Here is a 57314-nt window from a genome sequence, read left to right on the forward strand (position 1 = left end):
GCCGCGGTGCTGCTCGGCTGCTGGTCGGCGAAACTGACCGTGACCGACACGCTGGCACCCGTGGAGGTGCTGTTCGTCTCCGCCGACCGGGTCGCCGAGACCGCCGGGTGGGCGGCCTGCGAACGGTACGCCCTGGCGTTGGACCCGTTCGCGCTGCCGATGCGGCAGGTGCCGGACGGCTGTGTGGACTTCGTCGCGGCGGTACGCGGACACGGCGACCACTTCACCCCGTACCCGGAGAGTGGGGACGGGGACGCGGCGCTGCTGGCCCGCGCGCAGGCCCGCGCCGCGGAGCTGGGGATCGCCCCCGGCGACCGCCTCCTGGTCGACGTGAGCCGCTTCCCCGATCCGGTCGACTGGCTGCTGGCCCCGCTCACGGCCGGCGCCACCCTGGTCGCCTGCGCCAACCCCGACCCGGCCCGCCTGGCCACCCGCGCCGCAACCGAAAAGGTCACCCACACCCTGACCTGACCCGCACCACCTTCCCGCCCCGCGCCCCGCGATCTTGCAGTTGCCGCCCCCAGCCTGGGGCATTCGCCCGATCTAACCGGGCGGAAAGTGCAAGATCGCGCGGGCGAGTGGGGTGGGGGTGGGTTAGGCGGAGGTGGGCTCGTCGGTGCGGGTGCGGCGCTGAGCCAGGGCGGCGAAGGCCGTGAGGGACTCCGGGTTGACCAGGGCGCCCTTCGCCGCGGCGGCGTCGACCGGGGTACCGGTGAGGATCTTCTTGACCGGCACCTCCAGCTTCTTCGCACTCAGCGTGCGGGGCACCGCCCGCACCTGGTGGATCTCGTCGGGGACGTGCCGCGGCGACAGCGCGGTACGCAGCTCACGGCAGATCGTGCGGCGCAGCGCGTCGTCGAGTTCGAGGCCCTCGGCGAGCACCACGAACAGCAGCAACTCCCCCGCACCGCCCTCGTCGTCCTCCAGGTGCACCACCACCGAGTCGACCACCTCGTCGAGCCCCTCCACCACCGAGTAGAACTCGGCGGTGCCCAGGCGCACCCCGCCCCGGTTGAGCGTGGCGTCGGAACGGCCGGTGATGACACAGCCGCCGCGCTCGTTCACGGTGATCCAGTCGCCGTGCCGCCACACCCCCGGATAGACCTCGAAGTACGCCTCCCGGTAACGGGCGCCGTCCGGGTCGTTCCAGAACCCCACAGGCATGCTCGGCATCGGCTCGGTGATCACCAGCTCGCCCAGCTCGCCGACGACGGGCGTACCGTCCGCCGAGCGTGCCTCCACCTTCGCGCCCAACGCCCGGCAGGCGATCTCCCCGGCGTACACCGGCAGCAGCGGCACCCCGCCCACGAAGCCGGTGCACACGTCCGTACCGCCGGACAGCGACTGGAGCTGGAGGCGCTTCCCCACGTTCTCGTACACCCAGGTGAAACCCTCGGCCGGCAGCGGCGCGCCGGTCGAGCCGAGGCCGCGCAGCGCGGACAGGTCCGCGACGTCGCGGGGCACCAGGCCGGCCTTGCGGCAGGCCAGCAGGAACGGCGCCGACGTGCCGAGGTACGTGGTACCGGTCTGCGCCGCCAACCGCCACAGCGCCCCCAGGTCGGGGTGGCCCGGGTTGCCGTCGAAGAGCACGATCGCCGCGCCCACCGCCGGCCCGGACACCAGGAAGTTCCACATCATCCAGCCGGTGGTGGTGAACCAGAAGAACCGGTCCGCCGGACCCAGGTCGTGGTGCAGCGCCAGCATCTTCAGGTGCTCCAGCAGGATGCCCCCGTGGCCGTGCACGATCGGCTTCGGCAACCCCGTGGTGCCGGAGGAGTAGAGCACGTAGAGCGGGTGGTCGAAGGCCACCGGGGTGAACGTCGACGGCTCGTCGGTCTCGGCCGCCAGCTCCGCCCAGGAGATCGCGCCGTCCGGGACCGGGGCGGCCGGATCGAGGCAGCCGATGGCGACCGTGTGCCGCAGCGACGGCAGCGCGGCCCGGATCGCGGCCACCTCGGCACGCCTGTCGACCGGCTTCTCGCCGTACCGGTAGCCGTCGACCGCCACCAGGACGGTCGGCTCGATCTGCTGCCAGCGGTCGGTGACGCTGCGGGTGCCGAACTCGGGCGCGCAGGAGGAGAAGATAGCGCCCAGGCTCGCGGTGGCGAGCAGCAGCACGTAGGTCTCCGGGATGTTCGGCGCGTACGCGGCCACCCGGTCGCCCGGCCGCACGCCGAGCCGACGCAGCCCGGCGGCCGCCCGGCGGACCCGCTCCCGCAACTGCGCGGCGGTCACCGTCTCCGGGTCGCGGGTCTGTCCGTAAGCGATCACCGCCGGGTCGTCGTCGGCGAGGCCCGGCATGCGCAGCACGTTCTCGGCGTAGTTGAGCGTGGCACCGGGGAACCAGCGGGCGCCCGGCATGCCCCGGTCGGCGAGCGTGGCGGTCGGCGGGGTGTGCGCGACCACCTCGAACCAGTCCCAGATCGAACGCCAGAACCCGTCCAGGTCGGTCACCGACCACTGCCACAGCGCGTCGTAGTCGGCGAACTCCCGCCCGCGGTGCTCGGCCAGCCAGCGCAGGTAGTCACCGATCCGGGACCGTTCCCGCACGTCCGCCGGCGGCGTCCACAGCACGTCACCCACTGTTCCACCCTCCCTGAGGCCCCGGCACGACACTGTGCGCGGGCCGTGGCGCCATCTTGCCCTACCTGGCGTCCCCATTCTCCGCCCGAGGCAGCGCCCACAGTGCGTGGCCCACCCACACCCCGCACCCCCACCTCATGTGGCCCGGACGCAAGGAAGGGCCCCTTGTTAACGCATTCTGCATAGGAAGGGCCCCTGCTTAACACCGCACGCCGCGGGGCGGCCGCCGTCCGCGCGAGGCGCGCCCACCTGCCCGGGTGCGTTAAGCGGGGCCCCTTCCTCTACCGCAGGCATTAACAAGGGGCCCTTCCTTACACCTCAACCGGCGCGGTGGGCCTGGATGGCGCGGCGGCGGGCCAGGCGGTGCTCGCGGCGGATCTCGGCCTCCCGGAACCGGCGCTCGTCCTCCGGCGTCTCGGGCAGCACCGGACGGACCGGCCGCGGCGCGCCGCCCACGTCCACACCCACGAAGACCAGGTACGCGGTGGCGACCGGCACCGGCTCCTCCTCGGCCGAGTCCCAGCGCTCGGCGACCACCTTCACCCCGACCTCCATCGAGGTGTGCCCGGTCCAGTTGATCTGGGCGTGCGCGTGCACCAGGTCGCCCACCCGGACCGCCTCGGAGAAGACGATCTCGTCGATGGAGGCGGTCACCGCGGTGCCGCCGCTGTGCCGGGCCGCCGCCGCGCCGGCGACGTCGTCGACGAATTTCATCAGTACCCCACCGTGCACGGTCCCGTACAGATTGACATCGACCGCGGTCATGATGCGACTGAGCGTGACGCGGGAGTACGAGGTCGGCTTGCCCGGTGGGACCGCGGGATGATCTGTCATGCCGAAAACGGTACGGTGCGCGGATGCGACATCTCTGGAGCTTCCTCGCCGGGTTGGTGGTGGCGCCCGTCACCTGGGTGCTCGTCACGCTCGGTCAGGACGGATCTGGGCGGACCGTCAGCCGCTGGGTGGAGATCGGTACGTACAGCACCCCGAACCTGATCGAGCCCGCCGTCTATCTGGGCGTTGCCGGCATCCTGCTCGGCCTGCTCGGCACGCTGCGTTTCTCGCCGCTCGGCCCGCTGGTGGCGGGGCTGCTGCTCGCGGCCCCGTACGTCTGGTTGTTCGTCTCGCCGTTCAGCGTGCGGGACCGGGTGCCGGACGACCTGAAGCTGCTCGGTGACCCGCTGCCGCTGCGCGACCCACTGGACAACGGCACGCTGTTCCTCATCGGCGTGCTGCTGCTGATGGCCGTGTTCAGCGGGCAGCGGTGGCGGCGCGTCCCGGCACCCGCGACGACCGGGGCGGAGCTGACCCCGGCCGGCACCGGGGCCGAGCAGCGGCCCACGCCCACCGACTGGCCACCACCGGGCCCGCCGAAGGACCCTGACACGGCCCCGCTCACACTGGCCTATCCGGAGCCCGCCACGGAACCCCTGCCCCGCCGCACGGGCGGCGAGTCGCCTTGGTCCGCGCCCCCGCGCGGCGCCAACCGGGCGGACGACCCCACCGAGCGCCGCTGACCGTGCGGGCGGGCCGGGTCGTCCCGGCCCGCCCGCCCCACACGTTCCGCCCGTTCGGCACTTCTGCGGAACCGGCCGCGTCTGCTGTGGAATGCCCCGGCGATGGCACCTCGGAGACCGCCGCGGCGATGGGAGTGCGTCACCGGCGTCCGTGGTGCATGCCTAGCGCGTCAGCCGGTAGACGCTCACCTGCTCGATCCGAACCGTCAGGTCGTAGCCGAGCGCCGGAAGTTGTCGCATCACGGCCAGTTGCTGCTCGGCCGGTGCGAGTCCCTTCTTCGGGGGATCGACGACTGCCACCCAGTCCGGGCGGAACTGCTGGTGGGGGAAGCTGGGAAAGAGGTAGACCCTCGTCCGGTTGGTGAGTTGCGGCGCCAGCGAGTTCTCGGCGGCGACCGTCGCCTGGTCCGGGATGGTCGCCAGCGCTTTCCGTTCCGCCGAGGACAGCACGGGTCGCCAGGGCGCACTCCGGAACAGTTCGCCGATGGGGGAGTTCACGGACAGCAGGACCGCGAACACGACGCACCACGTGCCGATCGTTCGGCGGAACTGTCCGGAACATCGCGGCAGCGCCGCCCTGATGGAGGCGTGGACACCCGGCGCGGCTGCCGCGCCAGCGGCGAAGACGACGGGCATGAGCACGGCACTGTAGTGGTATTCAGTCCCCCAGTAAGCCGTATTGGTCGCCCAGAATCGCCAGGCGATCGTGGGCAGCGCGATGAGCAGGAGCGGGGAGCGCAGGGCCAGGAACGCCGCCGGCGCGAGCAGCATCAGGACGGTTTCAAGCTTCTGCAGGGGCATGACGAACCGCGCCAGAGGATTTCCCACCGCACCGGCGGCCTGACCCAGGTAGGTGTTCTCGCCGTACCCGTTGAAGTTCGGGATCAGCACCAGCATCGTCAGACCGCAGGCGGCCACACCGACGAGCGTCAGCAGCGCGCCCATTTTCCTCGGCCCGCGCAACAGGATGTAGAGGCCGATCGCGGCCACCGTGAGCCCCAGGTCTTCCTTGACGAGGAGCAGGGGAAGGGCATAGGCGCATGCCGCCCCCCACTCCTGCCGGTACAGCCGTTCCAGGCAGAAGGCCACGAGGACGACCGCCAGGCAGGTCTCGTGGAAATCGAAGGCCACCGCGTTCTGTATTCCCCAGGACAACGCGTACGCCGCGCCGAGGATGCCGCCGAGACCGGGTCCGCAGGCGCTGATGGCCAGCCGGGTGATGGGCACGACCGAGAGGGCGAACGCCGCGGCCTGAATCGTGAGCAGCGTGACCGGGCCGGGCACGAGGAGGTAGATCGGGCCGAGGGCCGCCAGTATCGGGCTGAAATGGTCGCCCAGGATGTTGACCCCCGGCCCCTTCAGCTCGCTGACAGGGGCGTCGAGGTGCGCGTATTTCCGAACGACTTGTTCGAAGATTCCGAGATCGAATCCGGTCGTGCGACCGGTGAGGTGCCGCAGTACCGACAACAGTTCGTAGAGGAGAAATGCGATTCCCGACAACACGTAAGGCAATGCGCGCGGGCGCGCCAGCCGCCACCTGCCGGACTCGGGCGGTTCTGGTGGTGCGGTAGGGCGGGGCTGTCCCGGCCTATCGGGTCTGCGCCGGATCGGTCTGGTTGTGCGGGCGTCCAGCTCGTCGCGTCGCATCGGTACATATTGACCGGCACCGGCGGGGCGGACAAGGCGGCCTGCCCGGAGCCGCCGACACCCGGTGGCGCGCGCACCGGCGGACTGGTCCGGTACGAGAAAGGACGTGCGATTGAGGTTCCCGGTGCCCGGCGACGGTCAGCGCGATGATCTCCGGGAATGTGTCGGGCCGGGCGGCACCCCGACCGGCGGTATGCCGATCGGGGCTACGACGACGACAACCACTGGGCCTTCCTGCGCCCCGCCCGCGCCGTCATCTGCTGGCGCCGACTCCCACGTCAGGAGTTCTTGAGAAGCTGACGGGCCATGACGATGCGCTGCACCTGGTTGGTGCCCTCGTAGATCTGGGTGATCTTGGCGTCCCGCATCATCCGCTCGACCGGGTAGTCACGGGTGTAGCCGTAACCGCCGAGTAGCTGCACCGCGTCGGTGGTGATCTCCATGGCGGCGTCCGAGGCGAAGCACTTGGCGGCCGCGCCGAAGTAGGTCAGGTCCGCGTCGCCCCGCTCGGACTTGCCGGCGGCGGCGTACGTGAGCTGCCGCGCCGCCTCCAGCTTCATGCCCATGTCGGCGAGCATGAACTGGATGCCCTGGAACTCGGCGATCGCCTTGCCGAACTGCTTGCGCTCCTGGATGTAGCCCTTGGCGTAGTCGAGCGCGCCCTGCGCGATGCCGACCGCCTGGGCGGCGATGGTGACGCGGGTGTGGTCGAGCGTCCGCATGGCGCTGGCGAAGCCGGTGCCCTCGGCGCCGATCATGCGGTCGGCCGGGATGCGGACGTTGTCGAGGTAGACCTCGCGGGTGGGCGAGCCCTTGATGCCCAGTTTCTTCTCCGGCGCGCCGAAGCTCACCCCCGGGTCGGACTTCTCCACCACGAAGGCGGAGATCCCCCTGGATCGGGCTGTGGGGTCGGTCACAGCGAAGACGGTGTAGTACTCGGACACGCCCGCGTTGGTGATCCACCGCTTCACGCCGTTGAGCACCCAGTGGTCGCCGTCGCGTACCGCCCTGGTCGTCATCGAGGCGGCGTCGCTGCCGGCCTCCGGCTCGGACAGGCAGTAGGAGAACATGCCCTCGCCGGTGGCGACCCGGGTGAGGTACTTCCGCTTCAGCTCCTCGGAGCCGGCCAGCAGCAGCGGCATGGTGCCCAGCTTGTTCACCGCCGGGATCAGCGAGGACGACGCGCAGGCCCGCGCCACCTCCTCGATGACGATGGCCGTGGCCAGGGCGTCCGCGCCGGCGCCGCCGTACTCGACCGGGATGTGCGGGGCGTGGAAGTCGGCTTGCCGCAGGGCCTCGAAGGACGCCTTGGGGAACTCACCTGTCTCATCCGCCTCGGCGGCGTGCGGGGCCACTCTGGCCGCACAGACCTCACGGACCGCCTCCCGGATCGCCTCGTGCTCCTCCGGCAACCGGTAGACCTCGAACGACTGCTCTGCGGCCATGTCGGCCCCTCCCCTTCCACCGCTATCATGCGCAGTCTGTGCCGCCCGAGGGCCGACGACTGCCGCAAACTGAAGGATAGCCACCGGCTCGGACGGAACCCTACCGGCGGGTAGGCTCGCGCTCGAGCGTCACCCGTCGGAGGCCACTACCCTCACAGCAGAAACTCAGTTCCCTCGGCGACCGGCCTAGGCGCCCCAGCAGAATGCGACGCGAGGAAGCGCCGCCAGTGCGAGCGGAGAAGACAGGCGTGACGATCCCGTACCCGAACTCCCAGCCGATGCCCGCCATCGCCGCAGTGACCCCGCCATCCGGCGCCGCCCGACCCCGGGTGACGTTCCTCGGCACCGGCTACCTCGGTGCGACCTACGCCATCTGCTACGCCGAGCTGGGCTACGAGGTGCTCGGTTTCGACGTCGACGCGGACAAGATCGCCAAGTTGAACGCGGGCCAGGTGCCGATCCACGAGCCCGGCCTCGACGAGTTGCTGCGCCGCAACCTGGCCGCCGGCCGGCTGCGGTTCAGCACCGACATCCAGGAGACCGCCGACTTCGGCGACGTGCACTTCATCTGCGTCGGCACCCCCCAGCGGGCCGACGGCATGGGCGCCGACCTGTCCTACGTCGAGGCCTCGGTGACCAACCTGGCCCAGCACCTGACCCGCAAGGCACTCATCGTCGGCAAGTCCACCGTGCCGGTGGGGACCGCGGAGTGGGTGGAGCAGCTGGTCGGCAAGCACACCAGGGACGACCTCGGCGTCGAGGTGGCGTGGAGCCCGGAGTTCCTCCAGGAGGGCTTCGCCGTCGACGACGTGCTGCGTCCGAACCGGATCGTGGTCGGGGTCAAGAGCGAGTGGGCCAACGGCATGCTCTTCGCCGCCCACAAGGGGGTCTTCGACCTGGCCGCCACCGAGGACCGCGAGGTGCCGCTGGTGGTCACCGACTTCGCCACCGCGGAGCTGGTCAAGGTCGCCGCGAACGCGTTCCTCGCCACCAAGATCTCGTTCATCAACGCGATGGCCGAGGTGTGCGAGGCCGCCGGCGGCGACGTCACCCAGCTCGCCCGTTCCATCGGCTACGACCCGCGCATCGGCAACCGGTTCCTGCAGGCCGGGCTCGGCTTCGGCGGCGCCTGCCTGCCGAAGGACATCCGGGCGTTCCAGGCCCGCGCCCAGGAGTTGGGCGCCGGTGAGGCGCTGCGCTTCCTGCACGAGGTCGACCTGATCAACCTGCGCCGCCGCAGCCGGGTGGTGCAGCTCGCCGCCGAACTGCTCGGCCGCCGCTCCGGGCCGGCCGGCCCGGACCTCTCCGGCACCCGGGTCGCGGTCCTCGGCGCCACGTTCAAGCCCAACACCGACGACGTACGCGACGCGCCCGCCCTCGCGGTCGCCGCGCTGCTCCGCAAGGCCGGCGCCGACGTGCACGTGTTCGACCCGCAGGGGATCGAGAACGCGCGCCGGGCGGTGCCCGAGCTGACGTACGAGGAGAACATGAACGACGCGGTACGCGGCGCCGACCTGGTGTGTGTGCTCACCGAGTGGGCCGAGTTCCGCAACGCCGACCCGGTCGCGCTCGGCGAACTGGCCAACGGGCGCAAGGTGGTCGACGGGCGCAACTGCCTGGACTCGACACTGTGGACGCAGGCGGGTTGGGAGTACCGGGGTCTGGGTCGCCCCTGACCCGTTGAGCGTCGGACCGGCCGGCCGGGAACCTTTCCCGCCCGGCCGGTCCTTATTGTTTCCCGGAACGCGCCGGCAACGGTCGAAATCCGGGCGCGCTCAGGGCATGCTGCCTCTGGGAGTTCCACAGTGCGGGGGCGCGGGCGGACGGGAGACTGTCGTGGAGAGCTTCAGGTGCGCTTCGTGCCGGCGGGACATCAAGCCTGCCGTGCGCTGCCCGCACTGCGGCGCCGAGCAGCCGCAGTGGGCTCAGCACCTGGTCGACATCGAACGCTCGATCGCCGAGATGAAGGCCCGCGACGCCGAGATCGCCCGGGAGCAGCGGCAGATCGCCGCCAAGATGCAGGCCGCACTCTTCCAGCGGGACATCCTGGCGCACGCCGGTGAGGAACGGACGCGGCAGGCCACCCGGACCCGCCGGGTGCTGCGTCGCCGTCCGGGCCGCCGCCCGCCCACCGCCGCCACCGGCGCCCCACCCCGGGTGCCCCGCCAGGGCGCCGCACCGCCGGGCACGGACGAACCACCCCCGTCGCCGCCGCGGGGCCGGCCGCGGTGGTTGGACGCCGACGACCCGGAACACCCGCCGGAGGCGTCCTCGCGGGAGGTGCAGAACATCCCGCTCGGGCTCGGCGCGCTGCTGCTCGCCGTGGCCGCGGTGGTGTTCGCCGCCGTCGCCACCAGTTCGATGGACGCGCTGGGCCGGCTCGCCGTGCTGCTGGTGGCGACCGCGTTGCTGCTACTCGCCCCGCCGGTGCTGGCCCGGCGAGGGCTCACCTCGACCGCCGAGACCATCGCCGCGGTCGGGTTGCTGCTGCTGCCGTTGGCCGGGTACGCGCTCTGGGCCGTCGACCGGATCGGCGGCGGGTCCTCGGGTGCCGCGTTCGCCGCGTCGATCTTCCTGGTCACCACCCTGGCCGCCCTCGGGTACGCGTACGGCACCGGCCTGCGCGCGCCCCGCTTCGCCGCCGTGCTGGCCGCCCAGCCGGTGCTGCCACTGCTGGCCTACGAACGGATCACCGGACCGGCCGGCTGGGCGTTGGTGCTCACCATGGTGGCGGTGCTGGACCTGGTGCTGGTCCGCTCGACGGTGACACGTGAACGGCCGGTGCGCCAAGATCTGCCGACCACCGCGCCGCAGCGGCCCGACCCGCCCCGGCAACGCGCCCACGACGACCGGCCCGAGTCGGCCCCGGAGGAGTCCGCCGAGGTGCTCGGTGGCCAACCGCCGCCGGGCCCGACCGCCGCCACCGCCCGACCGGTGCCCTGGCTGCCCGAGCTGACCTGGCTGCTGCACGGCGCGGCGGTCGCGGTGGCGCTGGCGTACGCGGTCACCGCCCTGCTGCGCGCCACCACCGTGCCGCCGGCCGCGGGCGCGGGCTCGGCGCTGCTGCTCGCCGCGCTGGTCGCCCTGGCCGGGACGTTGCTGGTGCGCCGGCCGCCGCTGCCGGACGTGGGCGCCGGCATCCTCACCCTGGCGGTGATCGGCGCGCTCGGCCGGGTCGCCTCGGTGGCCCTGCCGGGCCGGTCGTTGCTGCCCATCGCCGCGGTCATCGCGCTCACCGGGCTCGCCGTCCGCGCCGTGCCGGAATCGGCCCGGCGGGGCCCGCAGATCGCCTCCGCGGTGGCGTTGACGGTCAGCGGCCTGGTGGTCGCCGGCGGGGCGTTGCGGGCGGGACTGGCCCCGGTGCGGGCGTCCCTGCCGGCCTGGTCGGCCGACCTGAGCGGGTGGCACGCGGAACTGGCGCGGGCGGTCGGTCCGACCGGATGGCAGCTCGCCGCGAGCGCGCTGCTGCTCACCGTCGCCGCGATCATCGCGCTGCCGCCGGAGATCCGGCGCGAGTTCGCGGTGGTCGGCGCCGCCCTCACCGCGCTCGCCGTGCCGGCCTCCCTCGGTCTGGGATGGGCGGCGGCCTGCTGGCCGATGCTGCTGACCGCGGTCGCCGTCGGCGTGCTCGGTCTCACCGCCGGCACCGAACGCGCCGCCGTGGTGCACGCGGTCACCGCGGGCGCGTTGGGCCTGATCGGCGCCGGCGCCGCGCTCGCCCGGCCAGGGCTGACCGCCGCCGCGCTGACCGTGCTCTTCCTGGCCGGGGCGCTGGTCTCCCTCGCGCCGCGGGTCCGGCTCGCCGCCGCTGCCACCGAGACCGTCTCCGCCTGGGCGGCCGGTGGTGCCGCGTTCGCGCTGCCCGGCGCCGTCGCCGCGTTCGTCGCCGCCACCGTGCCGACCCCGCCGGTCGCCACCCCGGCGAACCTGCGCGAGATCACCGTGCCGATCCTCGCGGCGAGCTTCCTCGGCGTCTGCGTCACGCTCGGCTACGCCGCCCTGGTGCAGGTGGCGCAGCGGCACCTGAGCATGCCGCACGCGCTCGGCACGGTGGCCGGGGCGGTGGCCGTCGCCGCCGCCGGGTTCGGCGCGCCCGGCGCCACCTCGGCGGACGCCTGGCTGGGCGGCCTGCTGCTGATCGCCGCCGCGCTGCTGGCGTTGGCCCCCCGGATCGACGCCGGGCGCCGCGCCGACATGTCCCTGGACGGCTCCGACCTGGCCCTCGCCGCGACCACGGTGGCGCTCGTCGCCACGATGGCCCGGATCGCCGCGGTGCTCGCCCCGGGCGGCCAGCTCGTGGTGGCCTCCGCGCTGGTGCTGCTGGTGGCGGTGGCCGCGCGGGCACTGCCCGAGGAGTGGCGACGCGGCCCGATCCTCGGCATCGCGGCCGGCGGCACGCTCATCGGCCTGATCGCCGGCTGGAGCGCGGGGCGTGGCGGGCTCGGCGTGCTGGCCACTCCCGGCCCGATCTGGGCCGGCGACCTGAGTGGCTGGCCGGCCGCGCCCACCGGCGGGTCGACCTGGCAGGCACCGGTCGCGTTGGTGCTGCTGGCGGTGACCGCCGCCATCCTGTTGCCGGCGCCCTGGAAGTACGACATCTCCGGCGCGGCCGTCGTGCTGGCCACCGTCGCCACGCCCGCCGCGTTCGACCTGCCTTGGTGGTCCCCGGTGCTGGTGGGCGCCATGGTCGCCACGGTCTACGGGGTGGCGGCGGTGTCCGCCGTGGACCCCCGGGCGGCGTTGTCCCGGGCCACCGTGGCGGGCGTGGTCGCGTTGCACGCGGCCGGCGCCGGTCTGGTGCGGCCGTGGACCACCGCGCTGGCGCTGGGCAGCATCGCGTTGATCGGGGTGACCGTGGCCGCGCTGGCTCGGGTGTTCGCGCCGGCGCAGGTCGACGACGTCCGTACCGAGGGCATGCCGCCGCACCTGGTGCAGGTGGGTGGCGCGGCGGCCGGGGCGGCGCTGCTGGCGCTGCCCGGCGCGGTGGCCGCCATGTCCGCCGAGTTCGGCCGCCCGTCGCAGGTGGTGCTGACCGCCTCGCTGGCCGCCGCAAGTCTCGGACTGGCCGCGGTCGCGGCGGTTCGCCGTCAGGTGCCGCAGTACCTGCCGTACGCGAGCGTTGCCGTGGTCGGCGCGGCCACCATCACGGCCGCCGCCGCGCTCTGGGTAGACCTGCCCGCCGGGGTGTTCGCCGCCGCCGCGGCGCTGCTCGGCGTGCTCGCCGAACTGGTACGGGCCGCCACCGTCCCACCTGCCGGCTCGGGTCGGCCGGTCCGCCGCTGGACCGTGCTGCTCAACGGCGCGCTACGCCGCGAACCGGACGAACCCGAGCTGCGCTGGCGGGTCAGCCCGGCGGCCGGCGCGCTGGCCGCCGCGGCGTTGCCCGTCGCGCTGGCACTGGCCACGCTGGCGCCGTCGCTCGTGGTGGCGCTGTTCTCGCCGTACGGGGCGCTGAGCCGGGTGTGGCAGGGGGCGCCGCCGGAGCTGCTGACCCCGCCGCCGGAGGCGGTGAACCCCACCCACGTGCTCACCGCGCTTCTGCTGACCTTGACGGCTGCGCTGGCCGCCACCGGGTTCAGCGGTGGTCGCCGGTCCCGTGCGGTGCCGGTGATCCTGCCCGGTGCGGCGCTGACCATGCTGATCGCGCCGGTCGCCCTGGGCCAGGGCTGGCCGGTGACCGCCCTGGCCGCGCTCGTGGTGTTCACCTTCTCGATGCTCGGGCTGGCGCTGACCCCACCACCGGCGCTCGCCGAGCCGGCCCGGTCGATCCGGGTCACCCGGGTGCTGGTCTTCGCGATCGGGCTGGCCGCCGGCGGCGCCGGGCTGTGCGGCGGCCTGGCCGCCCGCGACCTGACGCTGTTGACGCTCGGCGGCGCGGTCGGGGTGGGCACCGTCGCCGCGCTGTTCGGCACCACCCAGCGGGCCCGCATCCTGGGCTGGCTGTTCGGCTCGCTGATGGCCCAACTGTTCGTGCTCACGCTCGGCCTGGTGTCCGGGCTGGCCGCGGTCTGGTCCGCCTTCGGCGTGCTCGCGGTCGGCGCCGCCCTGCAGGTGTTCGCCGCCACGCTGCCCCGGCTGCGCCGGCCTGAGGCGTACCGGGAGGCGGCCACCGTCGAGTGGAGCGGCTTCGGGGCGGCGCTCATCGCGCTGGCCCTGGCGTACGACTCTCCGCGGCACATCGCCGCGTTGCTGGCCGCCTGGGGGGCGGTCCTCGGGGTCGCGGCCACCCGTCCGGGGCGCCGCCCGATGGAACGCAACCTGCTGTTCTGGGCGGTGGTGGCCTGCGAGATCAGCGCCTGGTGGATCCTGATGCGGGTGGCCGACGTGGCGTTGCCGGAGGCGTACACGCTGCCGTTCGCCGCGCTCGCCCTGCTGGTCGGGGTGTTGCAGCTGCGCCACCGGCCCGACCTGTCGAGCTGGGTGGCGTACGGGCCGGCGCTGGTCACCGCGTTCCTGCCGACGCTGGCGATCGTGGTGGCCACCGAGTCCAGCATGCTGCGTCAGGTGCTGCTGCTGCTCGGGGCCGTCGCGGTGCTGATCTTCGGTTCGAGCAGCCGCCAGCAGGCGCCGGTGATCGTGGGCGCCACGGTGACCGCGATCGCCGCGGTGCACGCGCTGTTCAGCCTCGGCCCGTGGCTGGTGCTGATCCCGGTCGGCATCGTCCTGCTGGTGCTGGGCGCGAGCAACGAACGCCGCCGCCGGGCCCAGGAGCGCCTGCAGACCGCGCTGCGCGGAATGCGATGAGTACCGGCTCGCAGCACATCCGGCCGGCGCGACGTCCCTCGGCGGCTCGGCCTCGCACGGTCCGAGACACCCGGCCCGACCGGCGCAGTTCGGTGACAGTCCGTGTCGACGGTCCGCGCCGGGTCGGTGCCCCTCGTCCGCCTTTGCTCTGCACCCACGGACGCAGCAGTCACCCGTCGTGATGAGGATTCTCGTCGCGTCATCTGCGAGGCAGCGCCGCGCCACAGGTCAACTGCGTGCTGCGTCGATGGCTGCAGAGCAAAGGCGGCGGAGGGCATCCTCACGCACCGCCCCGATCGGTCGCTCTGAGTGACTGCCCGGTAGAAACACGTGGAGTGACGAGGTCAGGCCAGCGACGCCCGCAACGCGGCTTCCTTCTCGGCGACCAGATCCTCCAGGCCCGCCTGGTAGGCGACCATCTTCTCGCGCAACGCCGCGTCGGAGGCGCCCAGGATGCGCACGGCGAGCAGGCCGGCGTTACGGGCGTTGCCGATGGACACGGTGGCGACCGGCACCCCGGCCGGCATCTGCACGATGGACAGCAGCGAGTCCATGCCGTCCAGGTACTTCAACGGCACCGGGACGCCGATCACCGGCAACGGGGTGACCGAGGCGACCATGCCGGGCAGGTGGGCCGCCCCACCCGCGCCCGCGATGATCACCCGGACACCACGCTCGGCGGCGGTCCGACCGTACTCGATCATCTTGACCGGGGTGCGGTGCGCCGAGACCACACCGACCTCGTAGGGCACGCCGAACTCGTCGAGCGCCTCGGCCGCGGCCCGCATGGTCGGCCAGTCCGAGTCACTGCCCATGATCAGCCCGACGCTGCTCATTGTTGCCCCTCCCGGAGCCAGCGGGCGGCAAGCGCCGCCCGGGCCCGCACGTCGGCCAGGTCGTTCCCGAGCGCCGTGACGTGCCCGATCTTGCGGCCTGGGCGGATCTGCTTGCCGTACAGGTGGACCTTGGCGCCGGGGTCGGCGGCGAACAGGTGGTGCAGCCGTTCGTCGATCGACATCCCGCCCGGCTCCCCGCCGAGCACGTTCGCCATCACCACGACCGGCGCGGTGAGCGAGGTGTCGCCCATCGGGTAGTCGAGCACCGCCCGCAGGTGCTGCTCGAACTGCGACGTCCGCGCCCCCTCGATGGTCCAGTGCCCCGAGTTGTGCGGCCGCATGGCCAGCTCGTTGACGACCAGCCCGGCCGGCGTGTCGAACAGCTCCACCGCGAGCAGGCCGACCACACCGAGCGCGGTGGCCAGGTCGATGGCGAGCTGCTGGGCGGCGACCGCCTGCTCCTCGGCCAGGTCGGGCGCCGGCGCCAGCACCTCGACGCAGATGCCGTCGCGCTGCACCGTCTCCACCACCGGGTACGCCGCGACCTGCCCGAACGGCGACCGTGCGACCTGCACGGCCAGCTCCCGGCGCAGCGCCACCCGCTCCTCGACCAGCAGCGGCGTGCCGCCGTCGAGCAGCGTCGCGGCCAGTTCGGCGGCCTGGTCGGCGTCGTCCACCATCCGGACGCCCCGGCCGTCGTAGCCGCCCCGGGCGGCCTTGAGCACCACCGGCCAGCCGGTCTCCCCCCCGAAGGCGATCAGGTCGGCCGGGGACTCCACCGGACGCCAGGCCGGGTTCGGGGCGCCCAACTCGCCGAGCCGCTCCCGCATCACCCGCTTGTCCTGCGCGTGCACGAGCGCGTCGGCCGGCGGGAACAGCTTCACACCCTCGTCGGTGAGCGTGCGGATGTGCGCGTCGGGCACGTGCTCGTGGTCGAACGTGACCACGTCGCAGCCCTTCGCGAACGTGCGAAGGGCGGCCAGGTCGGTGTGGTCGCCGTACTGGACGTCGGCGGCGACGAGCGCCGCGCCGTCCTCCGGGGCGAGAGCCAGCACGCGCAGCGACTGGCCGAGTGCGATGGCGGCCTGATGGGTCATCCGGGCCAGTTGGCCGCCACCCACCATGCCCACGACGGGAAGACCGGTACGGGAGTCCATAGCGCCGCCAGCCTATAAGGGCCGCCCCCGGGCCGGGCCGCGAGGGCGGCGGTCCCGGGGGCACGGCCGAGGCTCAGCCGAGCTGCGCCACGAGGTCCTCGACGGTGGTCACCGGCCGCTGGCAGACGAAGCCCCGACACACGTACGCGGTGGGCCGCCCGTCGACGAGCGACCGCCCGGCCAGCAGCGGCACACCGGGCTGGTCGGGTGCGCCGGCCACCACCACCGCACCGGGCGGGGCGTGCCGGCGTGCGGCGGCCACCAGCGGGTCACCCGCCGGGTCGTCGGTGGCCACCGCGATCTCGTACGGCCCGGACAGCAGCGCCTCGCCGGCCGTGGCCGCGTACCCGGTGAACCGGGCATGGCGGTCGACGATCGGCGCGACCGTCGACAGCGTCTTCTCCGCCGCCTCCCGGTAACGGGTCTCCCCGGTCAGCGCCGCGTACGCCACAAGCGCCGCGACGATCGCCGAGCGGCCGGACGGGGTGGCATTGTCGGTGGGGTCGGCCGGCCGGGTGACCAGGCGCTCGGCGTCGTCGGCGGTGTCGTAGAAGCCGCCGTCCGACGCGGCGAAGCGGGCCAGCGCCACGTCGAGCAGCTCACCGGCCAGGGTCAGCCACCGTCCCTCGCCGGTGAGCTGGTGCAGCGCGCAGAACGCCTCGGCCACGCAGCCGTAGTCCTCCAGCACCCCCGCCGGCTCGCCGACGGCCTTGTCCCGGGACACCCGGCGCAGCCGGCCGTCCACCAGGTGCACCGCGGCCAGGTGTTCGGCCGCGTCGCGCATCGCGCCCTCGGAGACGATGAGCACGCCGTCCATCAGGTTCGCGTCCTCGTCGCCGGCGGACACCAGAAGCGCTGCGACCTGCTGGAACTCGGCGATGGCGGTGATCGCGAGACCGTTCCAGGCGGCCACGACCTTGTCGTCGCGGGCCGGTTGCGGGCGGGTGTCGCGGGCCGCCAGCAGCCGCCCCACCACGTCCTGCCAGCGGGCCCGCACCGCCGGGTCGGCGTCGTCGACGTCCCGGGCCAGCCGCAGCACGCTCGTGCCGTGCTCGAACGTGCCGCCCTCGGTGACCTCGAACAGGTCGGCGGCGAAGCGGCCGTCGTCCTCCCCCAGTACCTCGACCAGTTGGGCCGGCGTCCAGACGTAGGTGAGCCCCTCCACGCCGCCGGTGTCCGCGTCCAACGCGGAGGTGAAACCCTCCCCGGCACGGTGCATCTCGTCGGCGAGGAAGCGCGCGGTGTCCCGGGCCACCCGGCGGGCCAACCGGTCGCCGGTGAGCCGCCACAGCTGGGTGTAGACCCGCAGCAGCAACGCGTTGTCGTAGAGCATCTTCTCGAAGTGCGGCACGGTCCAGTGGCCGTCCACCGAGTAGCGGGCGAAACCGCCGGCGAGCTGGTCGTTCAGGCCACCGCGGGCCATCGCCTCGCAGGTGTGCCGGACGATCTCCAGGCTCCGCGTCGAGCCGGTGCGCTGGTGGTGCCGGAGCAGGAACAGCAGATTCATGTGCGGCGGGAACTTCGGCGCGCCGCCGAACCCGCCGTTCGTCTCGTCGTACTCCCGGGCGAGCTGACCGGCGGCACCGTCGAGCAGTTCGGCGGTGAGCGGGGCGGTCACGCCGCCGACGGCCTGCGCGCCGCCGATCGCCTCGACCACGGCCGCGCCCTGACGCAGCACCGCCTCCCGCTGGTCACGCCAGGCGGTGGCGACCGACCCGAGCAGCCGGACGAAGTTGGCGCGGGGGAAGTACGTGCCGCAGAAGAACGGCGTGCCGTCCGGGGTGGCGAAGACCGTCATCGGCCAGCCGCCCTGCCCGGTCATCGCCTGCGTGGCGGTCATGTAGACCGCGTCCACGTCGGGGCGTTCCTCCCGGTCGACCTTGACGCAGACGAAGTCGTCGTTCATGAGCCGGGCCACCGCCTCGTTCTCGAACGACTCGTGGGCCATCACGTGGCACCAGTGGCAGGCCGCGTAGCCGACGGAGATGAGCACCGGCACGTCACGCCGCTTCGCCTCGGCGAACGCCTCCTCGCACCAGGGCCACCAGTCGACCGGGTTGTCCGCGTGCTGGAGCAGATAGGGCGAGGTGGCCTCGGCGAGTCGGTTCACCACCCGACCCTAGCCGCCACCCGGGCCCGCCGCCGCCGGTGCGGCCCGGTCAGGAGGCGCCGTCGGCGCGCAGCGGAAACACGTTGCCCCGGGCCGCGTCCCGCAGTGACCCGAGCACCGCGGCGATCTTGTCGGCCGGCATCGGCTTGAAGAAGTGGTAACCCTGGGCGGCGGTGCAGCCCAACTCGGCCAGCGCGCTGCGCTGCTCGGCGGTCTCCACGCCCTCCGCCACCACCCGCAGCCCCAGCTCGTGCGCGAGCCCCACGGTGGTCCGGACGATCGCCGCCGCCTCCGGCGAGTCGGCCATCCGGAGCACGAAGGACCGGTCCACCTTCAGCTCGTCCACCGCGATCCGGGTGAGGAACGTCAGCGAGGAGAAGCCGGTGCCGAAGTCGTCGACGGCGAGCTGCACACCCATGGCACGCAGCGTGGCCAACACCTCGTCGATGACCTCCAGCTCGCTCATCACCACGGTCTCGGTGATCTCCAGGACCAGGCGGTGCGGCGGGACCTGGTGGCGGCGCAGCGCGTCGGCGATCTCGGCGGGCAACCGCGGGTCGAGCAGGCTGCGCGCCGACAGGTTCACCGAGATCGGGACGTCCAACCCGTCCCCGGCCCAGCTCGCCGCCACGGCCAGCGCCTTGTCCAGCACGTACCGGGTGAAGGTGCCGAGCTGTTCGCTGTTCTCCACCGGGCGGATGAAATCGGCCGGGCCGAGCCAGCCCCGGCGCGGGTGCCGCCAGCGGATCAGCGCCTCCACCCCGGTCGGCGCTCCGGTGGCCAGATCCACCGCCGGCTGCAACGCCAGCACCAGCTGGTCGTCGGCGGCCAGGGCCTCCCGCAGCTCCGCGAGCAACGCCAGGTGGTCGGTGCTCGCCGCGTCCCGGGAACTGTCGTACGTGGCGACGCTGCCGCCGCCCTCCTTCGCCTGGTACATGGCGATGTCGGCGCGCCGCAGCAGCTCGGTCAGGTCGGCGGCCCCCGCGTCGGCGACGACCACGCCGACGGCCACCTCGACGGACATCCGCACCCCGGCCACCTCGGTCGGGACGGCGAGGCGCTCGGCGACCTCCCGGGCCTGACGCAGCGCGTACGCCAGCGGGGCGGCCCGGTCCCCGACCATCGGCGCCGAGGTCAGCAGCAGCGCGAACTCGTCACCCCCGAGGCGCCCGAGCAGGTCGCCGGCGCGGGTGAGGGCGGCCAGCCGATCGGCGGTGAGCCGCAGCAACTGGTCGCCGGCGGAGTGCCCCAGGGTGTCGTTGACCTCCTTGAACTGGTTCACGTCGAGCAGCAGCAGGGCCACCGGGTGGTCGTGCGGGCGCTGCCGCAACGCCTGGTCGCCCTTGGCCAACAGCGCCGCCCGGTTGAGCAGGCCGGTGAGCTGGTCGTGCACCGCCTCGTACGACGAGCGGGCGGTGACCAGCCGCAGTTCCCGGTGGGTGGCCGCGTCGTGCAGGGCGGCGGCCAGGGCGTCGCCGAACGCCGCCACGCCGTCGCGTTCCCGGGCACTGGGCGGGGCGGACCGGGCGAACCGTACGCGCAGCCGCCCGACCTCGGTGGTGCCCACGGCCAGCCGCCGCACCAGTTCGTGCCCACCGGTGTCGGCGGGCGTCGCGGGTTCCGTCTCCAGGTCGTGCACCGGTCCCCCGCGGTCGGCCCGGTAGCGCCGCCAGTGCCCCTCGCCGCGGGCCACGTCGACCTCGACCCGTTCGGCGCCGAACAGCGTGAGCGCACCGGTCACGGCGGCGGTCGCCACGCCGCGTTCGTCGAGCCGGTTGAGCGCGGCGGTGGCTTCGGCGAACGCCCGCCAGGTCCGCCGCTCCTGGTCGGCCCGCAGCCGGTGCCGGTAGGTCTGCTGGAGCAGCCAGAGCGGCGGCGGCAGGAGCAGCAGCCAGCGCGGGTCGAGTTCGAGCAACGCGACCACCGCCAGGCCGACCGCCACGTTGCCGACGAACATGGGCAGCTTGCCGCGCAGCGCGGCGAGCAGCGGCGGCCCGATCGGCATGCCGTGCCGCAGGGCCAACGTGGCGGCGCCCAGCACGGCGGTGGTGAGGAGGTAGGTGACCGCGCCGACGCTGAGCGCCAGGGCCAGCTCGAAGGTGGGTGCGGCGAGCAACGGCCGGCCCAGGGCACCGGCGACGGCTGCGGCGAGCGCGGCGGCGATGGTGAGCGAACCGATGATCCGCACCAGCTCCGGCACCGGACGGCGGTCGGCGGCCAGTGACATCACGATCCAGGCGGCGCCCGCCCCGAGCAGTGCCGCCGCCGGCAGCCAACCGGTCGGCACCAGCCACAGGCAGATGACGAGCGCGGCCTCGCCCCAGGTGATGCTGACCATGCCGGAGGCGGCGCGGAACCGCAGCCGGGCGAGCTGGGCAACGGCGAACACGACTGCGGCGAGGCCGAACCGCGCCGGACCGGACGGCGGGTGGCCCGCCGGCAGGTGCTCGGCGACGGTGAGACCCCACACGGCGGCCAGCAACCCGGTGAGCGCGATCGCGACGGTCAGCACGACGACGGGCACCGGTGTGTCGCGCGGCCCGGCCCGGCCCGGCGGGCGGTCGGTCGACTCGGAGGTCACGTGGCCGCCCCGTCGACGGGTCGACCCGGGGCACGGTCGGGGGTCGTGGCTGACTCCGACATCGGCGCCCCCTTCCGCCCAGGGTCCGGGGCCTGACGGTCCCCCCGGCGGAAGGCTAAGCCAAAGCCGGTGGCCGCAACAGGGGGCGACGACCGGCTTCGACGTGATTCACGTGGTGTTCAGCTGTTCCGATGCTGCTGAGGGCCCGTGGGGGAGTTCGTGGGTGAATCCTGCGCGTCGGCCCCGTCTGTCGGATCGGAGACGGTGGACTGGACCCGCTCCGGGCCGCCCTGCTGCGGGAAGCGGTCGGGCAGCCGGCGCAGCCGGGCGTTCATGTTGCGGATCAGCAGGACGGTGACGGTGGCCAACGCGACGATGAGGAAGAGGCCCATCGGCCCGGCCAGACCACCCGTACGGGTGTCACCGAAGTTGTTCTCCGCGAGCACCTGGGCGGTGGTCAGCATGGTGTTCCTCCGATGTGCGGCTGGCCACCAGGGTAGCCCTCGGCCCGGTCAGTGGGCACGGCACGCCTCCCGCACGCCCGCGAAGAGGTCGGACTCGGGCACCGGGCTGTCCACCAGCGAGCGGGCGAGCTGGAAGTCCTCCGTCGGCCAGGCGCGCTGCTGCACCTCCATCGGCACCTGGAACCAGAAGCCGTCCGGGTCGATCTGGGTGGCGTGGGCGCGCAGCGCGTCGTCGCGGACCGGGAAGTAGTCGGCGCACTCGACCCGGGTGGTGACCCGGGCGCCCTTGTCGGGGCGATCTTCCCAGCGCTTCATCCAGTCGCCGTAGGGCGATTCGAGTCCGGCGGCGAGCACCGCCTCGTGCAGGCTCATGATCTTGGCGCGGGAGAAGCCCACGTCGTAGTAGAGCTTCAGCGGCTGCCACGGCTCGCCCAACTCCGGGTAGCGCTCCGGGTCGCCGGCCGCGTCGAACGCCGCCACCGTGACCTTGTGGGTCATGATGTGGTCGGGGTGCGGGTAGCCGCCCTCCTCGTCGTACGTGGTGACGACGTGCGGACGGAACTGCCGCATCAGCCGCACCAACGGCGCGGCGGCGACGTCCACGTCCTGAAGGGCGAAGCAGCCCTCCGGCAGCGGCGGCAACGGGTCGCCCTCGGGCAGCCCCGAGTCGACGAAACCGAGCCACGCCTGCTCGACGCCGAGGATGGCCCGGGCGGCGTCCATCTCGGCACGCCGGATGTCCCCGATGGCGGCCCAGACGTCGGGCCGGTCCATCTTGGGGTTGAGCACACTGCCCCGCTCACCGCCGGTGGCTGTGACGACCAGGACGTCCACCCCCTCGGCGACGTATTTCGCCATGGTGGCGGCGCCCTTGCTCGACTCGTCGTCGGGATGGGCGTGCACCGCCATGAGACGTAGCTGCTCTGCCACCTTCGGCACTCCTCGTCTGGTGCCCGCCGGACGACCGCCACGATCGACCGGCTGACCTGCCGGAATCTTCCCCCGCCCGGGCGAGAGCCCCCGTGGTGACAGGTCGGGACCGCCCCCGGCGGTGACCAGGGCCACGCCGGTCGGTCGAAGCCGACCTGCCATCCTTGACTCAGCACCGGGCTGGGAAGATGGACCTAGCCATTCTTGCCGATACCGCCGACAACAACGCCAGGAGATAGCCGCCGGTGAGCGAGACGCACGCCACAGTCGCCGCGCAGTCGCCGGCCTTCCCGCCCGGCCGGTACGGCCGACGCCGGGAGCCGGGACGCCGCCGGCCGGTCCTGCTCGCTCTGCTGGTGGCGGTCCTGCTGGCCGGCCTCGGACTGGCCGCGACGAAGCTCTACCAGCAGTACGGCGACCCGGAGTACCGGGGCGAGATGATCAGCTACACCGACATCACCGACTCCGGGGTGGTGGTCGACTTCCGGGTCACCGTGCCGCCGGGCGGCACCGCCACCTGCCTGCTGCGGGCCCGCACCCACGACGGCGCCGAGGTGGGCCACGCCGAGGCCACCGTGACCGCCGAGCCCGGCCAGCGTCACGTCCGGACCCGGCACGAGGTACCCACCACCGCCCGGCCGTTCATCGGCGAGGTGGTGCGCTGCCGCCCGGCCGGCTGACCCGCACCACCGGCCCTCCACCCCGCACCCCTCGCCGGCGCCCGGGGCGTTCGCTCACACCCCGACGCGAACGGCACTGGTAACCTCGGATGTTCACCTGTCAGCCAGTCCGCACAACCGAGGAGATCGCCTGTGTCCACCCAAGGAAACGAGGCGCCCGCCACCTGGCTGTCCCAGGAAGCCCACGACCGCCTGCAGGCAGAGCTCGACGAGCTGATCGCCAACCGGACGGTCATCGCCGCCGAGATCAACGCCCGGCGCGAGGAGGGTGACCTGCGGGAGAACGGCGGCTACCACGCCGCCCGCGAGGAGCAGGGCAAGGCCGAGGGCCGCATCCTCTACCTCAAGGAGCTGCTGCGCACCGCGAAGGTGGGCGAGGCCCCGACCACCGACGCGGTGGCGCCGGGCATGGTCGTCACGATCTACTTCGACGACGACGCCGACGACAGCGAGCAGTTCCTGCTCGGCTCCCGGGAGATCTCCGCCACCACCGACCTCACCGTCTACAGCCCCGAGTCCGCTCTCGGCCGGGCGATCCTCGGCGGCAAGGCCGGACAGACCTGCACCTACACGGCACCCAGCGGGGCCGACATCAAGGTGACGATCGTTTCCTTCGAGCCGTACAGCGGCTGACACCCCTCCGGACCCGCGCCGGACGGCTCGGGTCCGACCCGACCGAGGCTGACAGACTCCTCGGACCCGTGCCACCCACGTCGACGCCCCGACCGGGACCACCCGGCCGGGGCGTTCGCGTACCGGTGCGGGCTCAGCCCTCGCCCGTGAACACCACCTGGTAGCCGCTGGCCCGCAACGCGCCGATGAGCGTGTCCGAGTGCGCCACCCCGCGGGTCTCCACCGACAACGCCACCTCCACCTCGCCGAGCCGCAGGTGCGGATGCGCCCGCTGGTGCACCACGTCCACCACGTTGGCCCGATGCTCGGCGATCTCGCCGAGCAGCGACGCGAGCTGCCCGGGGCGATCCGAGCAACGCACGGTGATCCGCAGGAACCGACCGGCCGCCGCCAGCCCGTGTTCGATCACCCGGAGCATCAGCAACGGGTCGATGTTGCCGCCGGAGAGCACCGCGACCACCGGCGCGGTCACCTCCACCACACCGGCCAGCAGCGCCGCCACGCCGACCGCGCCGGCCGGTTCGACCACCTGCTTGCCCCGTTCCAGCAGCATCAGCAACGCCCGGGAGATGTCCTCCTCGGAGACCGTGACCACGTCGTCGACGAGCTTGCGGACATGGGTGAAGGTCAACTCGCCGGGACGGCCGACGGCGATCCCGTCGGCGATCGTCGCGAACGACGGCAGACGCAGCGGCTCGCCGGCCCGCAGCGAGGGCGGGAAGGCCGCGGCGCTCGCCGCCTGGACCCCGATCACCCGTACGTCCGGACGCAGCGCCTTGGCGGCCACCGCGATGCCCGAGATCAGCCCGCCACCGCCGACCCCGGTCACGATGGTGCGCACCTCCGGGCACTGCTCCAGGATCTCCAGCGCCACGGTGCCCTGGCCGGCGATGACGTCGGCGTGGTCGAACGGGTGGATGAGCACCGCCTCGGTCCGCTCCGCGAACGCCTGCGCCGCGACCAGCGCCTCGTCCACCGTGTTGCCGACCAGTTCGATCTGTGCGCCGTACCCCTTGGTCGCGGCGACCTTCGGCAGCGGCGCGTTCACCGGCATGAAGACGGTGGCGTGCGCGCCGAGCAGCCCGGCGGCGAGCGCCACCCCCTGGGCGTGGTTGCCGGCGCTCGCCGCGACGACGCCGCGGGCCCGTTCCTCGGCGGAGAGCCGGGAGATCCGCACGTACGCGCCGCGCACCTTGTACGACCCGGCGCGTTGCAGGTTCTCGCACTTGAGCCAGACCGGCCCGCCCAGCGCGGCGCTGAGCGGCCGGGAGGGCTCCAGCGGGGTGGTCCGGGTGACACCGGCGAGCAGTTCCCGCGCGGCCTGTACGTCGGCGAGGCCGACCAGTTCCGTCATGCCCCGATCGTGCCACCCGCCCCGGGTGCGGGCCGCGCCGACGCCGTCGACGACCGTTCCCTCCGGCTGGCGGGCGCCGGTGTCACGCGGCGGCCGGCGACCCCGTTCCGACGCGCGGGTAGCCGGGGGCGTGCCGGGCCCACGGCGCCTGCATCTCGAACTCGCCGGCCACGCCGAGCAGCAGCAGCTCGGAGCCGGGCGGGCCGACGAACTGCACGCCCACCGGCAGCCCGTCCGGGCGGCGGCCGACCGGCACCACGATCGCCGGCAGGCCAGCGATGTTCCACGGCGCCGCGTACGGGGCGTACCGGATGTTCGTCGACATGTTCGCCAGCCAGGACCGCCCAGACCAGCCGGCGGCCTCCGGCGGCGGCCCGGCCAGCGCCGGGGTGAGCAGCAGGTCGACGGAGTTGTCGGCGAAGAAGTTCACCGACCGCTCGCGCCAGGCCGCCCGGTCGGATTCGCGGACGTACCCGCGGCGGTGCGCCCACTCGCCGAGGGCGACGTGCCGGCGGCTGCGCCGCTGGAGCTGGCGCGGCGCCACCCCGGCCGCGCGCACGTCGGCTGCCGCCGCCGCGAACCAGGTGGCGATGCCCTGCAGGCCGAGCCGGGTCGGGTAGACCGGGTCGGTGGGCACGGTGTCGTGGCCGGCTGCGGCCAGCAGCCGGCCGGCGGCGGCGACCGCGTCCCGGTTGGGCGCGTCCGCGGACACACCGCGCACCGGGGAACGCAGTGACACACCCACCCGCAGCCGGGGCGGCGGGGCCAGCTTGTCCGGCCGGCGCCCGGCCAGCACCTCGAAGCCGACCACCGCGTCGGCCACCGTGCTGGTCAGCATGCCGTGCTCGGTGAGGCCGAACCAGTCGTCCGCGCCGAGCTGGCAGGGCACCACGCCGCGGCCGGGCTTGAGGCCGACCAGGCCGCAGCAGGCCGCCGGGATGCGGATCGAGCCGAGACCGTCGTTGCCGTGCGCCATCGGCACCAGCCCGGCGGCCACCGCGGCGGCCGCGCCGCCGGAGGAGCCGCCGGGGGTACGCGTCAGGTCCCACGGGTTGCGGGTCACCCCGCTGTCGTCGTCGGTGAGCGCCCACAGGCCCAGCTCCGGCATCCGGGTGGCCCCGAGGATCACCGCGCCCGCACCGCGCAGCCGGCGGACCACCTCGTGGTCGGCCTCCGCCACCGCGGTACGCATCGCGGCCGACCCGTTCCAGGTGGGCAGCCCGGCCACCGGCGTGTTCTCCTTCACCGCGACCGGCACCCCGGCCAGCGGCAGGTTCGCCAGTTCCTCCTGCTCGTCGACCTTCTCCGCCTCGGTGATCGCCTCGCCGCCGCGCACCGTGCGGAACGCGGCCAGCTCACCGTCCACCCGGCTCAGGTGGTCCAGGTGGTCGGCCACCACCTGGGTGGCGGATACGTCGCCGCGGCGTACTCCGCGGGCGATCTGTTTGGCGGTCGCCCCCACCCAGGTCGTCGGCAAGATGTCCGGCACTGCCACCCTCCCCGTCCAGCGGTCAGCCCAGGGCCTGCTCCAGATCGGTGAGCAGGTCGTCGGCCGTCTCGATGCCGACAGACAGTCGCACGAGATCGCCGGGAACTTCAAGCGGCGAGCCGGCAGCGCTGGCGTGTGTCATCCGACCCGGGTGCTCGATCAGGGACTCGACGCCGCCGAGCGACTCGGCGAGCACGAACAACCGGGTCCGGTTGCAGATCTCGACGGCGTGTTCCTCCCCGCCCGCCGCGCGGAACGAGATCATGCCGCCGAAGCGGCGCATCTGCTTCGCGGCCACGTCGTGTCCCGGGTGCGACGGCAGGCCCGGGTAGATGACCTGGGCGACCTTGGCGTGCCCGTCCAGGAACGCCGCGATCCGCTCGGCGTTGTCGCAGTGCCGGTCCATCCGTACCCCGAGGGTCTTGATGCCGCGCAGGGTGAGCCAGGCGTCGAACGGCCCGTTGACCGCGCCGAGGGCGTTCTGGTGGTAGCGCAACTCCTCGCCGAGCGTCCGGTCCGCGGCGACGAGCGCGCCGCCGACCACGTCGGAGTGCCCGCCGACGTACTTGGTGGTGGAGTGCACCACCACGTCCGCGCCGAACGCGATCGGCTGCTGCAGGTACGGCGAGGCGAACGTGTTGTCGACCACCAGCAGCGCGCCCGCGTCGTGTGCCACCGCCGCGAGCGCGGCGATGTCGGCGATGCCGAGCAGCGGGTTGGTGGGCGTCTCCACCCAGACGATCCGGGTGACGCCGGGGCGGATCGCCGCGCGCACGGCGTCCGGGTCGGACACCTTCGCCGGGGTGTACGCCAACCCCCAGCGCTCGGCCACCTTGGCGAACAGGCGGTAGGTGCCGCCGTACGCGTCGTCCGGGATCACCACGTGGTCGCCCGGCTTGCAGAGGGCACGCAGCAGGGTGTCCTCGGCGGCCAGGCCGCTGGCGAAGGCGAGCGCCACCGGGCCGCCCTCCAACGCGGCCAGGCACTCCTGCAACGCGTCCCGGGTCGGGTTGCCGGAGCGGCTGTACTCGTAGCCCTCACGGGGCGCGCCGACGGCGTCCTGGGCGTACGTGCTGGTCTGGTAGATCGGCGGGATCACCGCGCCGGTGCGGGCCTCCGGGTCCTGACCGGCGTGGATGGCGAGTGTCTCGAAGCCCTGGCTCATTCCCGAGACGTTAGTCCGCCCGCCCGCCCGGTCGCCGGCAGCCCGACCAGATGGACGGTCTTCCCGCCGACGAGGTGCGGACGACCGGCTTGTCGGGTGACCGCCGTCGGTCGTCCGGACCTAACCTGGGTCGATGAGCGGGTGCGTGTTCTGCGGGATCCTGGCCGGCGAGGTGCCGGCCTTCGTGGTGGCCGACGAGCCGGACGGGTTCGCGTTCCTGGACACCCGGCCGGTGTTCAAGGGGCACGTGCTGGTGGTGCCCCGCACCCATCTGGTGACGCTGGCCGACCTGCCGGGCGACGCGCTGCCCGGCTACTTCCGGCTGGTGCAGCGGATCACGGTGGCCGTGGAGGCCGGTCTGGGCTCCGGCGGCACCTTCGTGGCGATGAACAACCGGGTGTCCCAGTCGGTTCCGCACCTGCACACCCACGTGGTGCCCCGCACGAAGGGCGACGGGCTGCGCGGCTTCTTCTGGCCGCGTACCCGCTACGCCGACGACGCCGAGGCGGCGGACTTCGCCGCCCGTATCTCGGCGACGCTGGCCTGAGGTCGACGCCTGCGGGTAAGGATCCGGGGACCGGCGCTGTTGCACACGCTGGGAAAGCCAAGAGAGGAGTCCCACCGTGTTCCTCCGCCGCATGAAGGCCGAAATGATCACTCCGGACCAGGCCCTGCCGGGCCGTCCGATCGCCATGCCGATCGCCGACCGGCACGAGGTGCTGCCGTCCTCGCTGAAGGGTCCGTTCCCCGGGGGCGCGCAGGTCGCCGTCTTCGGGATGGGCTGCTTCTGGGGTGCCGAGCGGCTGTTCTGGACCCTCCCCGGCGTGCTCACCACGTCCGCCGGCTACGCGGGCGGGTACACCACCAACCCCACGTACGAGGAGGTCTGCTCGGGCATGACCGGGCACGCCGAAGTGGTCCAGGTGGTCTACGACCCGTCGAAGATCGCCTACGCCGACCTGCTCAAGGTCTTCTGGGAGAACCACGACCCGACCCAGGGCATGCGCCAGGGCAACGACGTGGGCACGCAGTACCGCTCGGTGATCTACACCACCACCGACGAGCAGCTCGCCGAGGCCAAGGCGTCCCGGGACGCGTTCGCGCCGATCGTGGCGCGCGCCGGCAAGGGCGAGATCACCACGGAGATCGCCCCGCTTGGTGACTACTACTTCGCCGAGGACCTCCACCAGCAGTACCTGGCCCCGACGAAAAATCCGGGCGGTTATTGCAACCACGGCCCGAACGGCATGACCTGCCCGGTGGGCGTGGCGAAGACGGCCTGACCTGCCGTAGCGCTGGCGCGGGTCCCCGGATCCGCGCCAGGCTCCGTCACACCGCGAGCCCAGTGGGGCGTGACGCCCCTCCGACCGAGCCGAGGACCGACTCGACAACAATTTGGTCATGGGTATCAGTGCGAGACTGACGGACTATCACGGCGCTACCGTCGATGCGGTGGCAGGGCACGACATCAACGAGCTGGTCGAGGCAGCACGCGAGCGATCTTGTCCCATGCTCGGCTATGTCGACGAGTACGGCGACACGCGGTTCAACGTCGTCCAGATGCAGTTGCTGATCCCGGAGCTTGAGTCGCTTGAGAGCGCCGGGTCCGAGGCGGTACGGGCCACGGCGGCCGCTCTGCTCAAGTTGGCCCGCCAGGTTCCGCTCCGACCCCACCGATACCTGCTGTTCCTCGGCGACTAGATGCCCCACAATCCGCTCGGCGGTGGACGCGGCCCGCACCGAAGCACTACACCGCTCGCCAGGATCGAAAAACCCGAACGGTTACTGCAACCACGGGCCGAACGGCATGACCTGCCCGGTGGGTGTGGCCAAGACGGCCTGATTCCGGCACAGCGCTGGTGCGGGTCTGCGGATCCGCGTCAGCGCTGACTTGGGTGTGACCGGCGCACTCCGGCGGTGGCAGACTCGCCTCGTGCGGATCAGTCAGGCGGGTGCGGACGACGTCCCGGAGTTGGCCCGGCTGCTGTGGCTGGACAGTCTTCATGAGGAGCCAGCACAGCCGTCCATTGACGCATTCACAGCGGAGCTTGCTCGGTGGTGGGAAGCCCACCGGGACTCGCACCTGGCGTTCGTCGCTCGACTCCGCCGACCCGAGATCGTCGGCATGGCCTGGGTCGCGCTCGTCCCTCGCGTGCCACGACCTGAAGCGACACGTCGGCTGTCCGCCGACATACAGAGCGTCTTCGTCGTGCCGGACCAGCGAGGCCAGGGGATCGGCTCGGCGCTCGTGGAGGCTGCGTCCGAGCATGCGGCACACCTCGGGGCCCTCCGCGTAACGGTTCAATCCGGTCGCAGGGCGGTCCCGGTGTACGAACGGCTGGGCTTCGAGTCGTCCCGACAACTCCTACAGAGATCGGCGGGCTAGGCGGCCAGTAGCACACCGTCCGCCAGGGTCGAAGAACCCGAACGGCTACTGCAACCACGGACCCAACGGGCTGAGCTGCCCGGTCGGCGTGGCCCGCACCGCCGGCTGACCCCACGTCCACGGTCCGGGCCCTGCGGTGTTCGTCACACCGCGGGCCCGGTCCGTTTCCGGCACCGGCCCCCCGGAGGCACGAACCGAGCTCTCCACCACCGGCCACCGTGGGTGGCGGCGCATGGTAGCAACCTGTCACACGTTCGTCATCGTCCCAACAGGCGCTGCGTAACAACCTCTGGCAGCATTGGTTGCTATGTGCGGACTTGCGGGAGAGTTCCGCCGTGACGGTTCACGCGCCGATGTCTCGGCCGTGGAGCGGATGGCGGCCACGATGAGTGACCGAGGACCCGACGACAGCGGCATCTGGTCGCAGGGCCCGACCGCGTTGGGACACCGACGCCTGAAAATCATCGACCTGTCCGCCGCCAGCGGCCAGCCGATCGTGGACGCCGCCGCGGGCCTGACCGGCGTCTTCAACGGCTGCGTCTACAACTACCGCGAGTTGCGCGCCGAGCTGCAGGCCAAGGGCCACCACTTCTTCTCCACAGGGGACAGCGAGGTCGTCATCAAGGCGTACGCCGAGTGGGGGCTCGACTTCGTCGACCACCTGATCGGCATGTTCGCGGTGGCGATCAGCGAACGCGACACCGGCCGTCTGGTGCTGGCCCGGGACCGCCTCGGCATCAAGCCGCTCTACCTGGCCGAGAGCCCCGGCGTGGTGCGCTTCGCCTCGACCCTGCCGGCGCTGCTGGCCGGCGGCGGCATCGACACCACCATCGACCCGGTGGCGCTGGCCCACTACCTCAGCTTCCACAGCATCGTGCCGCCGCCGCGGACGATCCTGCGCGGCGTCACGAAGCTGCCGCCGGCCACCGTTCGGGTGTACGAGGCGGACGGCTCCACCCGCGAGCGGGTCTACTGGGACCCGACGTTCGGCCGGGCCGCCGAGCGGGCCGACTGGTCCGAGCGGGACTGGCAGGACGCCCTGCTCGACTCCCTCACCACCGCCGTACGCCGCCGGATGGTGGCCGACGTGCCGGTCGGCGTGCTGCTCTCCGGCGGCCTCGACTCCAGCCTGGTGGTCGCGCTGCTGGCCGGTGAGGGGCAGAGCCGCTCCGGCCTGGCCACGTTCTCCATCGGCTTCGACGCGGTGGGCGGCCGGGAAGGTGACGAGTTCGTCTACTCCGACCTGGTGGCGAAGACGTTCGGCACCGACCACCACCAGATCCGGGTGCCCACAGGCGACCTGCTGCCGCCGCTGGAGTCCGCCGTCGCGGCCATGAGCGAGCCCATGGTCAGCCATGACTGCGTCGCGTTCTGGCTGCTCAGCCAGGAGGTCGCCCGGCACGTCAAGGTGGTCCAGTCGGGGCAGGGCGCGGACGAGATCCTGGGCGGCTACCACTGGTACCCGCCGCTGGCCGGGGTGGACCGGGAGCAGGCGCTCGACACGTACGCGAAGGCGTTCTTCGACCGGGACGCGGCCGGGCTGGCCCGGGTGCTCAACCCGGCGTGGCTGGCCGACGGCGACCCGGCGCGGGAGTTCGTGGCGGCGCACCTGTCCCGGGCCGGCGCGCAGACCGCGGTCGACGCCGGCCTGCGGATCGACACCCAGGTCATGCTCACCGACGACCCGGTGAAGCGGGTCGACAACATGACCATGGCGCACGGGTTGGAGGCCCGGGTGCCGTTCCTCGACCACGAGTTCGTGGAACTGGCCGCGAGTTGCCCGCCGGAGCTGAAGCTGGCCCAGGGCGGCAAGGGCGTGCTCAAGGAGATCGGCCGGCGGGTCCTGCCGCACGAGGTCATCGACCGGCCGAAGGGCTACTTCCCGGTGCCGGGCCTGACCCATCTGGAGGGCAAGCTCCTCGACCGGGTACGCGACGCGCTGACCGCCCCGCAGGCGCGCCGCCGTGATCTGTTCCGCGCCGACTACGTCGACTCGCTGCTCGCCGACCCCAATGCCGAACTGACCCCGTTGAACGGAAACAAGCTGTGGCAACTGGGACTTCTGGAAATGTGGCTCCAGAGCCACGGAATCGACTGACCATGACCGACACCCTCGCCACCGGCTCGGCGCGTACCGACCGGGAACGGGTGCTGGGCCGCCGCCGGGAACGCACCGGCCCCGGCGGTGACCCGGTGGCCCCGGGTACGCCGGAGTCGGGTCTGCCGTCCACCGCCGCCGCCACCGACGCCTCCGGTGTGGTGCTGGACTGCGGCTGGGGCCGGCTGGTCTTCGGGCACACGTTCGCCGACCAGGTGCACGTGGCGGACGTGCTGCGCTCCGAGGCGGTCGGCGCCCGGGACATCTGCATCTACCTGCGCGACCCCCACGTGCTGGTGTCCCGGCTGCCGGACGAGCTGTTCATCGACCCGTCGTTGACCTACCGGCTGCCGCTGGGTGACGCGCGGCCCGCCGCCACCGAGGGCGGCGAGGTGCCGGCGCTCACCATCCGGCAGTTGCGCGACGCCGACGACGCGGACGCCGTGAACCGCATCTACGCCCGCAACGGCATGGTCACCGCGCCGGTCGAGGTGCTCGTGGACAACGCCGACACCGACCGGTTCCTGCATCTGGTGGCCGAGGACGCCACAGGCGAGCTGGTCGGCACCATCACCGGCGTGGACCACGTCGCGGTCTTCGACGACCCGGAGAACGGCGCCAGCCTCTGGTGCCTGACGGTGGACTTCAACATCGCCCCGCCGGGCACCGGGCAGGCGCTGCTCACCGCGCTTGCCGACCAGCTCGACGCGCGCGGCCGCTCGTTCGTGGACCTGTCGGTGCTGGCCGAGAACTCGGGCGCGATCCGGCTCTACGAGCGGCTCGGCTTCCACCGCACCGGCACGCTGTGCGTGAAGCGCAAGAACCCGATCAACGAGCGCCTCTTCCTGCCGGCCATGCCGGCGGGCTACGACGAGCTCAACCCGTACGCGCAGATCGTCGCGGACGAGGCGATGCGGCGCGGTATCCGGGTGGAGGTGACCGACCCGCACTGGGGTGAGCTGAGGCTGACCAGCGGCGGTCGCACCATCCACACCCGCGAGTCGCTGTCGGAGCTGACCTCGGCGGTGGCGATGAGCCGCTGCGACGACAAGCGGGTGACCCGGCGCATCCTCACCGAGGCGGGGTTGTCGGTGCCACGCGGGCGCACCGCCACCGGCGAGCCGGACGACCTGGCGTTCCTGGCCGACGTGGGTACGGTGGTGGTGAAGCCGGCGCGGGGCGAGCAGGGCAACGGCATCACCGTCGGGGTGCGTACGCCGGAGGCACTGACCGCGGCCGTCGAGCTGGCCCGCCGGTTCTGCCCGGACGTGCTGATCGAGGAGCTGCGCGCGGGCGAGGACCTGCGGGTGGTCGTGATCGACCACGAGGTGGTGGCCGCGGCGGTTCGCCGGCCGGCGCAGATCACCGGCGACGGGGTGCACGACATCACCGAGCTGATCGAGCGGCAGAGCCGGCGGCGGGCCGCCGCCACCGGCGGGGAGTCCCGCATCCCGATCGACGACATGACCCGTGAGGTGGTGGCCGAGGCCGGCTTCCGGATGCACGACGTGCTGCCCGAGGGGCAGGTGCTCGCGGTGCGGCGGACGGCCAACCTGCACACCGGCGGCACCATCCACGACGTGACCGCCGAACTCCACCCGGAGATCGCCGACGCGTGTGTGACGGCCAGCCGGGCGCTCGACATCCCGGTCACCGGGCTGGATCTGCTGGTGCCCGCGCCGGACCGCCCGGAGCACGTGTTCATCGAGGCCAACGAGCGTCCCGGGCTGGCCAACCACGAGCCGCAGCCGACCGCCGAACGCTTCGTCGACCTGCTCTTCCCGGGTACCCGGGCACCGCAGCGACTCTGGTCGCCGGCCGGTGCGGCAGGCTCTGGGGCATGACCGCACGCAAACCCGAACCGCTCAAGCTCGACCTCGACTATCTCCGCCAGGTGCTCATGGAGCTGCTGGAGATCCCCAGCCCGTCGGGGCGCACCGACCACATCCAGCAGTACGTGGGTGAGCGGCTGTCCGCCATCGGGATCACCTCGACGCTGACCCGGCGTGGGGCGCTGAGCGCCTGCCTGCCCGGCCGCCGGTCGACCGGCGCGGACCGGGCGGTGGTGGTGCACACCGACACCATCGGCGGCATGGTGAAGCGGCTCAAGGAGAACGGCCGGCTGGAGGTCAACCCGATCGGCACGCACAGCGCCCGCTTCGCCGAGGGCGCCCACGTGCGGATCTTCACCGACGACCTGGAACGGGTGATCACCGGCCAGGTGCTGCCGCTGAAGGCGAGCGGGCACCGGTACAACGAGGCCGTCGACCTCCAGGGCGTCGGCTGGGGGCTGGTCGAGGTCCGTGTCGACGAGCCGGTGCACGACGAGGCCGGCCTGCGGGCGCTGGGCATCGACGCCGGGGACTTCGTCGCGCTGCTGGCCAACCCGACGATCACCCCGAGCGGGTACGTCAAGTCCCGGCACCTGGACGACAAGGCCGGGGTGGCCGCGGTGTTGACGGCGTTCAAGGCGATGGTCGACGCCGGGATCACCCCGGCGGTCAGCGCGCACCTGCTGGTCACCGTCACCGAGGAGATCGGCCACGGGGCCAGCCACGGGCTGGACCCGGACGTCGCGGAGATCGTCTCGGTGGACGCGGCGGTGGTCGCCCCCGGCCAGCAGTCCCGCGAGACCGCGGCCACGCTGGCGATGGGCGACGGGGTGGGGCCGTTCGACTACCACCTGACCCGGAACCTGGCCGCGATCGCCCGGGAGCACGGGGTGGAGCTGGTCCGGGACGTGTTCGAGTACTACCGCTCGGACGTGGCGGCGGCGGTCGAGGCCGGCGCGCACGCCCGGGTGGCGTTGCTCGGCTTCGGCGTGGACGCCACCCACGGGCACGAGCGCACCCACCTGGACGGCCTCCGCCAGCTCACCCAGTTGCTCTGCCTCTACCTGCAGAGCCCGCTGGTGTTCCCGGAGTGGGACGCCGAGCCGGAGGGCGACCTGGCGGACTTCCCGTCACTGGCCGTGCAGCCGGCGCTCGAGGATGGCCCGCGCGAGGGCCCGATCGGCCTGGACTGACCGTTCCGCGCGGCAGCCGGCTGCCCGGGGGCGGCCGGCTGCCCGGGGGCGCACGACGACGCAGGCTTCGTGGCGCGGCACAGGGCTTCAGCGCCGGCCGGACCATTGGCCCCGCGGTTTCCGCACCCGGCTACCCGGAGTCGGGCTTCGGGCGGAGCCGGAAGCGGCACCACCCCTTCGGCGCTCCTTTCGAGCTGATATCAGCAATGACTCACTCAGGCCGCCGGCAGCGCCGAGCGCCCCCGACGCCACTCCGCCACCCACCGACCGGCGCCACCCACCGCCACCACCACCCGCCACCACCACCCACCGCCACCACCGACCGGCGCCGCCCACCCCGCCGCCACCACCCACCGCCACCACCGACCGGCGCCGCTCACCGCCACCACCGACCGGCTGCCGCCCCGGAGGACCGGCCACCAACGGGCTCTCCGCCCGGCCAGGTCCCCCAGGCCAGACGTGGCTCTCCCGGCGACCGCCGCAACCGTCGGCGTTGCTCCGCCCCGGTGGTCGCCGGCCCATGGCCGTCGTCGCCATGATCCCGTCGCTGACTACCGGTGCCCTCCGGTCTGATCGCGCGGCCGGTGGGCCATGCCGACGATGAGTCGTTCCTGATATCAGCTCGAAAGGCAGCGGAAAGTCCTGCCCTGCCCACCGCCGCACCTCGTCCCACACCCCCGACCAGCCCTGCCACACGGACGGCGGACTTCCGTCGGTCTGTGATCGAAAATTCGTTGCCGTGACGCGCGGCGAGTGGATAGCGTGTCCGTACACGGGAAAGGAGGTGGTCCAGACTTGTATAGCAATCGGACTCGTGAGGTGGCTGTCCGCTAGCCGCTGTCCTCGACAGTGAAACCCCGTCCGCCGCGAGGCGGGCACAGCACCATCGTCGAGACCGTGTGGCAGCGGTGCGGCGAAACCACGACAGCCACCCGACCCCCGGGGTGCCGGCCCAGTCCAGCCGGCCCGCGCGCAAGCGCGGAAGCCCCGGGGGTCGCTTTTTGCGCTCCGGAGGATGCGGTGTCCATGCGCGAGCTGGTGGTGCTCGGGACGGCCAGTCAAACCCCGACCCGGCAGCGCAACCACAACGGCTACCTGCTGCGCTGGGACGACGAGGTGATCCTCTTCGACCCGGGCGAGGGCAGCCAGCGGCAGATGCTGCACACGGGCGTCACGGCCACCGACCTGACCCGGATCTGCGTCACCCACTTCCACGGCGACCACTGCCTCGGGCTGCCCGGCATCATCCAGCGCCTCTCGCTGGACCGGGTGCCGCGCCCGGTGGCGGTGCACTTCCCGGCCGGCGGCGCCGAATACTTCACCCGGCTGCGCCACGCGTCGAGCTTCCACGAGACCGCCGAGTTGGCCGTCGAGCCGATCGACGCCGACGGGCAGCGGATCGCGCTGGGTGCCGGCACGTTGGAGGCCCGCCGACTGCGGCACCCCGTCGAGACGTACGGATATCGACTGATCGAGCCGGACGGCTGCCGGATGCTGCCGGAGCGGCTGGCCGCGTACGGCATCGCCGGTCCGGCCGTCGGGCAGTTGCTCCGCGACGGCCACCTCGACCTCGGCGGACGCCGCGTCACCCGGGACCAGGTGAGCGTCACCCGGCCCGGGCAACGGTTCGCGTTCGTGATGGACACCGGGCTCTGCGACGGCGTGTTCGCGCTTGCCGAACATGCCGACCTGCTGGTGATCGAGTCGACGTTCCTGGAGTCGGAGGCGACACTCGCCGCCGAGGTCGGCCACCTCACCGCCGGCCAGGCCGCGCGGGTGGCGGCCGAGTCGGGGGTACGCACGCTCGTGCTCACCCACTTCTCCCAGCGCTACGCCGACCCGCGCCGCTTCCACGACGAGGCCCGGGAGCACTTCGCCGGCGACCTCGTGATCGCCGAGGACCTGCGCGCGGTGCCGGTGCCACCACGGCGGGTACCGTCGCCCGGGTGACGGTCACCCTGCGCGCGGCAACCGAGGCCGACCTGCTGGCGGTCGGCGCCCTGCACCAGCGGTCCCGGGTGGCGGCGTACTCGTCGTTCCTGCCGCCCGAGGCGCTGGCCGAACCCACCGCGGAGGCGATGGGGCACTACTGGGTGGAGCGGCTCACCTGGGAGGGCGCCGAGCACCGGATGACCGTGGCCGTGCGCGACGGGCGGCTGGTGGGGTTCACCTACCTCGGGCCGGACGACGAGGGCGACCCGGCGACCGGGCTGCTCAACGCGATCCACCTCGACCCGGACGAGCGGGGCCGGGGCACCGGCCGGGCGCTGATGGCCGACGCGCTGGACGCGATGCGAGCACGGGGCTGGACCCGGGCCGCGCTGTGGGTGCTGCGGGACAACGACCGGGCCCGGCACTTCTACGAGTGCGGCGGCTGGACCCTCACCGGCCTGCGGCGCGACGAGCACATCGGGCCCGCGCTGGTGCCCCAGCTCCGCTACGGCCGGAAGGTGTAAGGAAGGGCCCCTTATTAACGCCTCCGGTAGAGGAAGGGCCCCCTTTTAACAGCGCGGTGTTAAAAGGGGGCCCTTCCTTACCGCGTCAGCGCGCGCCGAGGTGGGCCAGCAGGTCCTGCCGGGTCAGCACACCCTTGGGCTTGCCGTCGACGAGCACCAGCGCCGCGTCCGCCTTCTCCAACAACCCGACCGCCTCGCTGACCGGCTGCCCACCGCCGATCATCGGCAGCGGCTCGCCCATGTGCCGCTCGATCGTGTCGTGCAGGTGGGCCTGGCCGGTGAAGAGCGCGTCGAGCAGGTCCTTCTCGGCGATCGAGCCGGCCACCTCGCCGGTCACCACCGGCGGCTCGGCCTTGAGCACCGGAAGCTGCGAGACGCCGTACTCGCGCATGTAGTCGATGGCGTCGCGGACCGTCTCGGTCGGGTGCACGTGCACCAGCTCGGGCAGGCCGCCCGGCTTGCCGGCCAGCGCGTCGGCCACGGTCGGCTCGGTGCCCGAGTCGTCCAGGAACCCGTAGCGGGCCATCCACCTGTCGTTGAAGATCTTCGACAGGTAGCCCCGGCCGCCGTCCGGCAGCAGCACCACGACCACGTCGTCCGGGCCGGCCTTGCGGGCCACCTCCAGCGCGCCCACCACGGCCATCCCGCAGGAACCGCCGACCAGCAGCCCCTCCTCGCGGGCCAGCCGCCGGGTCATCTCGAAGGACTGCTTGTCCGACACCTCGACGATCTCGTCGGCGATCGACCGGTCGTACGTCTCCGGCCAGAAGTCCTCACCGACGCCTTCGACCAGGTAGGGCCGGCCGGTGCCGCCGGAGTAGACCGAGCCCTCCGGGTCCGCCCCGATCACCCTGACCCGCCCCTCGGACGCCTCCTTGAGGTAACGGCCGATGCCGGAGATGGTGCCGCCCGTGCCGACCCCGGTGACGAAGTGGGTGATCTTCCCCTCGGTCTGCCGCCACAGCTCCGGGCCGGTGGTCTCGTAGTGCGAGCGCGGGTTGGCCGGGTTGCTGTACTGGTTGGGCTTCCACGCGCCGGGGGTCTCCCGGGCCAGCCGGTCGGAAACGTTGTAGTAGGAACGCGGGTCCTCCGGCGCCACGGCGGTCGGGCAGACCACCACCTCGGCGCCGTACGCGCGCAGCACGTCCTGCTTGTCCTGGCTGACCTTGTCCGGGCAGACGAAGACACACCGGTAGCCCCTGAGCTGGGCGACCAGGGCCAACCCGACGCCCGTGTTGCCGCTGGTCGGCTCCACGATCGTGCCCCCCGGCCCGAGGATGCCGGCCTTCTCGGCGTCCTCGACCATGCGCAACGCGATCCGGTCCTTCACCGAGCCGCCCGGGTTCACGTACTCCACCTTCGCCAGCACGGTGGCCTGGATGCCCTCGGTGACGTTGCGCAGGCGCACCAGCGGGGTGTTGCCGATCAGCTCGACGACGTTGTCGTAGTACTGCACCTCGTTGTGCCCTTCGTTGCGCCGGCGTCGGGGCGGCCGGTCAGCCGTCAGTTCGCCGCCCAGCGTACGTGCCGTCAGGGCACGACATGACCCGGGATGAGAGAGCTGCGACGGGCCTCCCACTCCAGGAACCGCTCGGTCTCGGCGAGCACGCTGCCGGCCAGCCAGGTGACCATCACCGCGTCGTCGGCCAGCCCGAAGATCGCCAGCGGGATCTCCGGCAGCAGGTCGATCGGCGAGACGATGTACGCCGTCGCACCGGCCATCAGCGCCAGGCGCAGACCGCCGTCGTACTCGCCCCGGGTGGTCGCGCGGAGCATCCGCGGCAGCGCCGCCAACCGGGCGCCCAGCGACGGCCCGCCCCGCGCCCCGGCCGTCAGCGCCCGGGCCAGCGCGGCGAACGCGGCGCTGCGCTTCAACGTCTTCCCCATGATTCCGCCTCTCTCCGCTCGACCAGGGTGCATCCCCCGGGCAAGTTCCGCGTCCGCTCCCCCTCAGGTACCCATTCCGGCCGCCGCCCAGCCATCCGATCACGGACAGCAGTGGTCGTACCGGCGCGATACTGTCGGTGCATGGGGGACGCTGGTTCCGTCGCGCCGATCCGCTGGCAGCGCGCCCGGCAGATCGCCCGCCTCGCGGCGATCGGCACGGGCGCCACGGTGGCGGTCACCGCCGCCACCGGCGGGATGCTGCTCGGCCAGGCCCGGCAGGCCCGCCGCACCATCCCCATGGCGCAGGCCCCACCGCCGCGCTGCGACGGTGTCTACGGCGCGAGGTTTCCCGGCCCGCCGGTCACCATGGTCGTCCTCGGCGACTCGTCAGCGGCCGGCTACGGCGTGCACCGGCGTCGGGAGACACCCGGCTCGTTGCTGGCCACCGGGCTGTCCCGCCGCCTGCACCGGCCGGTCCACCTGCACCGGTTCGCCGTGGTGGGCTCCCTCTCGGCCGGCCTCAAGCCACAGGTCGAGTCCGCCCTGGAGGTCGAACCGGACATCGCCGTGGTGCTGATCGGCGGCAACGACGTCACCAACCGCACACCGCCGGCGGTGGCGGTGCGTTACCTGGTCGACGCGGTCCGGACGCTGCGCGCCGCCGGCTGTGAGGTGGTCGTCGGCACGTGCCCCGACCTGGGCACGATCCGGCCGATCCAGCCGCCGCTGCGGTGGCTGGCCCGCAGGTGGAGCCGCCAGCTCGCCGCCGCGCAGACCGTGGCGGTGGTGGAGGCCGGCGGCCGTACCGTCTCGCTCGGTGACATGCTCGGACCGCGGTTCGCCGCGGAGCCCGGCCGGATGTTCGCCTGGGACCGCTTCCACCCCTCCGCCGAGGGTTACGCGGTCGCCGCGGCGGCGTTGCTGCCCGTGGTCCTCTCCGCGTTGGGTGCCGCCCCGGAGCACCGGCCTTCTCGCACCGGCTCCGAAGGCGTACGGTCGCTCCCGGAGGCGGCGCACGAGGCGGCGCGGCACGCCGGCACGGAGGTCAGCGGCGTCCAGCTACGGGGCCACGACCGCGGTCCCGGCGGGCGGTGGGCGCAGCTGCGGTGGCGAGCCTTCTTCGGCGTCGGTGCGACACCGGCGACCGGCGGCGGCGTCGGCCCGGCCACGCTGGGGGGAACCGGATGAGCGAGCGCGGCGTCGGACACCGGGAGGTGGCGGCATGAGCGGACGGAACGAGACGGCACGGTGGGGCCGGGCTGCGGCCCTGTCGCTGCTGGCCGGCACGATGGGCGGTGCGGCGGTCCTCGCCGGCCAGGCCATCGCCGCCCGCAGCCGGGAGTACGCGCAGCCCGAGCTGGGTCTGGTGCTGCGCGCCACGGTCGGGCGGGCCGACGCGCCACCGCTGCGGTTGGTGCTGCTCGGCGACTCGTCGGCGCTCGGCGTCGGCGTGGAGCGCTTCGAGGAGACGATCGGCGGGCAGCTCGCCCAACTGCTCGCCGAGGGGCCGACCGGCCGCCGGGTGCACCTGTCGAGCGTCGGGGTCTCCGGGTCACGCGCCACCGACCTGGGCACCCAGGTCGCCCGGGCGCTGCTCGGCGAGCGGCCGGACGTGGCTGTGGTGCTGATCGGCGCGAACGACGCGACCGCGTTGACCCGTCCGGCCGACGCGGCGGCATACCTCAACTCGGCGGTGCGTCGGCTTCGGGAGTCGAACGTCGAGGTCGTCGTCGGCACCTGCCCCGACCTCGGTGCGGTACGCGCGGTCGCCGCCCCGCTGCGCCAGGTGCTCGGCTGGTCCGGGCGTCGGATGGCGCGGGCGCAGACCGCTGCCGTGCTAGACGCCGGGGGCACGGTGGTCGACCTGGGCGTGGAGACCGGCCCGGTGTTCCGCGCGGACGCGGGCACGCTCTGCCGTGACGGCTTCCACCCGTCGGCCGACGGTTACCGGGTCTGGGCGCACGCGCTGCTTCCGGCGGTCGAGGCCGCCGCGGCGGTGGCGTTCCGGCACCATCGCCGCCCTCCGGCGGGGTGACATTTCCCGCCTGTCCCGCGCTTCCACGGCATGTTACCCGCGGGTTAACGTTGGTACATGCCGATTGAGTCGCCCCGTGACGCCGTCATCGTCGCCACCGCCCGGTCCCCCATCGGTCGCGCGTTCAAGGGTTCCCTGCGGGAGGTCCGCCCGGACGACCTCGCCGCCACCATCGTCCAGGCTGCCCTGGACAAGGTCCCGGCGCTCGATCCCACCACCATCGACGACCTCTACCTCGGGTGTGGCCTGCCCGGTGGCGAGCAGGGTTTCAACATGGCGCGGGTGGTCGCCACGCTGATGGGCCTGGACGGCCTGCCGGGCGCGACGCTGACCCGCTACTGCGCGTCCTCCCTCCAGACCACCCGGATGGCCATGCACGCGATCCGGGCCGGTGAGGGTGACGTGTTCATCTCCGCCGGGGTGGAGATGGTCTCCCGGTACGCCCGGGGCAACTCGGACACGTTGCCGCCGGATGCGCAGGCGCTTGTCGGCGGCGGTTGGGAGAATCCCCGCTTCGCCGAGGCGCGGGAACGGTCCGCGGCCCGCGCCCAGGGCGGCGCCGAGGTGTGGACCGACCCGCGCGACGCCGGCCAGCTCCCCGACATCTACCTCAGCATGGGGCAGACCGCGGAGAACCTGGCCCAGGTTCACGGCGTCACCCGCGAGGACATGGACGCGTTCGGTGTCCGCAGCCAGAACCTCGCCGAGAAGGCCATCGCCGACGGCTTCTGGGCCCGCGAGATCACGCCGGTCACCACGCCGGACGGCACGGTGGTCGGCACCGACGACGGCCCGCGTGCCGGAGTGACGCTGGAGGCGGTGGCCGGACTCAAGCCGGTGTTCCGTCCGGACGGCCGGATCACCGCCGGCAACTGCTGCCCCCTCAACGACGGCGCCGCCGCCGTGGTGATCATGAGCGCGGAGCGGGCGTCCCAACTGGGTCTCACCCCGCTGGCCCGGATCGTGTCCACCGGCGTCACCGCGCTCTCCCCGGAGATCATGGGCCTGGGGCCGGTCGAGGCGTCGAAGCAGGCGCTGAAGCGGGCCGGCATGACCATCGACGATGTCGACCTGGTGGAGATCAACGAGGCGTTCGCCGCCCAGGTGATCCCGTCGTACCGGCAGCTCGGCATCCCGGAGGAGAAGCTGAACGTGGCCGGTGGCGCGATCGCCGTCGGGCACCCGTTCGGCATGACCGGGGCCCGGATCACCGGCACCCTGCTCAACGCGCTGGAGTGGCACGACAAGACCATCGGTCTGGAGACCATGTGTGTCGGCGGCGGCCAGGGCATGGCGATGGTGCTGGAGCGACTGAACTGAGCCAGGTTCGCCGACGCGCGGCACGGGTACGGGAAGCCGCATGGCCACCGTCGTGGAACGCGAACGCAAGTACGCCGGCGACGAGGGTTTCCGGCTGCCCGATCTGACCGGTTGCGGTGGCGTCGTGACGATGTCCGACGCCACCGTGTCGGATCTGGACGCCGTCTACTGGGACACCGACGATCTGCGGCTGGCCCGGAGCGGGCACGCGCTGCGTCGGCGTACCGGCGGGCACGACGCGGGCTGGCACCTCAAGGTGGGCGCGGTCGGCGGCACCCGGGTCGAGCACCAGTTCCCGGTCGGGGCGTCCGACGACGGCCCGCCGGCCGAGTTGCTCGCGCTGATCCGGGGCGCGTCGCGGGGACGTCCGGTGACACCGGCCGCCCGGGTGGTGAATCGCCGCCGGGAGCGTCGCCTGCTGGACTCGGACGGCCGGGTGCTGGCCGAGATGGCCGAGGACGACGTGCTGGCCGAGGATCTGGTGGACGGCGACGGGAAGTCCTGGCACGAGATCGAGATCGAGTTGGTCGAGGGCGACGACGATCTGCTCGACGCACTCGCTGACCGGCTGCGCGCGGCCGGTGCCCGGGAGGTGCCGGTCAGCAAGTCCCACCGGGCGGTCGCCGGCCGGCTCGCCCGGTTCCCGGACCGGTCGCCGACGGGTGCGGCAGCGGCCGTCCTCGGGTACGCCCGCGCGCAGCGGGACGCGATCGTCGGGCACCATGCGGCGGCGTACCAGGGGGACGAGGACGCGGTCCACGACATGCGCGTGGCGACCCGCCGGTTGCGGGCGACGCTGCGGACGTTCCGGGGCCTGTGGGACCGGCGGGAGAGCGAGGCGGTCCGCGCCGAGCTGCGCTGGCTCGGTGGCGAGCTGGGCCGGGTCCGTGACGGCCAGGTGATGGCCACCCGGCTCACCGAGGCGGTGCACGAACTGCCGGCCGAGTTGGTGCTCGGCCCGGTAGCCGCACGGGTCGGCCAACGGTTCGCCGCCGACCTGGCCGACGCGAGCACGGCGCTGCGGGCGGCGCTGGACTCCGACCGCTACCCCGACCTGTTGGTTCGGCTGGACCGGCTGGTCGACGGCCCGGTCGAGAACGTGGACCGGCGCTGGGTGGACCGCCGGGTCCGCCGGGCGGTGCGCCGCGCCGACGCGCGGCTGGACCGGGCGCTCGCCGACTCCGGGCCGGACGGGGACGCCGCGCTGCACGAGGCCCGCAAGAAGTACAAAGCCGCCCGGTACGCGGTGGAGCTGCGCGTGCCCGTCGCCGGCAAACCCGCCGCCCGCCTGGTGAAGCGGTTCAAGGCACTCCAGAACCTGCTCGGCACGCACCAGGATTCGGTGGTGACCCGGGAGGTGCTGCACCGGCAGGCGCTCCGGGCGTACGCCGAGGGCGAGAACACCTTCACCTACGGCCTGCTGCACGCCCGCCAGGCGGCGGCGGCCGGGCACGACCGGCCCGCGGTGCTGCGGACGCGGGACCGGGCCCGAGGACGCAAGGTGCGTCGCTGGCTCGAACACTGAGCCGACCGGCCCTCCGACCGGCCCTCCGGCCGGCGCTCCGACCGGCCCTCGGAGCGGCGCTCGCGCGGTCGCAGGCACCGACGGGCGGCGCCGCCGCCCCGGGGCACCACCCGGCACCTGCTGTTCGAATGCCTTTCGAGCTGATATCAGGAACGACTCAGCGCCCGGGCCGGCCGATCTGGACCGACCCGGACAACACGACCGCTCGGCCGAGCGGGGCCGACCGATCGGGCCGGCCGCGTCCAGCCGAACCAGCGGGAGTCACAGGGGCGGGCAGGACCAGCCGAGCCAGCGGGATCCAGCCAAGCCAGGCAGGACCAGCCGAGCCAGCAGGGAGTCACGGGGCGGGCAGGACCAGCCGAGCCGGCGGGAGCCAGCCAGGCCGGACGGGACCGGCTCCATAACGCGCGGCGGACGCTGGAACGGCCGCATCACACGCACGCGGCCGGACGGGCGGTGAGTCGTTTCCGCTATCAGCTCGATAGGCATTCCGAACCGATACCGCTTCCCAGCGAGGGCGAGGGCGCGCCGAGGGCGGGGGCGCGGCGAGGGCGGGGGCGCGGCGAGGGCGAGAACCGCCACCAGTTCAACGACGCGTAGGGCCCGAGGGCGAGACAAGGCGAGGCAGGCGGGGTGGGCGAACCCTCGCGCCGGGAGGGGTGGTGACGCTTCGGCGGAGAGCTACAGAGCCGACCGGGTGCGGGCCACGGCATCGGCGGCCTCGGCCAGCACGGACTCGGGCGGGTCGGCCCGGGCCAGATCGGCGGCGACCACCCGCAACTGGTCGGGCAGGACCAGGTCACCGGACAGCCGGGGCACGTCGCGGCGCGGTTCGCCGGCCGCGTCGGCGGCCAGGTCGGCGAGCTCCTGGACCAACTTGTGCACCAGGTCGGCCCGGGACACGTTGCCGCCCCGCGCCGAGGCCGACCAGCGGGGCTGCTGCCAGTGCCCGATCTGTCGGACCAGCAGGGTCACCGCCCGGTCCAGTTCCGCTGCGCTCATCGCCGCTGAGTCTACGGTCAACGGCGCACGTAGCTGAGCAGGCGGAGGATCTGCCAGTACAGGAAGATCAGCCCGACCAGCAGGCCGAACGCGCAGTACCAGGCGTAGCGGCGAGGCAGGCGGTTGGCGGCCGAGCGTTCGACCAGGTCGAAGTCGAGGATGAAGCTGAGCGCCCCGGCGATGATCGCCACCACCGAGAACAGGTACGGCAACCAACCCACCCGATCGCTGAGGCTGTAGACGGCCACCCCCTGCCGCCCGGTGAACAGATAGGCGAACAGGTTGACCAGGCCGATCGCCACGACGCCGAGGAGCGTGCCCAGCACCAGCCGGGCCAGTCTCGGGGTGGCTCGCACCAACCCGGCCCGGTAGAGCAGGGCCATGCCGAGGAACACGCCGAACGTGCCGACCACCGCCTGCACCACGATGCCGGGATAGACCAGCTCGAAGGCCCGGCTGGCCACCCCGAGCAGCAGCCCCTGCAACACCGCGTACCCGATGATGACCGGCGGGTTGGTGACCTGCCGCAGCGAGATGACGAGCACCACGGCGAGGCTGGCCAGGGCGCTGCCGGCCAGCGCGGCAGAGATCCACGTCGCCTGCGGCACCGCCACCCAGGCCACCGCGGCGGTGACGCCGGTGACCAGCAGCAGAGCGACGGTCCGGCCGACCACGTCGGCAACCGTCATCACGTCGGCGGTCCCGACACCGAGGACCTGCCGCTCGGTGCGGCCGACGTCGTCCAGCCGGTCGAGCACCGGGTTGCCGCTGCGCACCGTGACCACCTCCCGCCGACGTACCCCGGTCCCACTCTGCCCCGGGCGGCGCGGCGGGGACGGGAAAACGGCGACGCCCGCCGCCGCGGATGCGGCAGGCGGGCGTCGCGGGTCGGGCGGCGTCTCGGTCAGTCGTCGCCCTGGAAGTAGCTGAGCAGCAGCAGGATCTCGATGTAGAGCCATACCAGGCCGACCACGATGCCGAAGGCGGCCGTCCAGGCGTAACGCTGCGGGAGGCCCATCCGGACCCCCTCCTCGATGTCGGCGAAGTTGAGCACGAAGCTCAGCGACGCCACCACGATGCAGACCAGGCTGAACCCGATCGCGAGCGGGCTGCCGTCACGCAGGTGCGTGTTCACGCCGAACAGCGCCAGCACCAGGTTGATCATCATGACGCCGAACAGGCCGGCCATGACCGCCACCATGATCCGGGCGAACTTCGGGGTGGCCCGGATGATGCGCGCCTTGTAGATCATCGCCATCAGGAAGAAGACGCCGAACGTGCCCGCGACGGCCTGGAGCACGATGCCGTCGTAGAGCGTCTCGAACGCCTTGCTGACCATGCCGACGAAGACGCCCTCGATGATCGAGTACGCCACGACGAGCGCCGGGTTGGCCATCCGCGAGAACGAGATGACCAGGCCGAGCACCAGACCGACCACGGCGGCGCCGATCCAGGCGACGCCGACGAGCGAATCCGGCACCAGCACCCAGGCCGCGGCGGCCGAGGCTCCCAGGATGGCGAGCATGAGGACCGTCTTGACGACGACGTCGTCGATGGTCATCGGAGTCACGGTGGGCGGGGCCACCGGCTGGCCGTAACCGCCCGGGTAGGGCTGCTGCTGGGGGTACTGCTGTTGCGGGTGCTGCTGGGGGTATCCGGGCTGACCGTAAGGCCCGGGCTGGGCGTACCCGGCCGCCCGCTCCCGCTCAGCCGCCTGGCCGAGCCGGGCGAGCACCGGGTTCGAGGTCTTCACTTCTCAGGCCTCCCTCAGGGGGTCGATCGCACGTAGACGTGCTTCTCCAGGGTAGACGTGGCCGCAAACGCGCGCGCCACGGCTAGCTGTGGGAAAGCTGAGAGTTCACGTGCCCGGGGCGGGGGTCGAACCCGCACGCCTTGCGGCAGCCGCTTTTAAGGCGGCCGTGTCTGCCGTTCCACCACCCGGGCGGGTGACACCGGCGCGTCGACACGCGGCGGTACAGATCTCACCGTAGCGGCTCGCCCGTCACACGGCGTACCCCGACGGGTGCGGCCGATATGGTCGAGGCCGTGACCAGCACCGCCCGCACGGCCGCGCGGACCGACCGCGACCAGGCGATCCGTCCGGCGGCGGGGGCGAGCCGGCGGGCCCGCTCGTGGGCCGCCGCCCGGCGGCACCGCGCGGACCTGCTCGTCGCACTGCTGTTCGTCGCGTTCGCCGGCTGGCTCACCCACGGCCTGTGGCCGGCCCCGGACACCCGGATGCTGGCGCTCAACCCGGCCGACCAGACGCTCTACGAATGGTTCCTGGCCTTGGACGCACGTGCGCTGCGCGGTGAGTTCAACCTGGTCACCGACCGGCTGAACGCGCCGGACGGGGTCAACCTGATGGCCAACACCTCGGTCGTCGCGCTCGGTGTGCTGCTCGCCCCGGTCACCCTGGCGTTCGGTGCGCCGGTCACGTTCACCCTGCTCGTCGCCGTCAACCTGGCCGGCACGGCGCTCGCCTGGTATCTGCTGTTCACCGCTACGCTGCGGGCCCGCCGTGTCGCCGCAGGGCTCGGCGCGGCACTGTGCGGATTCGGGCCGGGCATGGTCTCGCAGAGCAACGGCCACCTGCACATGACCGCGCAGTGGCTGGTCCCGGTGCTGGTCTGGCTGGTGGTCCGGCTGATGCGCGCCGCCGACCCCGCCGGTCGCGCCGACGGCCCGGACCGTCGCCGAACGGCGTCCTCGGCGGCCGGGCTCGCCGCCGTCGTCACCGTGCAGGTCTTCGTCGGCGAGGAGGTGCTGTTCCTCGCCGCCCTCACCCTGGCGGTGATCGCCGTCGCCTACGCGCTGGCCGACCGCGAGTTGTCCCGGCGGGCGTTGCCGGGCTTCGCCGGCGGGCTGCTCGGCGCCGCCGGGCTGGCGCTGCTGGTGCTGGCCGTCCCGCTCCGGGTGCAGTTCGCCGGCCCGCAGGGCGTGGCGGACGGGATCTTCCCGCCGGCCTACTTCTCCGCCGACCTGGCCGGCTGGACCACCCTGTCCGCGCTGTCGGTGTTCGGCAGCCCCGAGTCGGTCCGACTCACCACCGGCCCGGCCGAGTTCACCACCTTCCTCGGCTGGCCGCTGCTGCTGGTCGCCACCGGGTGCGCGGTCTGGCTGGGCCGGCGTGCCCCGGTGGTGGCCGTGGTCACCGGCGCGCTGGTGATGGCCGCGTTCGCGCTCGGCCCGCACGTCGTGGTCGGCGGCGAACGGACCGGCGTGCCCGGCCCCTACACGCTGCTGACCGGGCTGCCCGTGGTCGACGGCGCGCTGCCGATGCGGTTCGCGCTGGCGGTGCTGCCGCTGGTCGGCACCCTGCTCACACTCGCCGTGCACCGGGCGCTCGGCGAAGTCGGCCCGGTCCGCCGGCTCGTCCCGTACGCGGTCGGCGCGGCCCTGCTCAGCGTCCTGCCCACGCCGCTGCCCACGACGGACCGCCCGCCGCTGCCCGAGTTCGTCACCGGCGGCCACTGGCGGCAGTGCGTACCCCCCGGCGGGGTGCTGGTGCCGGTGCCCACCGCCACCCCGAAGGACCCCGACCCGATGCGTTGGGCCACCGCCACCGGCGTCGACTTCGCCATGCCGGAGGGCTTCTTCATCGGCCCGTACGGGCGCGGCGGCACGGCGACCATGGGCACCTGGCAGCGGCCCACCTCGGCCCTGCTCGCCGACGTCGCCCAGCGGGGCGTGGCGCCGACCGTCGGCGACCGGCAACGCCGGCAGGCCGCCCGGGACGTCGAGTTCTGGCGCGCGTCGTGCGTCGCGCTCACCGACGACACACCGCACGCGGCACCGCTGCGCCGCACCCTGGAGCAGCTCTTCGGCCCCGGCACCCGGATCGCCGACGCCTGGACCTGGCGCCCCTGACCGGACACGCCGAAGGGCCCCTCCGGCACGGAAGGGCCCTTCGGCGGCGATCGGTCAGACGCGCGCGCCGACCGGCGGGGCGGACGCCTCGGCGAACTCCTCCCGCGGGTCGTGCAACTGGCCCAGGGCGACCACCTCACGCTTGAGGAAGAACGCCAGCGTCCAGTCGACCACCACGCGCACCTTGCGGTTGAGCGAGGGAATCCGCGACATGTGGTACGTGCGGTGCATGAACCAGGCCGGCCAGCCGGTCATCTTGATGCCGTAGACCTGCGCGACGCCCTTGTGCAGGCCGAGGCTGGCCACGCTGCCCGCGTGCTTGTGCTTGTAGTCGACCGGCTCGCGCCCGCGGATCACGTTCACGATGTTGTCGGCCATCCGGGCCGCCTGCCGCACCGCGTGCTGGGCGCTCGGCGAGCAGTAGCTGCCCGGCTCCTTGGTCAGGTCCGGCACGGCGGCGCAGTCACCGGCGCTCCACGCGCCCTCGATCACCCGGTCGCCGTCGACCACCTGCAACGTCGGCCGGCAGGTGACCCGCCGCCGCTCGTCGCGCGGGAAGTCCGTGGCGTCCAGCATCGGCGATGGCTTCACACCGGCGGTCCAGACGATGGTGTCGGACGGGAAGCTGTCGCCGTCGGAGAGCTTCACGATCCCGTCGACGCAGGACTCCAGCCGGGTGTCCAACCGGATGTCCATGGCCCGCTTCAGCAGCTGCTGCACCGTGTACGCGCCCATGTCCCGGTCGACCTCGGGCAGCACCCGGTTGGTGGCCTCGACCAGCACCCAGCGCATCTCCTCCGGCTTCAGCTCCGGGTAGTAGCGCAGGGCGTCGCGGGCCATGTCCTCCATCTCGGCGAGCGCCTCGATGCCGGCGTAGCCACCGCCGACGAAGGTGAACGTCAACGCCCGGCTGCGGACCGCCGGGTCGGTGGTGGAGGCCGCCACGTCGAGCCGGTCCAGCACGTGGTTGCGCAGGAAGATGGCCTCACCGATGGTCTTGAACCCGATGCCCTGCTCGTGCAGGCCTGGGATCGGCAGGGTGCGGGAGACCGAGCCGGGGGCGACCACCACGTGGTCGTACCCGATCTCGCGGGCCGGGCCGCTGATCGGCTGCACCACGGCGGTCTTACGGTCGTGGTCGATGCGGGTGACCGTGCCGGCCACCACCGTGCACTTGCGCAACTCCCGCCGCAGCGGCACCACGGCGTGCCGGGGGGAGATGTTGCCCGCCGACGCCTCCGGGAGGAACGGCTGGTACGTCATGTGCGGCTGCGGGTCGACGACGACGACCTCGGCCTCACGGGAGCTCAGCTTCTTGGACAGGCGCAGAGCGGCGTACAGGCCGACGTGCCCGGCACCCACGACAAGGATCCGCTTCGGATTCACGTCATCCATCTTTCCCCGGCAGGCCCCGGTAATCCCGCTTGAGACCCCCTTCTGTGACGGAGCACAACCGGTGTGACCTGCACGACGTGCGTCGCGCCGGGTCACCTGCGACGCAGCAGCCACCCCAGGAGCGCGCTCATTCCCACCGCGACCAGCAACCCCACCACGGTGTACGCCTGCGAACCGTCGGTCCCGCCGACCCCGCCCAGCCAGGCCAGCACCACCCCGAGCACCGCGCTGGCCAGCACCACGCCACCGGCCCGCGCCAGCCACCGCAGCACCACGTCCGGATCGATCAGACCGTCGTGGGGCAGCAGCGCGGCGAGGCCGCACAGCGAGTGCGCCAGGTAGAGCAGCGCCGATACGGCGAGCAGTCGCCACAGCGCCGGCGGCCGGTCGAACCCGAGGGTGGCCAGCAGCCAGCCGCCGACCGTCACCAGCGCGGCGAACGTCGGCCAGATCCGCCGCGGCGCGACCGCCGGCAGCACCGCGACCACCGTCAGGATCAGCAGCGCACGCGAGGTCAGAAGCTGCACCGGGTACGCGAGCAGCAGGCCGGCCAGCACGGTGAGGAAGATCCCGCCGCGCACCAGCAGCGGCAGAGGGCTGACCCGGGCGGCGGCGTACCGCAGCGCCCGCACCCGCTCGACCAGGGCCTCCGTCACTGTGCCGGCCTTTCGTTCGCGCTCACCGGAACCCGGCCTTCGGGGCGGTCGCCAAGCGGGCCACGTCACGCAGCACCTCGTCGAGGCTGCCCGCGCCGGCCCAGCGCACCACCGGCACGCCGTGCTCGCGCAGCTGGGTGATCATCGTGTCCCGGTCCAGCCGCCACAGCCGGTACGCCACCTCGGCCCAGCCCCGATCCTTGGGCACCGGCAGCTCCGCCGGCAGCGTGTCCACCGCGACCACGAACCGCCCGCCCCGGGCCAGCCGGGCCAACATCTGCGCGGACCGCTCGTCGAGCAGCGGCGTGAGCACCACCACGAGCGCGTCGGAGGAGAGCAGTTGCGGGCCGAAGACCTGGTCGTACGGCTCGTACGGGGACGACTCCGGCTGCACGTCGAGCAGCCACTCCAGCACCGTCAGGTACTGCCGGCGACCGGTCCCCGGGCGCAGCCGCCGGGCGGCCGGACCGTACTCCAGCAGCGAGACCCGGTCCCCCCGGTGCAGGTAGTGCTCGGCGATCGCGGCGGAGGCCCGGACGGTGGTGTCGAGCACCGACGCCAGCCCGTTCACCCCGCCGGAGCGGCCCGCCTCGGCCAGCACGTCGATCAGCACCACCACCTCGGCGTCCCGGTCGGACAGGGTGGAGGCGACGTGCAGCTGGCGGGCCCGCAGCGACACCCGCCAGTCGATGCGGCGCAGCCGGTCGCCGGGGGCGAAGACGCGTACCCCGGCCAGTTCGCCGCCCTCCCCCGGCCGCCGTGACCGGTGCGCGCCGACCAGCCCGGCGGCCCGGGGCATCGCCTCGACCGCCTCGAACGGCTCGGTACGCGGGTAGACCCGGGCGCGGATCGCCTCGGTGATCACCGCGCGGGACACCAGCAGCCCGTCGGCGGCGGCGACCCGGACACCCGCCGGCCCGATCGGGTGCCGGCCCCACCGCAGCGCGGTGCCGGTCAGTTGCAGGTCGACGGCACTGCCCGCGGGTACGGAGGTGACGAACGGGCGGTCCGCCCCGCCGGAGCGGCTCACGTCCAGCCCGGCCCCGCCGAAGCCGACCTGTTCCACCCGCAGCCACCGGGACATCCGGGTCCGCACCACCACCATGTCGTACCCGACCTGGTCGGCGTTGGCCACCGCGACGGTGACGGCCAGCGGGGCACCCTCGACCAGGTGGGTGTCCGCGACGCCCAACTCCAGCTCGGGCGGCGCGGCGGGGCGGCGGCGCAGCGCGTACGCGGTGCCCAGCGCGAACGGGGTGGCCATGACCACCAGGTCGATCCGGCCGAGCAGCACGGCCGCGACCAGCAGCACGCCGGTGAGCAGCACGGCCCGTCCGAGCGCCCAGGTGGGCGCCCAGCCGCCGGCCTCGGCCCGGTCCATCAGTGTCCGGCGGCGTAGCTGGGCAGCGCGCCACTGGCCGGGGCGGGCGTGGACTCCAGCACCTCACCGACCACGAACGCCGGGTCGACCCGGCGTAGCCACATCTCCGGCCGCAGCGTGATCCGGTGCGCCAGCGCGGGCACCGCCACCGCCTTCACGTCCTCCGGCACCACGTAGTCCCGGTTGGCGAACACCGCACGTACCCGGGACAGCAGCAGCAGCGCCAGCGAACCGCGCGGGGACGCGCCGACAAGTGCGGAGGGGTGTTCCCGGGTGGCCGCGGTGAGGGCCACGATGTAGCGGCCGATCGAGTCCTCGACCACCACACTCTCCAGTGCGGCCTGCATGGTCCGCAGCGTGGCGGCGTCCACCACCGGCTTGATCTCGGCTTCCTCGCGGCGGCGGGCGAGCCGCCGACTCAGCACCTCCCACTCCTCGTCGTGGCTGGGATAGCCGAACGACACCCGCAGCAGGAACCGGTCGAGCTGCGCCTCCGGCAGCGGGTAGGTGCCCTCGTACTCGATCGGGTTCGCGGTGGCCAGCACGTGGAACGGCTCGTCCAGCCGGTAGGTCACGCCCTCGACCGAGACCTGCTTCTCCTGCATCGCCTCCAGCAGCGCCGACTGCGTCTTCGGCGGCGTGCGGTTGATCTCGTCGGCGAGCAGCAGGTTGGTGAACACCGGCCCGGCCCGGAAGGAGAAGTCGCCGCTGCTCTGGTCGTAGAGGAACGAGCCGGTCACGTCCGCGGGCAGCAGGTCCGGGGTGAACTGGAGCCGCCGGAAGTCCAGCCCGAGCGCCTGCGCGAAGCACCGCGCGGTGAGTGTCTTACCCAGGCCGGGCAGATCCTCCAACAGCACGTGGCCACCGGCGAGGATGCCGGCCAGCACCAGTTCCAGAGCGTCGCGCTTGCCGACCACGACGGTGCCGACCGCGTCCAGGACGGTGCGCGCGAGCCGGCCCACCTCGGCGGGGGCCATGCCCGGGTCCACGTCGTTCATCAGATCTTCTCCAGTTCGGCGACGATCGCCGCGAGGTCGCGCGGCGACGGGGGGCGACGGGCGGGGGTGTCGAGGAACGTCCAGAGCGGCTCGCCCAGCAGGGCGCGGGCCCGCCCCGGGTCGGACTCGCGGGTGACCCCGTGGCGCTGGCGCAGCCGCTCGTCGGCCAGCTCGCCCAGGCGGGGCAGGACCCGCTCGGTGAACCGCTGCGGGTTGTCGGCACACCAGTCCAGCGGTCGTTCCCAACCGTTGATGGCGGTCAGTACCGCGTCCTGGGCCGACCAGTTCCAGCTGCCGGGCTCCTCCCCGGCGGGGCTGCGGGAGCCGGCGCGGGGCGGTGGCGGGGGCGACAACGCGGCGGTGACCCGGCGTACGGCGAGCACGGCCAGCACCCCCGCCGCGATGATCCAGACCGGCACCCGCAGGCCGACCCCCCGAAACCCGGCCACGATCACCACGACGACGGCGGCGGTGACCGCGGCGGTCCGCAGCAGCCGGCCCGCCCGGCCGGCCCCGGACGGGCGCTCGGGTTCCCCGGCGGACTCCCCGCCGAACGAGAGCAGGTCGTCGATGCTTGCGCTCACGGGGTCTCCCCCGCCAGGCTGGTCAGTTCGCCGCGCAGCCGGCGCAGCGCGGCGCGGGCCTGGTCGCGGGTGCGCTCGTCGACGGGGTGGGTGGCATACCGGGCCTCCCGGTAGACGTGCGCGAAACCGTCCAGCACGTCGGCGCTGGCGACGGCCGGGATGCCGGCGGCCGGGTCGCCGCGCAGCAGCCGGCTGACCAGGTCGGTCGGGGTGTCACCCGCCTGCCGCGGCACGCCCGCGTCCTCGGCGGTCTCCTCCAGGCGCACCCAGCAGGCGATCACCGCGGTCCGTGGGTCGGTGGCGTGGTCGTCCAGTTCGACGAGTCCGGCGTCCAGCGCGGCCACCACCTCGCGGGCGGTGCCCTCGGCGGTACGCCGGGTCCGGCGCGTCGGCACCGCCCGGGTGGTGCGCCGCAGCGCGCCCCGCAGCACCGACCAGAGCACGTACCCGACGGCGACGGCGAGGACCGCGACCATGAGTGCCACGGCGACGACGGCCAACAGGTCGGGCACCCCGCCCGAGGCGGATTCGCCGGCGTCCCGGGGTTCGACCGCGATCGACGGCACCGCCTCCGGTGACGGATAGTCCGGCACGTACGGGATGGTGTCGGCTGCGGGCGGGATGTGGCTGGCCCCGATGGCGGAATGGCCGGCGGCGAGCGCGGCGACCGCGAGCAGCAGGGTCACCGCGGCGAGCGGCCACCACCTACGCAGCACGTCGAAGTCCATCCCACCGCCTCAGGTGTTCCTCAGTCCACCCCGGCCAGGTCTTTCGCCCGGGTGAACACGTCGTCCAACATCGCCGGCGTGAGCCGGCCGGTGAACGTGTTCTGTTGGCTGACGTGATAGCAGCCCAGCAACGCCGGCACGGACTCGCCGGACCAGTGTGCCCCATGACCGAACGCCGGTCGCGGTGTGGGCGGCGGTCTGCGGTACACCTGGCGCAGCACCGGCCACCACGCGGCCCAGGCGAACGCGCCGAGTGCGACCACGACGCGCAGCGTGGGGCGTACCAGTTCGACCTCGCGGTGCAGCCACGGGGCGCAGGTGTCCCGCTCGGCGGGGGTGGGTTTGTTGTCCGGCGGGGCGCACCGCACCGCGGCGAAGATGCGGGTGTCGCGCAGGGTGAGACCGTCGTCGGCGGAGACGCTCGTCGGCTGGTTGGCCAGCCCTGCCCGGTGCAGCGCGGCGAAGAGCACGTCGCCGGAGCGGTCCCCGGTGAAGATCCGACCGGTGCGGTTGCCGCCGTGCGCGGCCGGCGCCAGGCCGAGAACGGCGATCCGCGCGTCCTGGGGCCCGAGGCCGGGCACCGGCCGTCCCCAGTAGTCCTGGTCGCGGAAGGCGGCCCGCTTGACCCGGGCCACCTCCTCGCGCCACGCCACCAGCCGGGGGCAGGCGAAACAGTCGCTGACCGCGCCGTCGAGGTCGGCCAGGTCGGTCGCCCGCGCGGCGCGGGCGACCACCTCCTCGGCGGTACGCGTCTCAGCCAAGCTTCGCCCGGAACAGTTCCAGGGTGCGGGCCCAGGCGGTGGCGGCGGCCCGCTGGTCGAAGTGCTCCGGGCGGTCCTCGTTGAAGAACGCGTGCGCGGTGCCCGGGTAGTCGAACGTCTGGCAGGTGCCCCCGGCGGATTCGATGGACCGGCGGACGCTCTGCACCCCGTCGGCGGCGGACAGGCCGTCCGCTTCGGAGCAGTGGATGAGCGCGGCCTTACCGGCGTAGCCGGCCCAGCCGGCGTTGTCCGCCCCGTCGGCATTGTCCGCCCCGTCGGTGGCCATGCCCTCCCACGGCAGGCGCGGGTAGAACCCGGCGGTGGCGACGATGCGCTCGGAGAACGTGGCCGACCACAGGGCGAGGCTGGCCCCGGCGCAGAAGCCGGCGCAGCCCACCTTGCCGGCGACCTCCGGCCGTCCCGCCAGGTATTCGGCGGCGGCGGCGATGTCGCTGGCTGCTTCGTCCATCTGGGAGCTGTTCAGCATCAGCCGCGGCTCGGTCGGTTTGACGGCCGGGCCGCCGTGCCGGAAGTCGGGTGCGAGGGCGACGAAGCCGGCCTCGGCGAAGCGGTCGACGACGGCCCGGACGTGGGGCACGAGGCCCCACCAGTCCTGGATGACGATGACCGCCGGGCTGGCCGCACCGCCGGAGGGTATCGCGAGATACCCCTCGCTGATCCCCCCGGTGCCGGTGAAGCTCACCATTTCGCCCATGGACCCGTCCTCCTAGCGGTCAGTCAACGTTGGCTGGTCGCCCAGTGGCTGTTACGTGTCGGTAGCGTGCCACGCCGTCACCGGCCCGGGGAAGACGGAAGAACAGTGGCATTCACCTCCTGTCGACCCGCCGGACAGGTGTGTTCCCTCCCCGGCACGGCGGGCGGCTGGTGGTACGGCGCCTGTCGAGCTGAGTCGTTGACGACATCAGCTCGACAGGCGGCACCACATCGATGCTCCCCGACCTGGCCGGCGGGGCCCGCCCTGCCTCAGCGCGCCGGGGTTTCGGGCGTGGCGGCCCCCGTCGGCGCGGGCGGCAGGCCGGACACCGCGGGACCGGGCGTCGCGGTCGCCCCCGGACCGGGCGAACCACTGTCCGCGGGCGCGGGTGAACCGCTGGGCGCGGGCTGGCCGTTCGGGGCGGGCGGGCCGAACGGGGCCGCCTCGGGGCAGTACGGGTAGGCGTTGCGCGGCGCGGGCACGGCACCGGACCGGTCGAGGCAGTTCGGCCAACCGAGGCGGATCGGCACGCCGTTCTGGTCGAAGAGCTGGGCGTCGCGGATCAGCCGCCCCTGCTGGTCGTAGACGAAGACGTCCTCGATCATCTCGTGCCGGTGATCCACCGACGTCTGCTCGTAGTCGGTGTAGTAGCCGGTGCTGGCCTGCTGGTCCACTTCGGCGAGCACCACGACGGCGAGGACCAGGAGAGCGGCGGTTCCCCAGTGGTGCAGCCGCCGCGTCCACCCGGTGACGCCGGCGGAGCGACGGCCCCACCACATCGACGCGACGACCGCACCGATGAGCAGCAGCAGCCCCGCGGAGGTGTTGTCGCCGATCCGGGGCAGCAGGCCGGGCCGTCCGTCCACCACCGCGGCCACGACTATCGCGGCCAGCCAGCCGCGCAGCAGCCACCAGGCCGGACTCAGCGGGCGCAGGAAGTCACCCACGGTATCGTGCCCGAACAGCGGGCCGAGCTGCTTGTCGAGCAGGCGCACCTGGGTCACCGCCTGCTCGCGGATCTCGTCCAGCCGGTGCAGGCGTGCCGGTCGCCGGCCGGGCTCGGCCCCGGCGGCGGCGCGCAGCTCGGACGCGTACGCCTCGGGGGTGCCCAGCCGGTCCACCAGCGCGCCGTCGCCCTCGGCGGCCACCTCGGCGAG

The 57314-nt window shown here is 73.2% G+C and carries 48 protein-coding genes, 1 tRNA gene and 2 pseudogenes (2 of these 51 running past the window's edge); 22 read left to right on the top strand and 29 right to left on the bottom strand.

The window, feature by feature from the left end:
- Positions 1 to 471, top strand: the 3' portion of a protein-coding gene (locus tag ACLQ2X_RS13435; protein ID WP_425681326.1) for a TIGR03089 family protein. Its footprint begins 219 nt before the window's first position; the window shows 471 of its 690 coding nt (coding positions 220-690); the start codon falls outside the window, past its left edge; the stop codon is at positions 469 to 471.
- A gap of 123 nt (positions 472 to 594) precedes the next feature.
- Here the strand turns inward: ACLQ2X_RS13435 and ACLQ2X_RS13440 are convergent, their stop codons facing one another.
- A complete protein-coding gene (locus tag ACLQ2X_RS13440) occupies positions 595 to 2583 on the bottom strand; it encodes an acetoacetate--CoA ligase (protein WP_425681327.1) in 1989 nt (662 codons plus the stop codon).
- A 318-nt stretch (positions 2584 to 2901) separates the two neighbouring features.
- Positions 2902 to 3417 (bottom strand): acyl-CoA thioesterase, encoded by a 516-nt coding sequence (locus tag ACLQ2X_RS13445; RefSeq protein ID WP_425681328.1) that lies wholly within the window; start codon positions 3415 to 3417, stop codon positions 2902 to 2904.
- A 23-nt stretch (positions 3418 to 3440) separates the two neighbouring features.
- Between ACLQ2X_RS13445 and ACLQ2X_RS13450 the strand changes: the two genes are divergently transcribed.
- A complete protein-coding gene (locus ACLQ2X_RS13450) occupies positions 3441 to 4100 on the top strand; it encodes a hypothetical protein (protein WP_425681329.1) in 660 nt (219 codons plus the stop codon).
- 162 nt (positions 4101 to 4262) lie between these two features.
- Here the strand turns inward: ACLQ2X_RS13450 and ACLQ2X_RS13455 are convergent, their stop codons facing one another.
- Together ACLQ2X_RS13455 and ACLQ2X_RS13460 are read right to left on the bottom strand one after the other, a co-directional pair.
- Entirely contained in the window at positions 4263 to 5600 is a 1338-nt protein-coding gene (locus tag ACLQ2X_RS13455) for a DUF2079 domain-containing protein (protein ID WP_425681330.1), read from the bottom strand.
- A gap of 425 nt (positions 5601 to 6025) precedes the next feature.
- Positions 6026 to 7192, bottom strand: a complete 1167-nt coding sequence (locus tag ACLQ2X_RS13460) for an acyl-CoA dehydrogenase family protein (protein WP_425681331.1) — start codon at positions 7190 to 7192, stop codon at positions 6026 to 6028.
- A gap of 248 nt (positions 7193 to 7440) precedes the next feature.
- Here ACLQ2X_RS13460 and ACLQ2X_RS13465 point away from each other — a divergent pair, with 248 nt between their 5' ends.
- Together ACLQ2X_RS13465 and ACLQ2X_RS13470 are read left to right on the top strand one after the other, a co-directional pair.
- Positions 7441 to 8868: a UDP-glucose dehydrogenase family protein gene (locus ACLQ2X_RS13465; protein WP_425681332.1), complete on the top strand. Its 1428-nt coding sequence runs from the start codon at positions 7441 to 7443 to the stop codon at positions 8866 to 8868.
- 160 nt (positions 8869 to 9028) lie between these two features.
- Positions 9029 to 13936 carry an SCO7613 C-terminal domain-containing membrane protein gene (locus tag ACLQ2X_RS13470; RefSeq protein WP_425681333.1) on the top strand — a complete coding sequence of 1636 codons (4908 nt, stop codon included), beginning with the start codon at positions 9029 to 9031 and terminating at the stop codon, positions 13934 to 13936.
- 344 nt (positions 13937 to 14280) lie between these two features.
- On the opposite strand, the gene purE is transcribed toward ACLQ2X_RS13470, so the two are convergent.
- The 6 genes from purE to mca form a co-directional block, all read right to left on the bottom strand.
- Positions 14281 to 14772, bottom strand: a complete 492-nt coding sequence (purE, locus tag ACLQ2X_RS13475; protein ID WP_425681334.1) for a 5-(carboxyamino)imidazole ribonucleotide mutase — start codon at positions 14770 to 14772, stop codon at positions 14281 to 14283.
- Positions 14769 to 15929 carry a 5-(carboxyamino)imidazole ribonucleotide synthase gene (locus ACLQ2X_RS13480; RefSeq protein ID WP_425681335.1) on the bottom strand — a complete coding sequence of 387 codons (1161 nt, stop codon included), beginning with the start codon at positions 15927 to 15929 and terminating at the stop codon, positions 14769 to 14771. Before ACLQ2X_RS13480 ends, purE begins: the two co-directional genes overlap by 4 nt.
- A 73-nt stretch (positions 15930 to 16002) precedes the next feature.
- The gene (locus tag ACLQ2X_RS13485; protein ID WP_425681336.1) at positions 16003 to 18039 is read right to left on the bottom strand and encodes a thioredoxin domain-containing protein; all 2037 of its coding nucleotides are present in this window, start codon (positions 18037 to 18039) and stop codon (positions 16003 to 16005) included.
- 49 nt (positions 18040 to 18088) lie between these two features.
- Positions 18089 to 20620, bottom strand: coding sequence for a putative bifunctional diguanylate cyclase/phosphodiesterase (locus ACLQ2X_RS13490; RefSeq protein ID WP_425681337.1), 2532 nt, complete (start codon positions 20618 to 20620; stop codon positions 18089 to 18091).
- A 179-nt stretch (positions 20621 to 20799) separates the two neighbouring features.
- Positions 20800 to 21084 (bottom strand): hypothetical protein, encoded by a 285-nt coding sequence (locus ACLQ2X_RS13495; RefSeq protein ID WP_425681338.1) that lies wholly within the window; start codon positions 21082 to 21084, stop codon positions 20800 to 20802.
- A 48-nt stretch (positions 21085 to 21132) separates the two neighbouring features.
- Positions 21133 to 22014: a mycothiol conjugate amidase Mca gene (mca, locus tag ACLQ2X_RS13500; RefSeq protein WP_425681339.1), complete on the bottom strand. Its 882-nt coding sequence runs from the start codon at positions 22012 to 22014 to the stop codon at positions 21133 to 21135.
- A 245-nt stretch (positions 22015 to 22259) separates the two neighbouring features.
- Between mca and ACLQ2X_RS13505 the strand changes: the two genes are divergently transcribed.
- Together ACLQ2X_RS13505 and greA are read left to right on the top strand one after the other, a co-directional pair.
- On the top strand, positions 22260 to 22694 hold the full coding sequence (locus ACLQ2X_RS13505; protein ID WP_425681340.1) for a DUF4307 domain-containing protein: 435 nt from the start codon (positions 22260 to 22262) through the stop codon (positions 22692 to 22694).
- A gap of 132 nt (positions 22695 to 22826) precedes the next feature.
- Entirely contained in the window at positions 22827 to 23327 is a 501-nt protein-coding gene (gene greA, locus ACLQ2X_RS13510) for a transcription elongation factor GreA (RefSeq protein ID WP_425681341.1), read from the top strand.
- Positions 23328 to 23460: 133 nt separating this feature from the next.
- On the opposite strand, the gene ilvA is transcribed toward greA, so the two are convergent.
- From ilvA to ACLQ2X_RS13525, 3 genes are all read right to left on the bottom strand, one after another.
- Positions 23461 to 24681, bottom strand: coding sequence for a threonine ammonia-lyase (ilvA, locus tag ACLQ2X_RS13515; RefSeq protein ID WP_425681342.1), 1221 nt, complete (start codon positions 24679 to 24681; stop codon positions 23461 to 23463).
- A gap of 82 nt (positions 24682 to 24763) precedes the next feature.
- Positions 24764 to 26176 (bottom strand): amidase, encoded by a 1413-nt coding sequence (locus tag ACLQ2X_RS13520; RefSeq protein WP_425681343.1) that lies wholly within the window; start codon positions 26174 to 26176, stop codon positions 24764 to 24766.
- Positions 26177 to 26192: 16 nt separating this feature from the next.
- Positions 26193 to 27335 (bottom strand): cystathionine gamma-synthase, encoded by a 1143-nt coding sequence (locus ACLQ2X_RS13525; RefSeq protein ID WP_425681344.1) that lies wholly within the window; start codon positions 27333 to 27335, stop codon positions 26193 to 26195.
- 133 nt (positions 27336 to 27468) lie between these two features.
- Here ACLQ2X_RS13525 and ACLQ2X_RS13530 point away from each other — a divergent pair, with 133 nt between their 5' ends.
- From ACLQ2X_RS13530 to ACLQ2X_RS13570, 9 genes and pseudogenes are all read left to right on the top strand, one after another.
- On the top strand, positions 27469 to 27882 hold the full coding sequence (locus tag ACLQ2X_RS13530) for an HIT family protein (RefSeq protein ID WP_425681345.1): 414 nt from the start codon (positions 27469 to 27471) through the stop codon (positions 27880 to 27882).
- 76 nt (positions 27883 to 27958) lie between these two features.
- On the top strand, positions 27959 to 28618 hold the full coding sequence (msrA, locus tag ACLQ2X_RS13535; RefSeq protein ID WP_425681346.1) for a peptide-methionine (S)-S-oxide reductase MsrA: 660 nt from the start codon (positions 27959 to 27961) through the stop codon (positions 28616 to 28618).
- A gap of 169 nt (positions 28619 to 28787) precedes the next feature.
- Entirely contained in the window at positions 28788 to 29036 is a 249-nt protein-coding gene (locus ACLQ2X_RS13540) for a hypothetical protein (RefSeq protein ID WP_425681347.1), read from the top strand.
- Between the two features lie 64 nt (positions 29037 to 29100).
- Positions 29101 to 29178, top strand: a pseudogene (locus ACLQ2X_RS13545) (peptide-methionine (S)-S-oxide reductase MsrA); the annotation flags it as partial.
- A gap of 90 nt (positions 29179 to 29268) precedes the next feature.
- Positions 29269 to 29721: a GNAT family N-acetyltransferase gene (locus ACLQ2X_RS13550; protein ID WP_425681348.1), complete on the top strand. Its 453-nt coding sequence runs from the start codon at positions 29269 to 29271 to the stop codon at positions 29719 to 29721.
- 28 nt (positions 29722 to 29749) lie between these two features.
- Positions 29750 to 29830 (top strand): annotated as a pseudogene (locus ACLQ2X_RS13555) (peptide-methionine (S)-S-oxide reductase MsrA); the annotation flags it as partial.
- A gap of 198 nt (positions 29831 to 30028) precedes the next feature.
- Positions 30029 to 31819 carry an N-acetylglutaminylglutamine amidotransferase gene (locus ACLQ2X_RS13560; RefSeq protein WP_425681349.1) on the top strand — a complete coding sequence of 597 codons (1791 nt, stop codon included), beginning with the start codon at positions 30029 to 30031 and terminating at the stop codon, positions 31817 to 31819.
- A 2-nt stretch (positions 31820 to 31821) separates the two neighbouring features.
- Entirely contained in the window at positions 31822 to 33663 is a 1842-nt protein-coding gene (gene ngg / locus ACLQ2X_RS13565; protein ID WP_425681350.1) for an N-acetylglutaminylglutamine synthetase, read from the top strand.
- Complete coding sequence (locus ACLQ2X_RS13570; protein WP_425681351.1) at positions 33660 to 34844, top strand: osmoprotectant NAGGN system M42 family peptidase; 1185 nt, start codon at positions 33660 to 33662, stop codon at positions 34842 to 34844. Before ngg ends, ACLQ2X_RS13570 begins: the two co-directional genes overlap by 4 nt.
- 215 nt (positions 34845 to 35059) lie before the next feature.
- Here ACLQ2X_RS13570 and ACLQ2X_RS13575 read toward each other — a convergent pair whose 3' ends face one another.
- Positions 35060 to 35224, bottom strand: coding sequence for a hypothetical protein (locus ACLQ2X_RS13575; protein WP_425681352.1), 165 nt, complete (start codon positions 35222 to 35224; stop codon positions 35060 to 35062).
- 640 nt (positions 35225 to 35864) lie between these two features.
- Here ACLQ2X_RS13575 and ACLQ2X_RS13580 point away from each other — a divergent pair.
- Both ACLQ2X_RS13580 and ACLQ2X_RS13585 read left to right on the top strand, forming a co-directional pair.
- The gene (locus ACLQ2X_RS13580) at positions 35865 to 36794 is read left to right on the top strand and encodes a ribonuclease Z (RefSeq protein ID WP_425681353.1); all 930 of its coding nucleotides are present in this window, start codon (positions 35865 to 35867) and stop codon (positions 36792 to 36794) included.
- Positions 36791 to 37300, top strand: coding sequence for a GNAT family N-acetyltransferase (locus ACLQ2X_RS13585; protein ID WP_425681354.1), 510 nt, complete (start codon positions 36791 to 36793; stop codon positions 37298 to 37300). The genes ACLQ2X_RS13580 and ACLQ2X_RS13585 overlap by 4 nt, the downstream gene beginning before the upstream one ends.
- Positions 37301 to 37385: 85 nt before the next feature.
- Here ACLQ2X_RS13585 and ACLQ2X_RS13590 read toward each other — a convergent pair whose 3' ends face one another.
- Both ACLQ2X_RS13590 and ACLQ2X_RS13595 read right to left on the bottom strand, forming a co-directional pair.
- Positions 37386 to 38756: a cystathionine beta-synthase gene (locus tag ACLQ2X_RS13590; RefSeq protein ID WP_425681355.1), complete on the bottom strand. Its 1371-nt coding sequence runs from the start codon at positions 38754 to 38756 to the stop codon at positions 37386 to 37388.
- Positions 38757 to 38830: 74 nt separating this feature from the next.
- A complete protein-coding gene (locus tag ACLQ2X_RS13595; protein WP_425681356.1) occupies positions 38831 to 39187 on the bottom strand; it encodes a YkvA family protein in 357 nt (118 codons plus the stop codon).
- Positions 39188 to 39328: 141 nt separating this feature from the next.
- On the opposite strand from ACLQ2X_RS13595, the gene ACLQ2X_RS13600 reads away from it, so the two are divergent.
- The 4 genes from ACLQ2X_RS13600 to ACLQ2X_RS13615 are packed head-to-tail and all read left to right on the top strand — an operon-like array spanning position 39329 to position 44067.
- Positions 39329 to 40375, top strand: coding sequence for an SGNH/GDSL hydrolase family protein (locus ACLQ2X_RS13600; RefSeq protein ID WP_425681357.1), 1047 nt, complete (start codon positions 39329 to 39331; stop codon positions 40373 to 40375).
- 34 nt (positions 40376 to 40409) lie between these two features.
- Complete coding sequence (locus tag ACLQ2X_RS13605; RefSeq protein ID WP_425681358.1) at positions 40410 to 41222, top strand: SGNH/GDSL hydrolase family protein; 813 nt, start codon at positions 40410 to 40412, stop codon at positions 41220 to 41222.
- Between the two features lie 57 nt (positions 41223 to 41279).
- The gene (locus tag ACLQ2X_RS13610; RefSeq protein ID WP_425681359.1) at positions 41280 to 42542 is read left to right on the top strand and encodes an acetyl-CoA C-acetyltransferase; all 1263 of its coding nucleotides are present in this window, start codon (positions 41280 to 41282) and stop codon (positions 42540 to 42542) included.
- Positions 42543 to 42582: 40 nt separating this feature from the next.
- Positions 42583 to 44067 carry a CHAD domain-containing protein gene (locus tag ACLQ2X_RS13615; RefSeq protein WP_425681360.1) on the top strand — a complete coding sequence of 495 codons (1485 nt, stop codon included), beginning with the start codon at positions 42583 to 42585 and terminating at the stop codon, positions 44065 to 44067.
- Positions 44068 to 44748: 681 nt separating this feature from the next.
- Here ACLQ2X_RS13615 and ACLQ2X_RS13620 read toward each other — a convergent pair.
- The 4 genes from ACLQ2X_RS13620 to ACLQ2X_RS13635 all read right to left on the bottom strand — a co-directional run bounded on the left by ACLQ2X_RS13620 (position 44749) and on the right by ACLQ2X_RS13635 (position 47013).
- The gene (locus ACLQ2X_RS13620) at positions 44749 to 45069 is read right to left on the bottom strand and encodes a hypothetical protein (RefSeq protein WP_425681361.1); all 321 of its coding nucleotides are present in this window, start codon (positions 45067 to 45069) and stop codon (positions 44749 to 44751) included.
- Between the two features lie 17 nt (positions 45070 to 45086).
- Positions 45087 to 45845: a Bax inhibitor-1/YccA family protein gene (locus tag ACLQ2X_RS13625; RefSeq protein ID WP_425681362.1), complete on the bottom strand. Its 759-nt coding sequence runs from the start codon at positions 45843 to 45845 to the stop codon at positions 45087 to 45089.
- A gap of 128 nt (positions 45846 to 45973) precedes the next feature.
- Positions 45974 to 46822, bottom strand: coding sequence for a Bax inhibitor-1/YccA family protein (locus ACLQ2X_RS13630; protein WP_425681363.1), 849 nt, complete (start codon positions 46820 to 46822; stop codon positions 45974 to 45976).
- A gap of 110 nt (positions 46823 to 46932) precedes the next feature.
- Positions 46933 to 47013, bottom strand: a tRNA-Leu gene (locus ACLQ2X_RS13635).
- A gap of 90 nt (positions 47014 to 47103) precedes the next feature.
- Here ACLQ2X_RS13635 and ACLQ2X_RS13640 point away from each other — a divergent pair.
- The gene (locus tag ACLQ2X_RS13640; protein ID WP_425681364.1) at positions 47104 to 48939 is read left to right on the top strand and encodes a hypothetical protein; all 1836 of its coding nucleotides are present in this window, start codon (positions 47104 to 47106) and stop codon (positions 48937 to 48939) included.
- Between the two features lie 54 nt (positions 48940 to 48993).
- On the opposite strand, the gene ACLQ2X_RS13645 is transcribed toward ACLQ2X_RS13640, so the two are convergent.
- The 9 genes from ACLQ2X_RS13645 to ACLQ2X_RS13685 form a co-directional block, all read right to left on the bottom strand.
- Positions 48994 to 50325 (bottom strand): NAD(P)/FAD-dependent oxidoreductase, encoded by a 1332-nt coding sequence (locus tag ACLQ2X_RS13645; protein WP_425681365.1) that lies wholly within the window; start codon positions 50323 to 50325, stop codon positions 48994 to 48996.
- Between the two features lie 101 nt (positions 50326 to 50426).
- A complete protein-coding gene (locus ACLQ2X_RS13650) occupies positions 50427 to 50990 on the bottom strand; it encodes a hypothetical protein (protein WP_425681366.1) in 564 nt (187 codons plus the stop codon).
- 22 nt (positions 50991 to 51012) lie between these two features.
- Positions 51013 to 52371 carry a DUF58 domain-containing protein gene (locus ACLQ2X_RS13655; RefSeq protein WP_425681367.1) on the bottom strand — a complete coding sequence of 453 codons (1359 nt, stop codon included), beginning with the start codon at positions 52369 to 52371 and terminating at the stop codon, positions 51013 to 51015.
- Positions 52371 to 53369 (bottom strand): AAA family ATPase, encoded by a 999-nt coding sequence (locus ACLQ2X_RS13660; protein ID WP_425681368.1) that lies wholly within the window; start codon positions 53367 to 53369, stop codon positions 52371 to 52373. Before ACLQ2X_RS13660 ends, ACLQ2X_RS13655 begins: the two co-directional genes overlap by 1 nt.
- Complete coding sequence (locus ACLQ2X_RS13665; RefSeq protein WP_425681369.1) at positions 53369 to 53953, bottom strand: hypothetical protein; 585 nt, start codon at positions 53951 to 53953, stop codon at positions 53369 to 53371. The genes ACLQ2X_RS13660 and ACLQ2X_RS13665 overlap by 1 nt, the downstream gene beginning before the upstream one ends.
- Positions 53950 to 54681 carry a DUF4129 domain-containing protein gene (locus ACLQ2X_RS13670; protein WP_425681370.1) on the bottom strand — a complete coding sequence of 244 codons (732 nt, stop codon included), beginning with the start codon at positions 54679 to 54681 and terminating at the stop codon, positions 53950 to 53952. Before ACLQ2X_RS13670 ends, ACLQ2X_RS13665 begins: the two co-directional genes overlap by 4 nt.
- 20 nt (positions 54682 to 54701) lie before the next feature.
- Positions 54702 to 55415 (bottom strand): uracil-DNA glycosylase, encoded by a 714-nt coding sequence (locus ACLQ2X_RS13675; RefSeq protein WP_425681399.1) that lies wholly within the window; start codon positions 55413 to 55415, stop codon positions 54702 to 54704.
- Between the two features lie 19 nt (positions 55416 to 55434).
- Positions 55435 to 56157, bottom strand: a complete 723-nt coding sequence (locus ACLQ2X_RS13680; protein WP_425681371.1) for a dienelactone hydrolase family protein — start codon at positions 56155 to 56157, stop codon at positions 55435 to 55437.
- Positions 56158 to 56426: 269 nt separating this feature from the next.
- On the bottom strand, positions 56427 to 57314 hold the 3' portion of the coding sequence (locus ACLQ2X_RS13685; RefSeq protein WP_425681372.1) for an HAAS signaling domain-containing protein. It continues 111 nt past the right edge of the window; the window shows 888 of its 999 coding nt (coding positions 112-999); its start codon lies off the right edge, out of view; the stop codon is at positions 56427 to 56429.

The sequence above is a fragment of the Micromonospora sp. DT31 genome (assembly GCF_049841795.1).
Classification (GTDB): domain Bacteria; phylum Actinomycetota; class Actinomycetes; order Mycobacteriales; family Micromonosporaceae; genus Micromonospora.

Excerpts from the sequence above, each read along its gene's own strand:
- ACLQ2X_RS13525 (WP_425681344.1), bottom strand. The coding sequence starts at position 27,335 with ATGAGCCAGGGCTTCGAGACACTCGCCATCCACGCCGGTCAGGACCCG.
- ngg (WP_425681350.1), top strand. The coding sequence starts at position 31,822 with ATGACCGACACCCTCGCCACCGGCTCGGCGCGTACCGACCGGGAACGG.
- ACLQ2X_RS13480 (WP_425681335.1), bottom strand. The coding sequence starts at position 15,929 with ATGGACTCCCGTACCGGTCTTCCCGTCGTGGGCATGGTGGGTGGCGGC.
- ACLQ2X_RS13655 (WP_425681367.1), bottom strand. The coding sequence starts at position 52,371 with ATGGACCGGGCCGAGGCCGGCGGCTGGGCGCCCACCTGGGCGCTCGGA.
- ACLQ2X_RS13670 (WP_425681370.1), bottom strand. The coding sequence starts at position 54,681 with ATGGACTTCGACGTGCTGCGTAGGTGGTGGCCGCTCGCCGCGGTGACC.
- ACLQ2X_RS13620 (WP_425681361.1), bottom strand. The coding sequence starts at position 45,069 with ATGAGCGCAGCGGAACTGGACCGGGCGGTGACCCTGCTGGTCCGACAG.
- purE (WP_425681334.1), bottom strand. The coding sequence starts at position 14,772 with ATGAGCAGCGTCGGGCTGATCATGGGCAGTGACTCGGACTGGCCGACC.
- ACLQ2X_RS13495 (WP_425681338.1), bottom strand. The coding sequence starts at position 21,084 with ATGCTGACCACCGCCCAGGTGCTCGCGGAGAACAACTTCGGTGACACC.
- ACLQ2X_RS13570 (WP_425681351.1), top strand. The coding sequence starts at position 33,660 with ATGACCGCACGCAAACCCGAACCGCTCAAGCTCGACCTCGACTATCTC.
- ilvA (WP_425681342.1), bottom strand. The coding sequence starts at position 24,681 with ATGACGGAACTGGTCGGCCTCGCCGACGTACAGGCCGCGCGGGAACTG.
- ACLQ2X_RS13680 (WP_425681371.1), bottom strand. The coding sequence starts at position 56,157 with ATGGGCGAAATGGTGAGCTTCACCGGCACCGGGGGGATCAGCGAGGGG.
- ACLQ2X_RS13445 (WP_425681328.1), bottom strand. The coding sequence starts at position 3,417 with ATGACAGATCATCCCGCGGTCCCACCGGGCAAGCCGACCTCGTACTCC.
- ACLQ2X_RS13615 (WP_425681360.1), top strand. The coding sequence starts at position 42,583 with ATGGCCACCGTCGTGGAACGCGAACGCAAGTACGCCGGCGACGAGGGT.
- ACLQ2X_RS13640 (WP_425681364.1), top strand. The coding sequence starts at position 47,104 with ATGGTCGAGGCCGTGACCAGCACCGCCCGCACGGCCGCGCGGACCGAC.
- ACLQ2X_RS13450 (WP_425681329.1), top strand. The coding sequence starts at position 3,441 with ATGCGACATCTCTGGAGCTTCCTCGCCGGGTTGGTGGTGGCGCCCGTC.
- ACLQ2X_RS13595 (WP_425681356.1), bottom strand. The coding sequence starts at position 39,187 with ATGGGGAAGACGTTGAAGCGCAGCGCCGCGTTCGCCGCGCTGGCCCGG.
- ACLQ2X_RS13610 (WP_425681359.1), top strand. The coding sequence starts at position 41,280 with ATGCCGATTGAGTCGCCCCGTGACGCCGTCATCGTCGCCACCGCCCGG.
- ACLQ2X_RS13600 (WP_425681357.1), top strand. The coding sequence starts at position 39,329 with ATGGGGGACGCTGGTTCCGTCGCGCCGATCCGCTGGCAGCGCGCCCGG.
- ACLQ2X_RS13660 (WP_425681368.1), bottom strand. The coding sequence starts at position 53,369 with ATGAACGACGTGGACCCGGGCATGGCCCCCGCCGAGGTGGGCCGGCTC.
- ACLQ2X_RS13530 (WP_425681345.1), top strand. The coding sequence starts at position 27,469 with ATGAGCGGGTGCGTGTTCTGCGGGATCCTGGCCGGCGAGGTGCCGGCC.
- ACLQ2X_RS13460 (WP_425681331.1), bottom strand. The coding sequence starts at position 7,192 with ATGGCCGCAGAGCAGTCGTTCGAGGTCTACCGGTTGCCGGAGGAGCAC.
- ACLQ2X_RS13560 (WP_425681349.1), top strand. The coding sequence starts at position 30,029 with ATGTGCGGACTTGCGGGAGAGTTCCGCCGTGACGGTTCACGCGCCGAT.
- ACLQ2X_RS13605 (WP_425681358.1), top strand. The coding sequence starts at position 40,410 with ATGAGCGGACGGAACGAGACGGCACGGTGGGGCCGGGCTGCGGCCCTG.